This is a genomic window from Pantoea sp. Ap-967, assembly GCF_011752565.1.
In the GTDB taxonomy this organism is placed as follows: Bacteria; Pseudomonadota; Gammaproteobacteria; order Pseudomonadales; family Pseudomonadaceae; genus Aquipseudomonas.
In genome coordinates, this window is the sequence record NZ_VWXK01000012.1 from 1 (window position 1) to 56828 (window position 56828).

The 56828-nt window shown below is 62.3% G+C and carries 52 protein-coding genes (1 of these 52 running past the window's edge); 17 read left to right on the forward strand and 35 right to left on the reverse strand.

Going from position 1 to position 56828, the window contains the following annotated elements:
• Positions 1-193: 193 nt before the first annotated feature.
• Positions 194-1753, reverse strand: coding sequence for a PLP-dependent aminotransferase family protein (locus tag F3J45_RS14430; protein WP_167063547.1), 1560 nt, complete (start codon positions 1751-1753; stop codon positions 194-196).
• Between the two features lie 90 nt (positions 1754-1843).
• On the opposite strand from F3J45_RS14430, the gene F3J45_RS14435 reads away from it, so the two are divergent.
• Genes F3J45_RS14435 through F3J45_RS14445 form a run of 3 tightly spaced genes read left to right on the forward strand, consistent with a single transcriptional unit; the run spans position 1844 to position 3609 of the window.
• Positions 1844-2473, forward strand: a complete 630-nt coding sequence (locus F3J45_RS14435) for an FMN-binding negative transcriptional regulator (protein WP_167063550.1) — start codon at positions 1844-1846, stop codon at positions 2471-2473.
• A gap of 12 nt (positions 2474-2485) precedes the next feature.
• Entirely contained in the window at positions 2486-2932 is a 447-nt protein-coding gene (locus tag F3J45_RS14440; RefSeq protein WP_167063553.1) for a GNAT family N-acetyltransferase, read from the forward strand.
• Between the two features lie 5 nt (positions 2933-2937).
• Complete coding sequence (locus F3J45_RS14445; protein ID WP_167063556.1) at positions 2938-3609, forward strand: GNAT family N-acetyltransferase; 672 nt, start codon at positions 2938-2940, stop codon at positions 3607-3609.
• A 142-nt stretch (positions 3610-3751) separates the two neighbouring features.
• Here the strand turns inward: F3J45_RS14445 and oadA are convergent, their stop codons facing one another.
• Both oadA and F3J45_RS14455 read right to left on the reverse strand, forming a co-directional pair.
• The gene (oadA, locus tag F3J45_RS14450) at positions 3752-5560 is read right to left on the reverse strand and encodes a sodium-extruding oxaloacetate decarboxylase subunit alpha (RefSeq protein ID WP_167063559.1); all 1809 of its coding nucleotides are present in this window, start codon (positions 5558-5560) and stop codon (positions 3752-3754) included.
• A gap of 11 nt (positions 5561-5571) precedes the next feature.
• Positions 5572-6987 (reverse strand): acetyl-CoA carboxylase biotin carboxylase subunit, encoded by a 1416-nt coding sequence (locus F3J45_RS14455; RefSeq protein WP_167063562.1) that lies wholly within the window; start codon positions 6985-6987, stop codon positions 5572-5574.
• A 189-nt stretch (positions 6988-7176) separates the two neighbouring features.
• Between F3J45_RS14455 and F3J45_RS14460 the strand changes: the two genes are divergently transcribed.
• Positions 7177-8139, forward strand: a complete 963-nt coding sequence (locus F3J45_RS14460; RefSeq protein WP_167063565.1) for a LysR family transcriptional regulator — start codon at positions 7177-7179, stop codon at positions 8137-8139.
• On the opposite strand, the gene F3J45_RS14465 is transcribed toward F3J45_RS14460, so the two are convergent.
• Together F3J45_RS14465 and hexR are read right to left on the reverse strand one after the other, a co-directional pair.
• A complete protein-coding gene (locus F3J45_RS14465; protein ID WP_167063568.1) occupies positions 8081-8299 on the reverse strand; it encodes a PA3496 family putative envelope integrity protein in 219 nt (72 codons plus the stop codon). The genes F3J45_RS14460 and F3J45_RS14465 overlap by 59 nt on opposite strands.
• A gap of 199 nt (positions 8300-8498) precedes the next feature.
• A complete protein-coding gene (hexR, locus tag F3J45_RS14470) occupies positions 8499-9365 on the reverse strand; it encodes a transcriptional regulator HexR (RefSeq protein WP_167063571.1) in 867 nt (288 codons plus the stop codon).
• Positions 9366-9468: 103 nt separating this feature from the next.
• Between hexR and zwf the strand changes: the two genes are divergently transcribed.
• On the forward strand, positions 9469-10911 hold the full coding sequence (gene zwf / locus F3J45_RS14475; protein WP_167063574.1) for a glucose-6-phosphate dehydrogenase: 1443 nt from the start codon (positions 9469-9471) through the stop codon (positions 10909-10911).
• Positions 10912-10923: 12 nt separating this feature from the next.
• On the opposite strand, the gene F3J45_RS14480 is transcribed toward zwf, so the two are convergent.
• Complete coding sequence (locus tag F3J45_RS14480; protein ID WP_167063577.1) at positions 10924-13284, reverse strand: bifunctional diguanylate cyclase/phosphodiesterase; 2361 nt, start codon at positions 13282-13284, stop codon at positions 10924-10926.
• A 191-nt stretch (positions 13285-13475) separates the two neighbouring features.
• On the opposite strand from F3J45_RS14480, the gene uvrD reads away from it, so the two are divergent.
• The 3 genes from uvrD to F3J45_RS14495 all read left to right on the forward strand — a co-directional run bounded on the left by uvrD (position 13476) and on the right by F3J45_RS14495 (position 17290).
• On the forward strand, positions 13476-15662 hold the full coding sequence (gene uvrD, locus F3J45_RS14485; protein ID WP_167063580.1) for a DNA helicase II: 2187 nt from the start codon (positions 13476-13478) through the stop codon (positions 15660-15662).
• A gap of 243 nt (positions 15663-15905) precedes the next feature.
• Complete coding sequence (locus F3J45_RS14490; protein WP_167063583.1) at positions 15906-16769, forward strand: Tim44 domain-containing protein; 864 nt, start codon at positions 15906-15908, stop codon at positions 16767-16769.
• Between the two features lie 113 nt (positions 16770-16882).
• Positions 16883-17290, forward strand: a complete 408-nt coding sequence (locus F3J45_RS14495) for an SMI1/KNR4 family protein (protein ID WP_167063586.1) — start codon at positions 16883-16885, stop codon at positions 17288-17290.
• Positions 17291-17395: 105 nt separating this feature from the next.
• On the opposite strand, the gene F3J45_RS14500 is transcribed toward F3J45_RS14495, so the two are convergent.
• On the reverse strand, positions 17396-19156 hold the full coding sequence (locus tag F3J45_RS14500) for a cation:proton antiporter (protein WP_167063589.1): 1761 nt from the start codon (positions 19154-19156) through the stop codon (positions 17396-17398).
• A gap of 333 nt (positions 19157-19489) precedes the next feature.
• Here F3J45_RS14500 and F3J45_RS14505 point away from each other — a divergent pair, with 333 nt between their 5' ends.
• Positions 19490-19978 (forward strand): acyl-CoA thioesterase, encoded by a 489-nt coding sequence (locus tag F3J45_RS14505; RefSeq protein ID WP_167063592.1) that lies wholly within the window; start codon positions 19490-19492, stop codon positions 19976-19978.
• On the opposite strand, the gene pdxY is transcribed toward F3J45_RS14505, so the two are convergent.
• A complete protein-coding gene (gene pdxY / locus F3J45_RS14510; protein WP_167063595.1) occupies positions 19975-20847 on the reverse strand; it encodes a pyridoxal kinase PdxY in 873 nt (290 codons plus the stop codon). The genes F3J45_RS14505 and pdxY overlap by 4 nt on opposite strands.
• A gap of 120 nt (positions 20848-20967) precedes the next feature.
• On the opposite strand from pdxY, the gene F3J45_RS14515 reads away from it, so the two are divergent.
• Complete coding sequence (locus F3J45_RS14515) at positions 20968-21360, forward strand: DUF3301 domain-containing protein (RefSeq protein WP_167063598.1); 393 nt, start codon at positions 20968-20970, stop codon at positions 21358-21360.
• Between the two features lie 138 nt (positions 21361-21498).
• Here the strand turns inward: F3J45_RS14515 and F3J45_RS14520 are convergent, their stop codons facing one another.
• Genes F3J45_RS14520 through zigA form a run of 3 tightly spaced genes read right to left on the reverse strand, consistent with a single transcriptional unit; the run spans position 21499 to position 24341 of the window.
• Positions 21499-22470 carry a GTP-binding protein gene (locus tag F3J45_RS14520; protein ID WP_167063601.1) on the reverse strand — a complete coding sequence of 324 codons (972 nt, stop codon included), beginning with the start codon at positions 22468-22470 and terminating at the stop codon, positions 21499-21501.
• A gap of 39 nt (positions 22471-22509) precedes the next feature.
• Positions 22510-23136, reverse strand: a complete 627-nt coding sequence (locus F3J45_RS14525) for a DUF1826 domain-containing protein (protein WP_167063604.1) — start codon at positions 23134-23136, stop codon at positions 22510-22512.
• Positions 23133-24341: a zinc metallochaperone GTPase ZigA gene (gene zigA / locus F3J45_RS14530; RefSeq protein WP_167063608.1), complete on the reverse strand. Its 1209-nt coding sequence runs from the start codon at positions 24339-24341 to the stop codon at positions 23133-23135. The genes F3J45_RS14525 and zigA overlap by 4 nt, the downstream gene beginning before the upstream one ends.
• A gap of 111 nt (positions 24342-24452) precedes the next feature.
• Between zigA and F3J45_RS14535 the strand changes: the two genes are divergently transcribed.
• Both F3J45_RS14535 and folE2 read left to right on the forward strand, forming a co-directional pair.
• Positions 24453-24833, forward strand: a complete 381-nt coding sequence (locus F3J45_RS14535) for a glutamine synthetase (protein ID WP_167063611.1) — start codon at positions 24453-24455, stop codon at positions 24831-24833.
• 24 nt (positions 24834-24857) lie between these two features.
• On the forward strand, positions 24858-25745 hold the full coding sequence (gene folE2 / locus F3J45_RS14540) for a GTP cyclohydrolase FolE2 (protein ID WP_167063613.1): 888 nt from the start codon (positions 24858-24860) through the stop codon (positions 25743-25745).
• 3 nt (positions 25746-25748) lie between these two features.
• Here the strand turns inward: folE2 and F3J45_RS14545 are convergent, their stop codons facing one another.
• Positions 25749-26276: a DUF3617 domain-containing protein gene (locus F3J45_RS14545; RefSeq protein WP_167063616.1), complete on the reverse strand. Its 528-nt coding sequence runs from the start codon at positions 26274-26276 to the stop codon at positions 25749-25751.
• A gap of 130 nt (positions 26277-26406) precedes the next feature.
• Between F3J45_RS14545 and cls the strand changes: the two genes are divergently transcribed.
• On the forward strand, positions 26407-27846 hold the full coding sequence (cls, locus tag F3J45_RS14550; RefSeq protein ID WP_167063619.1) for a cardiolipin synthase: 1440 nt from the start codon (positions 26407-26409) through the stop codon (positions 27844-27846).
• 36 nt (positions 27847-27882) lie between these two features.
• Here cls and cfaB read toward each other — a convergent pair whose 3' ends face one another.
• Complete coding sequence (gene cfaB, locus F3J45_RS14555; RefSeq protein WP_167063622.1) at positions 27883-29067, reverse strand: C17 cyclopropane fatty acid synthase CfaB; 1185 nt, start codon at positions 29065-29067, stop codon at positions 27883-27885.
• Positions 29068-29275: 208 nt separating this feature from the next.
• On the opposite strand from cfaB, the gene lpdA reads away from it, so the two are divergent.
• A complete protein-coding gene (lpdA, locus tag F3J45_RS14560; protein ID WP_167063625.1) occupies positions 29276-30676 on the forward strand; it encodes a dihydrolipoyl dehydrogenase in 1401 nt (466 codons plus the stop codon).
• 73 nt (positions 30677-30749) lie between these two features.
• Positions 30750-31658, forward strand: coding sequence for a LysR family transcriptional regulator (locus F3J45_RS14565; RefSeq protein WP_167063628.1), 909 nt, complete (start codon positions 30750-30752; stop codon positions 31656-31658).
• Here F3J45_RS14565 and F3J45_RS14570 read toward each other — a convergent pair.
• Together F3J45_RS14570 and F3J45_RS14575 are read right to left on the reverse strand one after the other, a co-directional pair.
• Positions 31644-32417 carry a substrate-binding domain-containing protein gene (locus tag F3J45_RS14570; protein WP_167063631.1) on the reverse strand — a complete coding sequence of 258 codons (774 nt, stop codon included), beginning with the start codon at positions 32415-32417 and terminating at the stop codon, positions 31644-31646. The genes F3J45_RS14565 and F3J45_RS14570 overlap by 15 nt on opposite strands.
• The gene (locus F3J45_RS14575; protein ID WP_167063634.1) at positions 32414-33712 is read right to left on the reverse strand and encodes an MFS transporter; all 1299 of its coding nucleotides are present in this window, start codon (positions 33710-33712) and stop codon (positions 32414-32416) included. The genes F3J45_RS14570 and F3J45_RS14575 overlap by 4 nt, the downstream gene beginning before the upstream one ends.
• Before the next feature lie 237 nt (positions 33713-33949).
• Here F3J45_RS14575 and F3J45_RS14580 point away from each other — a divergent pair, with 237 nt between their 5' ends.
• Entirely contained in the window at positions 33950-35572 is a 1623-nt protein-coding gene (locus tag F3J45_RS14580) for a tyrosinase family protein (RefSeq protein WP_167063637.1), read from the forward strand.
• 33 nt (positions 35573-35605) lie between these two features.
• Here F3J45_RS14580 and F3J45_RS14585 read toward each other — a convergent pair whose 3' ends face one another.
• On the reverse strand, positions 35606-36316 hold the full coding sequence (locus tag F3J45_RS14585) for a DUF2182 domain-containing protein (protein ID WP_167063640.1): 711 nt from the start codon (positions 36314-36316) through the stop codon (positions 35606-35608).
• Positions 36317-36679: 363 nt separating this feature from the next.
• Here F3J45_RS14585 and F3J45_RS14590 point away from each other — a divergent pair, with 363 nt between their 5' ends.
• Positions 36680-37201, forward strand: a complete 522-nt coding sequence (locus tag F3J45_RS14590) for a DapH/DapD/GlmU-related protein (RefSeq protein ID WP_205300523.1) — start codon at positions 36680-36682, stop codon at positions 37199-37201.
• A 53-nt stretch (positions 37202-37254) separates the two neighbouring features.
• Here F3J45_RS14590 and glmS read toward each other — a convergent pair whose 3' ends face one another.
• From glmS to yidD, 19 genes are all read right to left on the reverse strand, one after another.
• Entirely contained in the window at positions 37255-39090 is a 1836-nt protein-coding gene (gene glmS / locus F3J45_RS14595; RefSeq protein WP_167063643.1) for a glutamine--fructose-6-phosphate transaminase (isomerizing), read from the reverse strand.
• A gap of 2 nt (positions 39091-39092) precedes the next feature.
• Positions 39093-39869 (reverse strand): DeoR/GlpR family DNA-binding transcription regulator, encoded by a 777-nt coding sequence (locus F3J45_RS14600; RefSeq protein WP_167063646.1) that lies wholly within the window; start codon positions 39867-39869, stop codon positions 39093-39095.
• Positions 39870-40135: 266 nt separating this feature from the next.
• Positions 40136-41503, reverse strand: coding sequence for a bifunctional UDP-N-acetylglucosamine diphosphorylase/glucosamine-1-phosphate N-acetyltransferase GlmU (gene glmU / locus F3J45_RS14605; protein WP_167063649.1), 1368 nt, complete (start codon positions 41501-41503; stop codon positions 40136-40138).
• Between the two features lie 121 nt (positions 41504-41624).
• Positions 41625-42044 carry a F0F1 ATP synthase subunit epsilon gene (locus F3J45_RS14610; RefSeq protein WP_167063652.1) on the reverse strand — a complete coding sequence of 140 codons (420 nt, stop codon included), beginning with the start codon at positions 42042-42044 and terminating at the stop codon, positions 41625-41627.
• A 44-nt stretch (positions 42045-42088) separates the two neighbouring features.
• Positions 42089-43465: a F0F1 ATP synthase subunit beta gene (atpD, locus tag F3J45_RS14615; RefSeq protein WP_027614801.1), complete on the reverse strand. Its 1377-nt coding sequence runs from the start codon at positions 43463-43465 to the stop codon at positions 42089-42091.
• A gap of 27 nt (positions 43466-43492) precedes the next feature.
• Positions 43493-44353, reverse strand: coding sequence for a F0F1 ATP synthase subunit gamma (gene atpG / locus F3J45_RS14620; RefSeq protein WP_013974905.1), 861 nt, complete (start codon positions 44351-44353; stop codon positions 43493-43495).
• Between the two features lie 48 nt (positions 44354-44401).
• Positions 44402-45946 carry a F0F1 ATP synthase subunit alpha gene (gene atpA, locus F3J45_RS14625; protein ID WP_085676550.1) on the reverse strand — a complete coding sequence of 515 codons (1545 nt, stop codon included), beginning with the start codon at positions 45944-45946 and terminating at the stop codon, positions 44402-44404.
• A gap of 21 nt (positions 45947-45967) precedes the next feature.
• On the reverse strand, positions 45968-46504 hold the full coding sequence (locus tag F3J45_RS14630; RefSeq protein ID WP_003253191.1) for a F0F1 ATP synthase subunit delta: 537 nt from the start codon (positions 46502-46504) through the stop codon (positions 45968-45970).
• Positions 46505-46516: 12 nt separating this feature from the next.
• The gene (locus F3J45_RS14635) at positions 46517-46987 is read right to left on the reverse strand and encodes a F0F1 ATP synthase subunit B (RefSeq protein WP_027917106.1); all 471 of its coding nucleotides are present in this window, start codon (positions 46985-46987) and stop codon (positions 46517-46519) included.
• Between the two features lie 57 nt (positions 46988-47044).
• Positions 47045-47302: a F0F1 ATP synthase subunit C gene (gene atpE, locus F3J45_RS14640; RefSeq protein ID WP_003097235.1), complete on the reverse strand. Its 258-nt coding sequence runs from the start codon at positions 47300-47302 to the stop codon at positions 47045-47047.
• Positions 47303-47446: 144 nt separating this feature from the next.
• Positions 47447-48316, reverse strand: coding sequence for a F0F1 ATP synthase subunit A (gene atpB, locus F3J45_RS14645; RefSeq protein WP_167063655.1), 870 nt, complete (start codon positions 48314-48316; stop codon positions 47447-47449).
• 16 nt (positions 48317-48332) lie between these two features.
• A complete protein-coding gene (locus F3J45_RS14650; RefSeq protein WP_043199916.1) occupies positions 48333-48740 on the reverse strand; it encodes a F0F1 ATP synthase subunit I in 408 nt (135 codons plus the stop codon).
• Between the two features lie 149 nt (positions 48741-48889).
• Positions 48890-49762, reverse strand: a complete 873-nt coding sequence (locus F3J45_RS14655) for a ParB/RepB/Spo0J family partition protein (RefSeq protein ID WP_167063658.1) — start codon at positions 49760-49762, stop codon at positions 48890-48892.
• Positions 49763-49771: 9 nt separating this feature from the next.
• Complete coding sequence (locus tag F3J45_RS14660) at positions 49772-50563, reverse strand: ParA family protein (RefSeq protein ID WP_167063662.1); 792 nt, start codon at positions 50561-50563, stop codon at positions 49772-49774.
• An 18-nt stretch (positions 50564-50581) separates the two neighbouring features.
• The gene (gene rsmG, locus F3J45_RS14665; RefSeq protein WP_167063664.1) at positions 50582-51232 is read right to left on the reverse strand and encodes a 16S rRNA (guanine(527)-N(7))-methyltransferase RsmG; all 651 of its coding nucleotides are present in this window, start codon (positions 51230-51232) and stop codon (positions 50582-50584) included.
• Entirely contained in the window at positions 51229-53121 is a 1893-nt protein-coding gene (gene mnmG / locus F3J45_RS14670; protein WP_167063668.1) for a tRNA uridine-5-carboxymethylaminomethyl(34) synthesis enzyme MnmG, read from the reverse strand. The genes rsmG and mnmG overlap by 4 nt, the downstream gene beginning before the upstream one ends.
• 520 nt (positions 53122-53641) lie before the next feature.
• On the reverse strand, positions 53642-55012 hold the full coding sequence (gene mnmE, locus F3J45_RS14675; protein ID WP_167063671.1) for a tRNA uridine-5-carboxymethylaminomethyl(34) synthesis GTPase MnmE: 1371 nt from the start codon (positions 55010-55012) through the stop codon (positions 53642-53644).
• An 85-nt stretch (positions 55013-55097) separates the two neighbouring features.
• On the reverse strand, positions 55098-56780 hold the full coding sequence (yidC, locus tag F3J45_RS14680) for a membrane protein insertase YidC (RefSeq protein WP_167063674.1): 1683 nt from the start codon (positions 56778-56780) through the stop codon (positions 55098-55100).
• 2 nt (positions 56781-56782) lie between these two features.
• Positions 56783-56828, reverse strand: partial view of a membrane protein insertion efficiency factor YidD gene (gene yidD, locus F3J45_RS14685; RefSeq protein ID WP_079230263.1) — the 3' portion only. The gene runs 200 nt beyond the window's last position; only the last 46 of its 246 coding nucleotides appear in the window; the start codon falls outside the window, past its right edge; it ends in the stop codon at positions 56783-56785.

Consider the following 56828-nt stretch of genomic DNA (forward strand, 5'->3'; position numbering starts at 1 on the left):
CCAGTGCCGGTTACGATCTCTGTCCCGCGCGCTCGAACCCTAACAAAGCAAAAGGCGTCTGGCCCTAACGGGCCAGACGCCTTTTCTTTTGCAAAATGTCAGCGCCAACGCAGATATGAAGTCGTGCGCCATCATGTTTGCTGCGCGACAGCGCAGCCCCAAGAGGGCTGGGTGATCTCCTACAGGATACGCATTACCCTTGTAGGAGCGGGCTTGCCCCGCGAAGAGGCCGCCACGCTTTGCGCAAGCGCATCAACGCCTCGGCAATCTCTCCCTCAGGCACCGCCGCAAACCCGAGCACCAGCCCCGCCCGCCCATCCACCGCCACCTCGCTGTCCTCAAGCCAATAACTGCTAAGCGGATTCACCTCTACCCCCACCGCCTCTGCCCTGGCCACCAGCTCCTGCTCCCGCGCATAGTTATCCACAGCCACCTTCACATGCAGCCCCGCCGCCACCTCTGGCATCGCCCCCAACCCAGGCACGTCCACCGGCCACCCGGCCTTGAGCACATTGCGCCGGCTTAATGCCGCCTTGCGCATGCGCCGGATATGCCGCTGGAAATGCCCCTGGGCCATGAACTGCGCCATCACGCACTGGGTGCCCACCTCCGAATGCCGCACCGCCAGCGCCCGGCCCTGGCTGAACGCCTGCACCAACCGCGGCGGCAGCACCAGGTAGCCCAGGCGCAGCGCCGGGAAAGCGATCTTGCCGAAGGTGCCGATGTACAGCACCCGGCCCTGGCGATCCAGCGCTGCCAGCGGCGCCAACGGGGCACCGCTGTAGCGGTATTCGCCGTCGTAGTCGTCCTCGATCACCCAGCCATCGTTGCGCTCGGCCCAGGCCAGCAAGGCCAGGCGCCGGGCCAGGCTCATGGTGACGCCGGTCGGGTACTGGTGCGCGGGGGTGACATAGGCCAACCGGCAGTTTGCCACCTGCTCCAGGCGCTGGCACACCATGCCTTCGTCGTCCACCGGTACACCTGTCACCTTACCGCCGGCCACGGCGAAGGTGTGCCCGGCAGCCCGGTAGCCTGGGTTTTCCACAGCCACACCGTCACCTGGCTGCAACAGCAGCTGTGCACAAAGGCTGATGGCCTGCTGCGCACCACTGGTGATCACTATTTGCTCAGCAGTGCAGCTCAGGCCACGCGAGCGGCGCAGGTAGGCCGCGATCAGTTCACGCAGTACCGGCTCACCGGCTGGGTCGCCGTAACCGAGTTGGGCCGGGCTGGGGTTGCGCCAGAAACCCGCCTGCAGCTTGGCCCAGACGTCAAAAGGGAACAGATCGAATGCCGGAATTCCGACGCGAAATGCCCGCGGGGCACCACTTTTTGGTGCTGGCAGGTGGTTGTTTTTCAGCCGCTGCAGGGGCTCGCTGGAACGTGCATTGCTGGATAAAACCTCAGTGCCTTCACCCTCAAATGTGGATAAACCTGTTGATAACCCCCGGGATAACCCTGTGGATAGTTGTGTGGATAGTTTTGCTAGGCGGCTGACATAGGTGCCATCCCCTACCCGGCTTTCGATATAGCCTTCGGCATACAGCTGGTCGTAGGCGCGCACCACGCTGTTGCGTGACAGTGCCAGCACCTTGGCCAGGTCGCGAGTGGCGGGAAGGCGCGTGCCACTGCTCAAGCGGCCGTCCAGCACCCGCGCTCGCAAGGCCTGGTACAACTGCTGGCTAAGCCCGCGCTGGCGGTCGAGCACGATGCCGGCCGGGTCGAACGGTAAAACGAGGGGGCGATCGCTCATGGCATTGGACCTATCAAAACAGCTTCTAATGGCTCTTACCCAGAACCATTAGCCTGCCTAGGATGGAGCCACTGCACAAGGGAACCGCACATGTACAACAGCAAACCCCACCAGGAACACGACCTCGGGCGCCTGCACCAGCACATGCTCGACACCCGCTTGGCCGTGCTCATCAGCCATGGCGAACAGGGCCTGCTGGCCACCCACCTGCCTGTGCTGCTGGACACCGCCGAGGGCGAGTTCGGCACCGTCTACGCCCACCTGGCACGGGCCAACCGCCAGTGGCACGACCTGGAACAGGGCGCTGAAGCCTTGCTGGTGTTTCCCGGTGCAGACGCCTATGTAAGCCCCAGCTACTACCCGAGCAAGGCCGACAACCCCAAGGTGGTGCCGACCTGGAACTACCTGGCCGTGCATGCCTACGGCGCGGCGCAGGTGATCCACGAGCCCGCGCCGCTGCTGCAGATCGTCAGCCGCCTGACCGAACGCCACGAACAGGGCCGCAGCCAGCCCTGGCAGGTCGCCGACGCCCCTGCCGACTACCTCGACGGCATGCTGCGCGCCATCGTCGGCATTCGCTTGCCCATTGCCCGCCTGCAAGGCGCACGCAAGCTCAGCCAGAACCGCAGCGCCGAAGACCTCGCCGGGGTGCGCGACGGCCTGGCCGCCAGCACCGATTACCTGGACAACCAACTTGCAGCGCAGATGCGCCACCTCTGAAGGAAAAGCCCCATGCCCAGCGTTACCCTGCGCCCTGTCAGCGCCCCAGACCACGCCGCCTGGTTCGCCCTGTGGCAGGCCTACCTGCGCTTCTACCAGACCGAACTGGCCGAGCAGGTCAGCCTCAGCACCTGGCAGCGCCTGCTCGACCCGAACGAGCCCACCCATTCGACCCTGGCCTGGGTCGATGGCAAGGCGGTGGGGATGGTCAACTTCATCTACCATCGTTCCAACTGGAGCATCGAGAACTCCTGCTACCTGCAGGACCTGTATGTCGACAGCGCCCAGCGCGGCCTGGGCATCGGCCGCCAGTTGATCGAGCACGTGTACACCACGGCCAAGGCCGCCGGCTGCATCAAGGTGCACTGGCTGACCCACGAAACCAACGCCACCGCCATCAGCCTGTACGAGCAGGTTGCCGAGCGCCCAGGCTTCATCCAATTCCGCAAAGGGTTGTAGGCCACATGACTGACGCACTGAACTGGAAACCCGCCACGGCGCCCAAGGCCGAGCCCATCGACGGCCGCTTCATCCGCCTGGAAAAGCTCGACCCGGCGCGCCACGGCGATGACCTGTGGGTAGCCCTGCAAGGCCCGGAATCCGACCCGGTACTGTGGGACTACCTGCCCTATGGCCCGTTCACCGAGCGCGCCGCGTTCGACCGCTGGCTGCAAGGCAACGCCGCCGGCCACGACCCGCTGTACTTCACCGTCATCGACCGCGCCAGCGGCCAGGCCCAAGGCGTGCTCACGCTCATGTCGATCGTGCCCGACCACGGCCGTATCGAGATCGGCCACATCGCCTTCGGCGCCCCCATGCAGCGTACGCCCAAGAGCACCGAGGCCGTCTACCTGCTGGGCAAGCTGAGCTTCGAGCTGGGCAACCGCCGCCTGGAGTGGAAGTGCAACAACGCCAATGCCCGCTCCAAACGCGCGGCAGAGCGGTTCGGTTTCACCTTCGAGGGGGTGTTCCGCAAGCACCTGGTGGTGAAGGACCATAACCGCGATACGGCCTGGTATTCGATTACCGATGATGAATGGCCGCAGGTGGCGGCGGGGTTTGAGCGGTGGTTGAGTCTTGGAAACCAACAGCTGGGGGGGCAGGTGGAAACACTTGAGGCATGCCGTAGAAGCTGATGGGTGTGCTGGGGCAGCTGGCCTCTTCGCGGGGCAAGCCCGCTCCTACAGGGAATGGGGTATTGCTGGTGAAAGGGCCGCACACAAAAAAAGGGGAGCATCCGCTCCCCAGAGGTTAACCGCTTGTAGATGAGGGCTTATCTCAGCCTTCGATCTCGATCAGGATCTCGCCCGGCGTTACGCGATCGCCCTTGGCCACGTGGATGGCCACGACCTTGCCGGCGATGGCCGCCTGGACTTCGGTTTCCATCTTCATCGCTTCGGTGATCAACACGGCCTGGCCGGCCTTGACCACGTCGCCTTCCTTGACCAGCACATCGACGATGTTGCCTGGCATGGTGGTGCTGACGTGGCCCGGGGCGCTGGCCTGCTTGCGCTTGCTGCCGCCACCGCCCACGAACTCGTTGAGGGGCTCGAACACCACTTCTTCCGGCATGCCGTCGATCGACAGGTAGAAGTGGCGCTTGCCTTCGGCCTTCACGCCCACGCCGGTGATGTCGACGCGGTAGGTTTCGCCGTGCACGTCGATGACGAACTCGGTCGGCACGCCTTCACCGCCCGGGGCGGCGACAGCGCCGGCCTCGGGAATTGGCAGCAGCACTTCAGGGGTCAGGGTGCCGGCTTCGCGTTCTTCGAGGAACTTGCGCCCGATGTCCGGGAACATGGCGAACGTCAGCACGTCTTCTTCGCAACGCGCCAGGGCGCCGATGTCGCCACGCAGCTTGGCCATCTCCGGCTTGAGCAGGTCGGCCGGGCGCACGTCGATCACTTCCTCGCTGCCGATCGCCTGGCGGCGCAGCTGCTCGTTGACCACGCCCGGGGCCTTGCCGTAGCCACCTTGCAGGTAGAGCTTCACCTCGTTGGTGATGGTCTTGTAGCGCTCGCCGGCCAGTACGTTGAAGAACGCCTGGGTGCCAACGATCTGCGAGGTCGGGGTAACCAGCGGCGGGAAGCCAAGGTCTTCACGCACCCGCGGGATTTCCGCCAGCACTTCGTTCATGCGGCTGAGCGCGCCCTGCTCCTTGAGCTGGTTGGCCAGGTTGGAAATCATCCCGCCCGGCACCTGGTTGACCTGCACGCGGGTATCCACGGCAGTGAACTCGCTCTCGAACTGGTGGTACTTCTTGCGCACGGCGTAGAAGTACAGGCCGATTTCCTGCAGCAGCTCCAGGTCCAGGCCGGTGTCGAATTCACTGCCCTTCAGGGCGGCAACCATCGACTCGGTGCCTGGGTGGCTGGTGCCCCAGGCGAAGCTGGAGATCGCGGTGTCGATGTGATCGGCGCCGTTTTCCACCGCCTTGAGCTGGCACATGGCAGCCAGGCCGGCCGTGTCGTGGGAGTGGATGAACACCGGCAGCGACTGCTCGGCCTTCAGTGCCCGCACCAGCTCGCCGGTGGCGAACGGGGTCAGCAGGCCGGCCATGTCCTTGATCGCGATCGAGTCGCAGCCCATGGCTTCCATTTGCTTGGCCTGGGCAACGAAGGCGTCGATGGTGTGCACCGGGCTTACGGTGTAGGCGATGGTGCCCTGGGCGTGCTTGCCGGCAGCCTTGACCGCCTCGATGGCCACGCGCAGGTTACGCACGTCGTTCATGGCGTCGAAGATGCGGAACACATCGATGCCGTTGACCGCCGCCTTGGCGACGAAGGCCTTGACCACGTCGTCGCTGTAGTGGCGGTAGCCGAGCAGGTTCTGGCCACGCAGCAGCATCTGCAGGCGGGTGTTGGGCAGGGCGGCACGCAGCTTGCGCAGGCGCTCCCATGGGTCTTCCTTGAGGAAGCGCACGCACGCATCGAAGGTGGCGCCGCCCCAGACTTCCAGCGACCAGTAGCCGACTTTGTCGAGCTTGTCGCAGATCGGCAGCATGTCTTCGGTGCGCATGCGGGTGGCCAGCAGGGACTGGTGGGCGTCGCGCAGGATCGTGTCGGTTACGTGAATTTTCTTGGACATTATGGGGTTCCTCACAGGCCTGCGTGGGCGGCGATGGCGGCGGCGATGGCCAGGGCCAGCTCTTCGGGTTTGCGCTTGATCGAGTAGTTGGTCAGTTCAGGGTGGCTTTCGACGAAGCTGGTATTGAACTGGCCGCTACGGAATTCGGGGTTGCGCAGGATTTCCTGGTAGTACGCGGCGGTGGTTTTCACCCCTTGCACGCGCATGTCGTCCAGGGCCCGCAGGCCGCGGTCCATGGCTTCTTCCCAGGTCAACGCCCAGACCACGAGCTTCAGGCACATGGAGTCGTAGAACGGCGGAATGGTGTAGCCGGTGTAGATCGCCGTGTCGGTGCGCACGCCCGGGCCGCCGGGGGCGTAGTAGCGGGTGATCTTGCCGAAGCTGGGCAGGAAGTTGTTTTTCGGGTCTTCTGCGTTGATGCGGAACTGCAACGCATAACCACGGTGCTGGATGTCTTCCTGTTTCACCGACAGCGGCAGGCCCGAGGCAATGCGGATCTGCTCGCGGACGATGTCGATTCCGGTAATTTCCTCGGTGATGGTGTGTTCCACCTGCACGCGGGTGTTCATTTCCATGAAGTACACCTCGCCATCGGCGAGCAGGAACTCCACGGTACCGGCGTTCTCGTAGTCCACGGCCTTGGCCGCGCGCACTGCCAGGTCGCCGATGTAGGCACGCTGCTCGGGGGTGAGCTGCGGGCTCGGGGCGATTTCGATGAGCTTCTGGTTGCGCCGCTGAATCGAGCAATCGCGCTCGAACAGGTGCACCACGTTGCCGAAGCTGTCACCGAGGATCTGCGCCTCGATGTGCTTGGGGTTGACGATGCACTTTTCCAGGAACACTTCCGCCGAACCGAAGGCCTTGGTGGCCTCGGAAATGACCCGCGGGAAGTTCTGCTCCAGCTCTTCACGGCTGTTGCAGCGGCGAATGCCGCGGCCGCCGCCGCCGGAGGTGGCCTTGAGCATCACCGGGTAACCGATACGGTCGCCTTCGCTCAGGGCTTCGTGAATATCGGCCACGTTGCCTTCGGTGCCGGGGGTTACCGGAACGCCGGCCTGGATCATGGTACGGCGCGCTTCGGTCTTGTCGCCCATGCGGCGAATGACGTCGGCAGCCGGGCCGATGAACTTGATGCCGCGCTCGGCGCAAATCTCTGCCAGTTCAGCATTTTCCGACAGGAAACCGTAACCCGGGTGCAGGGCATCACAGCCGGTTTCCACAGCAAGGTTGACCAGCTTGCGCGGGTTCAGGTACCCGGCCAGCGGCTCGGCACCGATGCTGTAGGCCTCGTCGGCGCGCTTGACGTGCAAGGCGTGACGGTCGGCGTCGGAATAGATCGCGACAGAGCGAATGCCCATCTCGGCGCAAGCACGCACGATCCGAACTGCGATTTCACCCCGGTTGGCGATCAGGATTTTTTTTATCACTGGAGTCTTCCCAAAGCCGTAGGAACAGACGATCCGGTTTTACCGGTCGGCGCGTGACCAGGTGTTGTTGGCCAGTCGCGTATTCACCCTAGCGCCGAAGGTTGATAAACAAAAATCAATATTTGTTAGGGGCTGCATTAGCAAAAGCTTATAGTTCGGTAACAAGGTATTGCCGATGAGCCTATAAAAATGCGTAAGTCCTTGATGCGTATGACATTACGTCAATTGCAGATCTTCAACGAGGTGTGCGATTTACGCTCGTACAGCCGGGCGGCAGAAGAGATGTCGCTGACGCAACCGGCGGTCAGCCTACAGATTCGCCAGCTTGAAGAGCTGATGGGGCAACCGCTGTTCGAGTACGTTGGCAAGAAGCTCTACCTGACCGAAGCGGCCGAGGCGCTGCAGCGCGCCAGCCGCGACATCTTCGGCCGCCTGGAGAGCCTGGACATGCAGCTGTCGGACATGCAGGGTTCACTGCAGGGGCAGTTGAAACTGGCGATCGAGTCCAGTGCCAAGTACTTCGTGCCACACCTGTTCGCCGCCTTCAAGCAGCGTCACCCGGAGGTGAACCTGACCCTCACGGTGGTGAACCGCGCCCAGGCGATCCGGCGCCTTTCCGACAACCGCGACGACCTGATCATCATGTCGATGGTGCCGCAGGACATGGGCCTTGAGTTCCTGCCGTTCCTGAACAACCCGATCATCGCCGTGGCGCCGCCCGAGCACCCGTTGTGCAAGCTCGAACACCTGCGCCTGCAGGACCTGGAGCCTCATACCCTGCTGGTCCGCGAACAGGGCTCGGGCACGCGCAAGGCCTGCGAGGAATACTTCAAGGACAAGCGCGTGCACTTCACCCAAACCCTGGAAGTGGCCTCGGCCGATGCCCAGCGCGAGTGCGTGATCGCAGGCCTGGGCGTCGCCCTGCTGACCCGCCACGCCGTGAACATGGAGCTGGCCGCCGGGGTGCTCAGGGAGCTGCCGGTGGAGGAACTGCCGCTGTACCGCAGCTGGTGCGTGGTGCAAGCCAAGGCCAAGCGACAGTCGCCGGTGGCCTTGGCGTTTCTGGCGTTCATCCGCAGCGAACGTGCGCTGATCAGCGCGCTTGTTGAACGTTTTTCGGGGAAGATGCCGCCGACGCCTGCCACACGGTGAGTTCTTGCAGTTCGGGGTAGTCGGCCAGGTCGCGCAGCAATTGGCGCTGGTCGCAGTAGCTTTCGATCGCACGGCGATATTCCATGCGGCGTTGGTCCTTTTCCTGCTGCTTGCGAGCTTTGGCGCTGGGTTGGTACGTACCGTCGAAATCACGAGCCATGGCCTGTCTCCCAGATAGGATGCGGGAGTTTCAGACTGGCGCCTGGGGTTTACGGTTTGGCTGTGGATTGGTGACAAAACCATGAAATCTGACCGCCTGTGCCGGCCTCTTCGCGGGCAAGCCCGCCCCTACAAACGGTGAGGCCATCCATGTAGGAGCGGGCTTGCCCCGCGAAGAGGCCGGCACAGACAAACACAAATCAGTCGTCGGTAGCCTTGATCGACTTGGGCGACAAACGCAGGCTGCGCAAGCTGCGCTTCACACTCTTGAGGTGATTGACCAGGCTCGGCCCACGGGCCATGGCCACGCCCATGGCCAGCACGTCGATCACCACCAGGTGGGCGATACGCGAGGTCAGCGGCGTATAGATTTCGGTGTCTTCATGCACATCGATGGCCAGGTTGACCGTCGACAGCTCCGCCAGCGGCGTTGCGCTTGGGCATAGGGTAATCAGGTTGGCCCCACTCTCGCGCACCAGGTTGGCAGTGATCAGCAAATCCTTGGAGCGCCCCGACTGGGAAATGCACACTGCCACATCACCCGGCTTGAGGGTAACGGCCGACATCGCCTGCATGTGCGGGTCGGAATAGGCCGCAGCGCTGAGCAACAGGCGGAAGAACTTGTGCTGGGCATCTGCCGCTACCGCGCCGGAAGCGCCAAAGCCATAGAACTCCACGCGCTGCGCCTGGGCCATGGCACTCACGGCCTGTTGCAGGGCGTGCGGGTCGAGGTGTTCGCGCACTTCCATCAGGGTATGCAGGGTGGTGTCGAAGATCTTCAGGCTGTAGTCGGCAACCGAGTCGTCTTCATGGATGGCGAACTGGCCGAAACTGGCGCCGGCGGCCAGGCTTTGCGCCAGCTTGAGCTTGAGGTCCTGGAAGCCCGAACAGCCGATCGCCCGGCAGAATCGCACGATGGTCGGCTCACTGATGCCCACGCTGTGCGCCAGGTCGGCCATCGAGCTGTGCATGACGGCAGCCGGGTCGAGCAGCACGTGGTCGGCCACTTTCAGTTCCGATTTGCGCAGCAGGTGGCGCGATTGGGCGATATGTTGCAACAGATTCACGGGCTGGACTCGGTTATGATCGGCTGGCCGGGATGTAGCTTTCTTGTAGTTATACTACATGGACGCCAACCCGCCCAGTTAAACGAACGTGGAGAGTGGTGGTTTGACTATCCCTTGCGACATTCTGGTGTTCGGTGGCACCGGTGACCTGGCCCTGCACAAACTGCTGCCAGCGCTGTATCACCTGTTCCGCGAGGCACGCCTGAACAACGCCGTGCGCATCATCGCCCTCGCCCGCCGCCCCATCAGCCGTGACCAGTACCTCGCGCTTGCCGAGCGCCACTGCCGGGCCCAGGTCGCCCGCCAGGACTTCGAAGAGGAAGTGTGGCAGCGGTTTTCCGCACGGCTGGACTACTTCCCCATGGACGCCGCGCAAAGCGCCGATTTCGGCCGCCTGGCGCGTTACCTGGGCGAGCCTGGAGGGCTGACGCGCATCTACTACCTGGCCACCGCCCCCAACCTGTTCGTGCCGATTGCCAACCACCTGCGGGTCGCCGGGCTTGCCGACAGCGAAGCACGCATCGTGCTGGAAAAACCCATCGGCCACTCCCTGGCCTCGGCCACTGCCATCAACGAAGCGATTGGCGCGGTGTTCGACGAACCCCAGGTGTTTCGCATCGACCACTACCTGGGCAAGGAGACAGTGCAGAACCTCATGGCCCTGCGCTTTGCCAATGCCCTGCTGGAACCGGTATGGCGCAATGGCCAGGTCGACCATGTGCAGATCAGCGTGTGCGAAACCCTTGGCGTGGAAAACCGCGGCGGCTACTACGACCGCGCCGGGGCCACCCGCGACATGCTGCAGAACCACCTGCTGCAGCTGCTGTGCCTGGTGGCCATGGAGCCGCCGGCGCAGTTCGAGGCCGAGGCGGTACGCGACGAGAAAGTGAAGGTGCTGCGGGCGCTCAAGCCGATCACCGGCCAGGACGTGCAGGACAAGACCGTGCGCGGCCAGTACGGCGCCGGCTACATCGGGGGCCAGGAGGTGCCGGCCTATTACTTCGAAAAGGACGTGGACAACGACAGCGACAGCGAAACCTTCGTCGCCGTGCATGCCCACATCGAAAACTGGCGCTGGGCCGGCGTGCCGTTCTACTTGCGCACCGGCAAGCGCATGGCGCGGCGCTCGTCGCAGATCGTCATCCAGTTCAAGCCAGTGCCGCATGAGCTGTTCAACGGCGGCCAGGTCAACCAGTTGCTGATCCAGCTACAGCCGGATGAGCGCATCAGCCTGCGCATGATGACCAAGAGCCCGGGCAAGGGCATGCGCCTGGAACCCGTCGACCTGGACCTCAACCTGGCCCAGGTATTCGGCCAGACCCGCCGCTGGGAGGCCTATGAGCGCCTGCTGCTGGACATCCTCGAAGGCGATTCGACGCTGTTCATGCGCCGCGACGAAGTAGAGGCCGCCTGGGCTTGGGTCGACCCGATCATCAAGGGCTGGGAGGAGCACTTCCAGGCGCCCCGCCACTATGCGGCCGGCAGCAATGGCCCGGAGCAGGCCAACAGCCTGTTGGCGCGCCATGGCCGGCATTGGCATGCCTGAACCGCCCGTGGCTCAGGCTTGCCGCGGGCTGGCCAGCAAGCGCCGGAACTCCGGCTCGGGGATGGGCCGGCTGATCAGGTAGCCCTGGGCCTCATCACAGGCCTGCTCGCGCAGGAACGCCAGTTGCTGTGGCGTTTCCACCCCTTCCGCCACCACCTTCAGGCCCAGGCTGCCGGCCATGGTGATGATCGCCCGGGTGATGGCCGCGTCCTGGCTGCCTTCGTGCAGGCCGCGGATGAAGGCCTGGTCGATTTTCACGTAATCCACCGGCAGGCGCTTGAGGTAGCTCAGGGATGAATAGCCTGTGCCAAAGTCGTCGATGGCCAGTTGTACGCCCAGGGTGTGCAGCTGTTCGAAGGTGGTGATGATGTGTTCCACGTTGTCCAGCAGCTGGCTTTCCGTCAGCTCCAGTTCCAGCTGCTGCGGCGCCAGCCCGGTTTCCTCCAGCACCTGGCGCACCAGGCTCACCAGCTTGCCCTGGCGCAGTTGGTACACCGACAGGTTCACCGAAACCCGAACCTCCAGGCCATCGCGCAGCCACTGGCAAGCGTGTTCGCAAGCGCGGCGCAGCACGAACTCGCCCATGGGTGCGATCAGCCCGGTTTCTTCGGCCAGGCCAATGAACTCGCCGGGCGGCACCATACCGCGTTGCGGGTGCTGCCAGCGCACCAGCGCCTCGGCCGCGTGCAGGCGGCCGGTGCGCAGGCACAGCTTGGGTTGGTAATAGACCAGCAGCTGGCCTTCCTCGAGGGCCCGGCGCAACTGGGTTTCCAGCTGCAGGCGCTCCAGGGTGCTGGCCCGCAGGCTCTCGGTGTAGAACTGGAAATTATCGCCGCCCAGGTGCTTGGCATGTTGCTTGGCCATATCGGCCTGGCTGATCAAGGTGTCGACGTCCAGCGAGGCGTCGGTGAGCATGCTGATGCCCACCGAGGCGCTGACCACCACTTCATGGTCGTTCAGGCGCTGGGGCACACGCAGCTTGTTCAGCAACCGGGTGGTCACCCGCACCAGGCTGGACAGGTTGCTGTAGCCGTCGAACAGCACGGCGAACTCATCACCCGACAGCCGCGCCACGGTGTCGGCCTCAGGCACGGTGCTGGCAATGCGCCGGGCGATCTTGCGGATCAGTTGGTCGGCCAGCTCATGGCCCAGGCTTTCATTGAGCAGCTTGAAGCGGTCCAGGTCGATGTGCAGCAGCGCCAGGCTGCGGCCGCTGTGGCGTACTCGCTGGCTGGCTTCGAGCAGGCGCAGGCGGAACAGCGCACGGTTGGCCAGGCCACTCAACTCGTCGTAGTGCGCCAGGTAGCGCAAGCGCTCCTCGGAGGCACGTCGCGCCGACAGGTCGGTGAAGAAGCCAACCACCTGGCTCAATCGGCCTTCGGTATCGCGCACCGCGGTAAGGCGCAACCATTGCGGGTGCAACTCGCCTTGCCGGCGTGCTTCCACCAGCTCGCCTTGCCAGCCGCCTTGTACCTGCAGCGCCTGCTCGATCGTCTGGCTGTGGCGACGGGCGTCGCTGCTGCACGGCAGCTCGAAGAACTCGTGCCCCAGCAACTGCGCGCGCTCGTACCCGGTCATCTGGCAATAGGGCTGGTTCACGGCCAGTACCACGAAGTCGGCGCTGAACACCGCAATGCCATCGTTGCTGGCTTCGAACACTGTCGCGGCCAGGCGCTGCTGTTCTTCCAACACCTTCTGCGCTGAAATGCGCTGCAGGTCCTGGTTCAAGGCCTGGTTCTGGAAGCGCCGCAACAGGCTGCGGTCGAGCAGGCGATTGACCTGCCAGGCCACCACCATCAAGGCCGCCAGCAGGATCAGCCCCAGCCAGCCCCAACCCTGTTGCTGGCCGGTATCGAAGTAGAACAGAAAGGCGATTGGCGGCAGCAGGCAGGGCAAGGCGAAACTGAGAAACGCCGGCAGGCTGACTGCGTAGGCGATGCTGGCGCTCAGGGTAGCCATGCCCAGCAGGCCGAAAACCCAGGCCTGCTGCAGGAAGTTTTCCTCCGGCACCAGGGCGATGGCGGCGCAGGCCAGGGTCAGGCCGCTGAACGCAGAACCTGCCAGGAACATGCGCCGCCAGGCACGGCTGGCCTGGCGCTGGGGCGCCGCTGCCTCGAACGCCGCCACCTGGATGACCCGCAAGGCCACCAACGCCAGCAGCCAGACCAGCCACACGATCACCAACAGGTAGCGCGCCGGGCTCCACAACAGCCAGGCACACAGCAGGCCGTTGAACAACATGAACAGAGTGGGCAACAACGAGCCCTGGTAAAGCAGGCGGGTTCGCTCCACGGACAGTTGGGTGGCGAATTGCCTGCGCACGTTCCGTGTCACTTCCGGTGATACTCCGATCACCGTGCATTGCTGGGTCATGGCGCTGATTCTTGTAGAGTTCTTGTTATGGTTGGCACTGAACGAGCAGCGATCTTACACAAGCGATGCGGTCGACCAAACTGCTCCAGGTCATCTTTCACCTGGCCTTGGCGATGAATGGCTCGCTGCAGGGTGAATATTTATACAGTGCAGTGTTTGCCCCGTAACCTGCCTCCCCCTAGAATGGCCGCATGCACACAGACGACCTCTCCCTCCTGCTGAACTCCCTCAACGATGCCCAACGCCAGGCCGTCGCGGCCACGCTTGGGCGTCAGCTGGTGCTTGCTGGCGCCGGTTCCGGTAAAACCCGCGTGCTGGTGCACCGCATCGCCTGGCTGATCCAGGTCGAGCAAGCCTCGCCGCATTCGATCCTGTCGGTGACCTTCACCAACAAGGCCGCCGCCGAGATGCGCCAGCGGATCGAACAGCTGCTGGGCATCAACCCGGCGGGCATGTGGGTGGGCACCTTCCACGGCCTGGCGCACCGCCTGCTGCGGGCGCACTGGCAGGAAGCGCGGCTGGTGCAGAACTTCCAGATCCTCGACAGCGACGACCAGCAGCGCCTGATCAAGCGGGTGATGCGCGAACTGGGCCTGGACGAACAGAAATGGCCAGCCCGCCAGGCCCAGTGGTTCATCAATGGGCAGAAGGACGAAGGCCTGCGGCCACAGCATATCCAGGCCGGTGGCGACCTGTTCCTGCAGACCATGCGTGACGTCTACAGCGCCTACGAGCAGGCCTGCGAACGCGCCGGGGTCATCGATTTCTCCGAGCTGCTGCTGCGTGCCCTCGACCTGTGGCGCGACCACCCCGGCCTGCTGGAACATTACCAGCGCCGTTTCCGCCACCTGCTGGTGGACGAATTCCAGGACACCAACGCCGTGCAGTACGCCTGGCTGCGCCTGCTGGCCGGCAAGAACGGCGGCAGCCTGATGGCCGTGGGCGACGACGACCAGTCGATCTACGGCTGGCGCGGCGCGAAGATCGAAAACATCCACCAGTACACCGCCGACTTTCCCGATGCCGAGATGATCCGCCTGGAGCAGAACTACCGCTCCACCGGCGGTATCCTCAAGGCGGCCAACGCGCTGATTGCCAACAACAGCGGGCGCCTGGGCAAGGAACTGTGGACCGACATGGGCGAAGGCGAGCCGCTGACGCTGTACGCGGCCTACAACGAGCACGACGAAGCGCGCTACGTGGTCGAAACCATCGAAAGCCTTATAAAGCAAGGCAACGCGCGCAGCGACATCGCCATCCTGTACCGCTCCAACGCCCAGTCGCGGGTGCTGGAGGAAGCGCTGCTGCGCGAACGCATTCCCTACCGCATCTATGGCGGCCAGCGCTTCTTCGAACGCGCTGAAATCAAGAATGCCATGGCCTACCTGCGCCTGATCGAGGGCCGTGGCAACGATGCCGCCCTGGAGCGAGTCATCAACGTGCCGCCGCGTGGCATTGGCGAGAAAACCGTCGAGGCCATCCGCGAGCATGCCCGCCACAGCCAGCTGTCGATGTGGGAAGCGATGTGCCAGCTGCTCGCCGCCAAGGCCCTCAAGGGCCGTGCGGCCAGTGCCCTGGGCGCCTTCATCGAACTGATCGAGGGCTTGGCCGGCAAGGTCGCGGACATGCCCCTGCACACCATGACCCAAACGGCCATCGAGCAGTCCGGGCTGATTATCTATCACCAGGAAGAAAAGGGTGAAAAGGGCCAGGCACGGGTAGAAAACCTTGAGGAACTGGTGAGCGCTGCGCGCAACTTCGAGCCCAGCGAAGATGACGACGACCTGTCGCCACTGTCGGCGTTTCTCGGCCATGCCTCGCTGGAAGCCGGCGACGCCCAGGCCGACGAACACGAAGACAGCATCCAGCTGATGACCCTGCACAGCGCCAAGGGCCTGGAGTTCCCGTTCGTGTTCCTGGTGGGCATGGAAGAAGGCCTGTTCCCGCACAAGATGAGCCTGGAAGAGCCCGGCCGCCTGGAAGAGGAACGCCGCCTGGCCTACGTGGGCATCACCCGCGCCATGCGCCAGCTGATCATGACCTATGCCGAAACGCGGCGGCTGTACGGGAGCGAAACCTACAATAAGGTGTCTCGTTTCGTACGCGAGATTCCGAGCGGCCTGGTTCAGGAAGTTCGGCTTTCCAACAGCGTCAGCCGGCCATTCGGTGGCTCGACCAGCACGGCCAGCAGCCTGTTCGCCAATGCCGCCATTCCCCAGACCGCCTTCAACCTGGGCCAGCGGGTGCAGCACGCGGTGTTCGGCGAAGGGGTGATCCTCAACTTCGAGGGCTCCGGCGCCCAGGCACGGGTGCAGGTGAACTTTGCCGAAGGCAGCAAATGGCTGATGCTCGGCTACGCCAAGCTCGAAGCCCTCTGAACCCCAAACACTTCCCGGTAGGAGCGACAGCATGTCGCGATGGGCTGCAAAGCAGCCCTCCATGCTGCAAGCACAACGCGCGATCAGGGGCTGCTAGCGCACCCCATCGCGACATACTGTCGCTCCTACCAGGGGCCAGCGCAGGGTTCAGGCAAAAGCTGGAAACATCTTGTCGCTGGTCATGTGCACAGGAACCTGTGCACCATGACGCGCGTGCAATCCACAACAGGGGAAATCCCATCTATGCAACGTTTTCTTAGCATCGCACTGGCGCTCTGCGTCGGCCTGACGCTGAGCCTGGACGCCAACGCCAAGCGTTTCGGCGGCGGCAAGAGCTCGGGCGCCGCGCCAATCCACCAAACCCGCCAGGCCACGCCAACCACGCCTGCCGCCGCGCCGACCGCACCTGGCCGCGCACCAGCGGCCGCCAGCGGTGCTTCGCGCTGGCTGGGCCCACTGGCCGGCCTCGCTGCCGGTGGCTTGCTGGCCTCCATGTTCATGGGTGATGGCTTCCAGGGCATGCAGATCATGGACTTCCTGATCATGGGCCTGATCGCCTTCCTGGTGTTCCGCTTCATCGCCGCGCGCCGTCGCCAGCAGCAGCCGCAAATGGCCGCTCCAGGCCACGCGCCGTTCCAGCGTGAAGCCCATGGCCAGGCCGCTCAACCGGCCCAGCAGACCATCTTCGGGGGTTCGGCCGCACCTGCCGCCGCAGCCGCACCGGTGATCAATGCCCCGGCCTGGTTCAACGAGCAGAGCTTCCTGGCCGCTGCGCGCAACCACTTCCAGGCGCTGCAGCAGCACTGGGATGCCAACGAAATGGACAAGATTGCCGAATTCGTCACCCCGCAAATGCTTGAATTCCTCAAGCGCGAGCGTGCCGAACTGGGTGATGGCTTCCAGTCCACCTACATCGACAACCTCGATGTGCAGTTGGACGGCGTTGATGATCGCGCCGACCGCACCGACGCCACCCTGACCTTCCGTGGCGTGTCGAAGAACTCGCGCTTCGACCAGGGTGAGGCCTTCAGCGAAAGCTGGCACATGGTTCGCGCCCAGGGCGACAACCAGCCTTGGTTGGTTGCCGGTATCCGTCAGAACGGTTAACCGACGCGCGTTGTCCAAAAAACCCCGGGCCTGTCCCGGGGTTTTGCTTTTGCCAAAGCAGGCTACTAGGGTATAACGCGCAGCGTTGTCATCAAGGTCAGAGGATGTGAACCGTGGAAGAAGTGATCGAACAACTCCGTGAAGCCAATGAGCCAGTGCCCGTGCCGCTGGAGCTTCCCGATGAGGACCAGCTGGTTGAAATTGAAGAACAGCTGTTCATCAACATTCCCTTCGTGTTCAAGGAGTTCCTGCTGACTGTCAGTGATGTGGTGTACGGCTCGCTGGAGCCTGTGACCTGCACCGACCCGCAGTCGCACACCTACCTGCCCGATGTGGCCGCCAACGCCTGGGACGCTGGCGTACCGCGCGACCTGATCCCGCTGTGCCAGGATGGCGGCAATTACTATTGCGTCGAGGAAGATGGCACCGTGGTGCTGTGGGACGGCGAAGAAGAAGTAATGAGCGAGGACAGCTGGGAATCGGTGTGGCACTGGGCGCGGGACGTTTGGCTGGAAAGCTGAGTACCGTGCTTGCCCCATCGCGAGCTTTGCTCGCTCCTACCAGGCCGTAGCCTGATCCGGTAGGAGCGAGCAGAGCTCGCGATGCGCCGCACGCGGCGCCCTTCGTCAGTGCGAATGATCGCGGTTGTTTTCCAGCGTCTCCAGCAAGGCAATCTGCATCCGCGAATGCACGCGGATAAACCAGCGCCACAGCAGCGCCACCACGCCCGCCGCCACCACCGCGATAATCAGCAACAGTTCGCTGGTGGGCAGAATGCTCGCCGACAACGCCGACAGCAGCAGGAAGATCACCAGCAGCGACAGCAGGGGAATCACCTCGGCCACCACGCGGCGCACACGTTGGGTATGCCGCCCAGCCATTTCCGGCTTCACCCCCATCTCCGCCAGCAGCATCGACAGCGCCTTGAGCTTGCGGTACGCCGCAATCAAAAATGGCAGCGACAGCAGCAACGCCGCGCCCCAGATCACCGCTTTTTGCTGGCTGACATCGGTGATCCACTGATTGAGCCAGGCACCGATACGCCCGGCAAAGTAACCGCCGCTGAAGAAGATGGCGATCACCAGTGCCAGGTTCACCCCCACCTGTAGCAGGATGCGCCGGATCATGGCCGCCAGCATCGCGCTTTCGCCTTGCGGCTGGATGTTGCGCAGCCACTCGCCATACAACGACAACACCCGCCCCAGGCGCCGTGGCATCACGTTGCCGAGTTTCTGCGACAACGGGTCGGCAGCGCGGATCAGGTACGGGGTCAACAACGTGGTGATGGCCGAAACAGCCACGGCGACGGGATAGAGGAAGTCGCTGGTGACCTGCAGGGTCATCCCCAGCGCCGCGATGATGAAGGAAAATTCGCCAATCTGCGAAAGGCCCATGCCCACCCGCAGCGATGTGCGGCCATCGTTGCCGGCAATGAAAGCACCCATGCCGCACGACAGCATCTTGCCCAGCACCACCGCCAGGGTGATCACCACGATCGGCCAGGCGTAGTCGACCAACACCTGGGGGTCGATCATCAGGCCAATGGCAACGAAGAAGATGGCGCTGAACAGGTCGCGTACCGGCTCGATCAACCGCTCGATCTTCAGCAACTGGCGCGATTCCGCCATGATCGCGCCAATCAGGAAGGCCCCCAGCACCATGCTGTACTCAAGCTTCACCACCAACAGGCAGAAGCCGAAGCACAGGCCGAGCACGGTGATCAGCAGCATCTCGTTGCTTTCGAACTTGGCCACGTAGGCCAATAGCCGCGGCACCAGCAGGATACCCACCACCAGGGCGACGATCATGAACAGCGAGAGCTTGCCGACCGTCGAGAACACCTCGCCCGAGCTGACCGTGCCGCTGACCGCGATGCCCGAGAGCAGCGCGATGATGCCGATACCGAGGATGTCCTCGACGATCAGCACGCCGAAGATCAGCTGGGCAAAGCGCTCGTTCTTCATTTTCAGGTCGTTCAGCGCCTTGACGATGATGGTGGTCGAGGAAATCGCCAGAATCGCGCCGAGGAACAGCGAGTCCATGGTATTCCAGCCGAACCAGCGGCCGATCTCGAAACCGATCCAGATCATCAGGACGATTTCCAGGAACGCCGCAATGAATGCCGTGGCGCCCACCTTGAACAGCTTGCGCAGGCTGAATTCCAGGCCCAGGCAGAACATCAGGAAGATCACCCCGAGTTCGGCCAGGGTCTTAATCGTGTCTTCGTCGTGAATCAGGCCGAAGGGCGGGGTGTGCGGGCCGATGATGAAGCCTGCGACGATGTAGCCCAGCACCACGGGCTGCTTGAGGCGATGGAAAAGAATCGTCACCACGCCGGCGACCAGCATGATCACTGCCAGGTCCTGGATGAAACTGATGGCATGCATGGCGCGATACTCCTTTTCGACGTTGCGGGATGCCCAGGCAGACCGCTCCTCTGCCAAGGCAAGCCGAGCGAGCAGCGAGTACATACTGTATTAAGTGCAGGAAAGCCCATGTTGCATGGGCGTACTCAGGTTAACATCGCACCCCGCCGCAAAAAGCCGGTGCAATATGCAGAAACAGATCGGCTGATCAGCCGCCTGTGATGACGCAATCGGCGTGACCATGGAACGGCGGCCAACGTCCCGTAAACCAGGAAGGCAAACCTTCAAAGAGGGGAAACAGAAGTGTCTGCAGATACCCGCCCCGATTCAGCGCAACCAAACCGTGAGCACACTATGGAACCTGGAAACGCCCAGCTGAGCATGACCGTCCTGATGACCCCGGACATGGCCAACTTCTCTGGCAACGTACATGGCGGCACCTTGCTCAAGTACCTGGACGAAGTGGCCTATGCCTGCGCCAGCCGCTATGCCGGCAGTTACGTGGTAACCCTGTCGGTCGACCAGGTGATCTTCCGCGAGCCGGTGCATGTTGGCGAACTGGTGACCTTCCTGGCGTCGGTCAACTACACCGGCAACACCTCCATGGAGGTAGGTATCAAGGTGGTGACCGAAAACATCCGCGAGCGCTCGGTGCGCCATTCCAACAGCTGCTTCTTCACCATGGTCGCCGTCGATGACAACCGCCGCCCGGTGCCGGTGCCGCCGCGCCAGCCGCAATCGAGCGAAGAGAAGCGCCGCTTCCTGCAAGGCCAGCAGCGCCGCCAGATTCGCCAGGAACTGGAAAAGCGCTACCAGGACCTGAAAGCCGACGAAGCGGTTTAACCCGCCAGGCGCTGCGCCTCGAAGCGCACGCGCGGGTGGGCGATGCGATCCTGGGCCCGCACCAGCTGCAACTCGTAGCTGGTGCAGGCCTGGGTTTCCAGCAGCACTTCATGCACAGCTGCAGCCGTGAACTCGAATGCCTGCACCCAGCTGTCGCCCAGCAGCACGCGGGCCAGGAACAGCCCCGAGGTGAGGTCGCCCACGCCCACGGGCTGGCGCGGGAAGGCCAGCAACGGGCGGCGCAGGTGCCAGCTCTGGTCCGCGGTGACCAGCAGCATTTCGAAGGTGTTCGCGTCGCGCCCTGGGTAGGCCAGGTGCTTGACCAGCACCACCTGCGGGCCACGCGCCAGCAAGCTGCGGGCCATGCCGACGCAATCCTCCAGCGACTGCGCGCGGCGGCCGCAGAAACTGTCAAGCTCCAGCTGGTTGGGGCACAGGATGTCAGCCTTGGCCACGGCCTGCTCAAGCAGGAACTCGCTGACCTCCTGGGGCACGATGCAGCCTTTCTCGGCGTGCCCCATCACCGGGTCGCACAGGTACAGCGCCTTGGGGTTCACCGCCTTGATTCGCTCGACCCCCGCAAGGATCGCCCGGCCCTGCTCGGCGCTGCCCAGGTAGCCGGAGAGCACGGCATCGCAGTGGCCCAGCTCACCGATATTGGAAATACCTTCCACCAACGCAGGAATTTGCGCAGGCGCGAGCACATCGCCCGCCCACTGGCCATACTGAGTGTGATTGGAGAACTGCACGGTGTTGAGTGGCCAGACATTGACCCCGATACGCTGCATGGGAAACACCGCGGCGCTGTTGCCGGCGTGGCCGAAGACCACGTGGGACTGAATGGCGAGCAGGTGCGGGGTACGTTTCATACAGGCGTTTTCCAAAACGGTTTCAAGGATTGTGCGTCGCGCAGTATGAACTCGATTGCCACCTGTACGACAGACCAGGGACGCAGTTAAGCTGATTCCATCTGTTTGGAGCATACGCAAATGTTGACCCTGGAGAATCTCTTCGTCCTGATGGTATTGGGCACGGCAGGCGCCTGGTTATGGCATAACCACGGGCTGCGCGAGAAGGCCCTTGAGCGGGTCAAACAGCACTGCGCCAAACTGGACCTGGAACTGCTCGACGACGCGGTGGCGCTCAAGCGCATCGGTTTCATCCGCGATGCCAATGGCCGCAAGCGCCTGGCCCGTGTGTATGGGTTCGAGTTCACGGTCACCGGGGAGCAACGCCACCCCGGCACCGTGACCCAGTTCGGCGCCCATAGCATGCAGATCGAGCTGGCGCCCTACCCGTTCGAGATCAAGACCCCGCCCCGCGCCGACAATGTGATCGAGATGCAACAGTGGCGGCAGGAACACAACCGCTGGCGGAACTGAAACCGTGCGGGCTGCGGTGCGGCCCATCGCGACCTCTGCTCGCTCCTACCAGCCCTGCGCAACACCCCGTAGGAGCGAGCGCAGCTCGCGATCACCGGCAAGGCCGGTGCCATACAACCCCGAGCAGTTTTCAGGCGCTCAGGGGGTCAGGCAATCAGCCAACCCTTCCATCAAAGCTTGCTGCGGCTGCGCTTGCCCGAAAATTAGCTCGACCCGCGAGTCCTTGCGCCAGTCACTTGGCTGCCACAGCCCCAACTCCCCTCTCAAGCCATTGAATGACTGCCAACCCTCGCTGCTGTGGATAACTCCCTTGGCACGCGCCCATGGCCACGCCTTGAGAAATGCCAGCAAGCGCTGTGGATCAAATTGCCGACTGGGGTGCCAGCGCCAGCCGATGCTCCAGCCCCCCTCACCCTCTCCCACTGAACACATCGGCTGGGATGGATCTATCCACAGGGCCTCAGGCGCTGTGGATAGCCTTTCCTCCAACCATTTATTCACAGAAACGTCATCAAACTGACTTGTGGATGAAACTGGCAGCGATTCGAGATCGACCAAGCCCTGCCGGGCCCAAACCCTGTGGATAGATGAAAACTTGTTATTTATCAACAACTTAATATCTTCGTCCACAACGTCGGCTTTATTCAGCACAAGCAACGCTGCAGCGTCCAGGGCTTGCTGTTGAGAGGCCGGCAATGGCTCCCCTCTGGCCAGCGCCTGGGCGTCGAGTACCATCACCAAAGGCTGGACCGCCAGCACCCCGATCCACGGCACAGCCCGCAGTTGGTTCAATAGCTGCAAAGGGTGGCCCAACCCTGAAGGCTCGATGAACAACCGGTCGGGGCGCGCCTTGCGCAGTAGCCGCCCCAACCCGACCTGGAAGGGCGTGCCGTTGACGCAGCACAGGCAGCCCCCCGCCACTTCAGCGATGGCGATACCGTCCTCATCGCGGCTGAGCAGTGCCGCGTCCAGGCCAACCTGGCCGAATTCATTGACCAATACGGCCCAACGTTCACCAGCCGGGCGCTGGGCCATCAACTGCTGGATCAAACTGGTCTTGCCCGCGCCCAGGGGGCCGGCGATGACATGGGTGGGGATGTTCTGCAGCATGCAAGCACTACCAGGCGAATTTCCCCTCACTATGCCCCGTCAGGCCAACCAGTCAAGGCTGAGCAGCAGGCGCCTCCGGTCACCGGGTGGCGAGCGGTGGATAAGTCCCGCGCCCTCGTTGCCCAGCCATTTTTCGCCCTTGAGCACCGCCACGTCGCCGGCCTGCAAGGTACGAATGTTATCCACAGGCGCTGGCGCAAGGTGCAAGCCCACCCGCTCTATCGCGCCTTCCTCAAGCCACTCGCTACCAGGGCCGGCGTACGTGGTCAGCAAGCGCAGCGGCACGTTATCCACATGGAAACGCGGGCACATGGCGCCTTGCAGTACCCGCAGGCGCAGGCCGACCCGGCGTGCGCCAAGCAGGCAGGTGTAGGCCGAGATCAACCATTTCACATCTGCGACGAAGCTCTCGTAGCCGTGCAGATCCGCAGCCTCGGCCAGCAAACCCGGCAGCAAAGGCGGCTCGTGCTCATTCACATCCAGCACGCGCTGGTCGGCCAATGTCTGGCCGAGGCTGATCGCCAGGGTGGCGAAGTCCTCCAGCTGGGCCGGCAGGCGGCGCTCCCACACGGCCAAGTTGACGCCATCCTGGAAAATTTCGGTCAGCGTTCTAGGTGAGTCGCCATGCACCTGGCGGATATCCACAGGCTGTAACGCGAAGTTCATGCTGCCTCCTCTGCATGCCAAGGGCCGAACGGATCGTCCAACCGCAGCCAGGCCATGGGGCCCATTTCCATTTCCTCATCGGTGAGCAAGCAACGGTCGAGCGCTGTGGATAACTTCACGAAGTCGATGTTCTGCCCAATGAATACCAGCTCCTGGCGGCAATCGCCGGTTTCCGCGCTCCAGTGCTTGAGGATGTCGGCCTTGCTTTGCTCGTCCTCAGGCCAGTGGTCATGTGGCACGAACCGCCACCAACGCCCGGCCAGGCCATGGCGCATCATGCCGCCGGCCTGGGACCAGCTCCCGGCTTCCTGGAACTTGCTGGCCAGCCAGAAGAAGCCCTTGGAGCGCAGCAGCCTGCCATTGCTCCAGGTGTTGTGGACAAAGTCGAAGAAGCGCTGGGGGTGCAGGGGCCGGCGTGCTGTCCAGGTGGTGGCCGCGATGCCGTACTCCTCGGTTTCGGGAATGTGCTCGCCACGCAGTTCCTTGAGCCAACCCGGCGCCTGGGATGCCTGGTCGAAGTCGAACAGGCCGGTATCCAGAATCCGCGCCAGCGGCACCTGGCCCATGACCATCGGCACGATCTGCGCACGGGCATTGAGGCTGCGCAGAATGGCTGTCAGCTCCTCGCGCTCGTGCTGGCTGATCAGGTCGATCTTGCTCAGCAGCAGCACGTCAGCGAACTCGACCTGTTCGATCAGCAGGTCGCTGATCGACCGCTCGTCTTCCTCGCCCAAGGTTTCACCTCGGCTGGCGAGGCTGTCGGCAGCCTGATAATCGCGCAGGAAGTTCAGCCCATCGACTACCGTAACCATGGTGTCCAGGCGCGCCATGTCGGACAGGCTACGCCCCTGCTCGTCGCGGAAGGTGAACGTCTCGGCCACCGGCAGCGGTTCTGAGATACCGGTGGACTCGATCAACAGGTAATCGAAACGGCCTTCCTCAGCCAGGCGGGCAACTTCTTCCAGCAGGTCTTCACGAAGGGTGCAGCAGATGCAGCCGTTGCTCATCTCCACCAGTTTTTCCTCGGCGCGGTTCAGGCTGACATTGCGCTGCACCTCGCTGGCGTCGATGTTGATTTCACTCATGTCATTGACGATCACCGCTACCCGAAGGTTGTCGCGGTTACGCAGTACATGGTTGAGCAAGGTGCTCTTGCCGGCGCCGAGGAAGCCGGACAGCACGGTGACGGGTAGACGGTTGGACATGGCGAAATCTCTTCAGGCGAGCGCATTCGAAACGATGCATTGCATAATGTTATAAAGTAACAATACAATTTCGCCAAGTCGTACTCGTCGGATGAGTACCCGGAGATTGAAATGAACCTGTTCCGCGCTGCCTTGTGTTTGACGCTCGTCGCGCCCGCATCCGTACTCGCCATGCCCCAGGCCAGCACGCTGGCGCTGTGCACGCGCAGTGCAACACTGCTGGCCTGCCAGGATCGCCATGGCAGCTACTACAGCGTGCGCACCGAAGGCAGCCATTTCTACTTGCGTGGTTTCGACAGTGCGACCCGCCGCCTGTGGGCGCAAACCAATAGCCGCTATGGCTCGCTGACCTTCTTCACCGGCCTGGCCAGCGATGGTGAAGCCTGGGTGGGATATAGCCGCCGCGTTGGCTGGACCACGCTGAACCGCGTATCCAGTTCCAGTGGCCAACGTTTCAACCTGCACTGCAGCCTGCTTGGCGGCTGCCGCTGACGCTTCCCTGACCTGGTATTTCTGATGACTAGCCTGCTGCTCCCCGACATCGCCGCCCAGCCCCAACAACACACCACGCCCCTGAACTGGGTTGGTATGTGCGGCATCGCCTTGCCTGTACAAATGGATGGGCGCAATGTAGCGGCCATGGCCGATGCCGGCGTCAGCCTGGTGGATGGCAGCGCGCGCGGCATTCACATGTCTCGCCTGTACCTGGCACTAGAGTCGCTGGAACATCAGCCACTGAGCCCAACGGCCATTCGCAACTTGCTGGCGACCTTTCTCGCCAGCCACGAAGGGCTTTCTTCGGCTGCGTACCTGCGCCTTTCCTTCCAGCACTTGCTGAAGCGACCTGCCCTGATTAGCCCACTGGCCGGCTGGAAAAGCTATGCGGTAACGGTAGATGCCAAGCTAGAAAATGAAATGTTCCACGTGGAACTATCGGTAAGCGTGCCCTATTCGTCGACTTGCCCATGCTCTGCTGCGCTGGCCCGGCAGTTGATTCAGCAGCAGTTCCTGGCAGATTTCACAACGCCTACGCTAGACCGTAGCCAAGTACTCGATTGGTTGGGCAGTAGCCAAGGCATCGTGGCAACGCCCCATAGCCAACGCAGCCAGGCAGCGGTGCAGGTGCGCTTGCGCTCGGATGAACAGGGGCTGCCAGTCACTGGCTTGATCGACACCATTGAGGCCAGCCTGGGCACTGCCGTGCAAACCGCTGTGAAACGTGCAGACGAACAAGCCTTCGCCTTGGCCAACGGGCAGAACCTGATGTTCTGTGAAGACGCCGCGCGACGCCTGCATCAGTCGCTGCGACAGCTTGAATGGGCCACGGCCTTCAACCTGCGCGTGGAACATGCAGAGAGCCTGCATGCCCACGATGCGGTCGCCAGCAGCCAGTGGCAGTGGTGAGGCTTAGGTTCGAGGTTTGACGGTGCCACAGTCGCTGCCCAGCCATACCGCGCGAGTGTTCATGCTGCCTTGCTGCTGAACACCGGAGGCATTGACCGTGCCGTTGACCTGGGTAGTGAACTCCTTGTCGCTGAGAAAGGTCGCTTGGCCGGTGCCTTGGGCTTTCGGGCAGCTGAACTGGAACTTCCAGACATTGCCCGTGCGGTCGGTAATTTTCTGCGTGCAACCCGACTTCGGGTCCTGCAGCGGGATGTCATTGGTTTTCACCTGCTCCGGCGTCAGGCATGAACGAACGCCATTGCCACCGATGGATACGCCCTGGTTGGCCAACGCGCCCTCCATCATCGCCCGCTGCTCGGGCGGCAGATTCTTCAATTGCCCTAGGATGAACTGCATGTCCGGCAGCGGCTTGCCGTCGACCTGCATGTTGCTGGTGGTCAGTTCCCACAACCCAGGTTGCAACATCTGCGCATGCACCAGCGGGCTGCCCAGGCCAAGGGCCAAAGCCAACAGTGGCAGACGAATCTTCATGAACGAACGCTCCTCGAAAAAACCGGCCACAGGCCGGGTTGTGCCTTAGACGCCAAATCCGCTTTCAGGTTGCAAGGCGGGCCTGGAACGTGTTCTGTTATCCGCTGTGTACTCGGCAAGCAGGATGCGTATGGATTACCACAGCCCCTACTTCTTCGGCTACGTGCTCGGCTTCATTCACTTGCTTGGCATCATCGCTGCGCTGCATGCGGTGTTCACCGTGCGCACCGCCCAGGGCGCAATCGCCTGGGCCATGTCGCTGTTTTTCATTCCGTACTTCACCCTGATTCCCTACCTGATCTTCGGCGCTCGCTCGTTCTACGCCTATATCCAGGCGCGTCGCCAGGCCAACCAGGAAATGCACGTGGCCATGGCCAACCTCAACTGGCGGCCCTGGGTGGAGGAAGCGCTGGCTGCGCGCCAATCACAAAGCTATGTGGCCCTGCGCGCCATGCCCAAGCTCAGCCGCATGCCCTGCCTGGCCAACAACCAAGTGAAGCTGCTGGTTAACGGCAAGGCCACCTTCGATGCGATTTTCGCCGCAATCGAGCAGGCGCGCGAAGCGGTGCTGGTGCAGTTTTTCATCATTCATGACGACACCCTAGGCAAGGCATTGCAGCAGTTGCTGCTGCGCAAAGCAGCCGAGGGTGTGAAGGTGTTCGTGCTGTATGACCGGGTTGGCAGCCATGCCTTGCCCGCCAGCTACAGCCAGGCGTTGCGCGACGGTGGCGTGCAGGTTCATGCCTTCGCCACTCGCCGCGGCTGGTTCAACCGCTTCCAGGTCAACTTCCGCAACCACCGCAAGATCGTCGTGGTCGACGGCCTGGTGGGCTTCATTGGTGGGCACAATGTGGGCGACGAATACCTTGGCCAGCGCCCGCCCCTGGCCCCCTGGCGCGATACCCATGTGCAGATTGGCGGCCCGGTACTGGCTTGCCTGCAGGAGTCGTTCGCCGAAGACTGGTACTGGGCCACACGCCAACTGCCGCCGCTGATTCTGCCGGACACCTATGCCGACGACGGGGTGCTCTGCCAAGCCTTGGCAAGCGGCCCGGCCGACCCACAGGAAACCTGCTCGCTGTTCTTCCTGGAAGCCATCCACTCAGCCAACCATCGCGTCTGGATCACCAGCCCGTACTTCATTCCCGATGAGGCCATCTTCGCGGCCCTGCGCCTGGCCGTATTGCGCGGGGTGGATGTGCGGGTGCTGATCCCGTCCCGCCCGGACCACAGGATCGTCTATGCGGCCTCCAGCCTGTTCGCCTTCGAGGCAGTGCGTGCGGGGGTGAGGATGTTCCGCTACCAGCCTGGGTTCCTGCACCAGAAAGTGGTGCTGGTGGATGACGAGGTCAGCGCCATCGGCAGTGCCAACCTGGACAACCGCTCGTTCCGCCTGAACTTCGAAATCACCCTGCTGACCGTCGACAAGCTGTTTGCCGACCAGGTCGAGGCCATGTTGCTGGAAGACTTCGAACAGGCCCGGGAGATCACGGCAGAAGACAGCCGCGACACCCATCGCATTCAACAACTGGGGATGCGCATTGCGCGCCTGATCTCCCCCATCCTGTAAATGAAGAAGGGGCCGCAAGTGCGGCCCCTTCTTTATTCAACGGTAGATATCTTCCCGTGTCCACGGCAAGTCATGGTGCCCATCGGCATAGGGTTTCACCGCCAGGATCTGGTGCAGGTTGATCCAGCCCTTCTGGAACGCATAGGCACAACCTGCCAGGTACAGGCGCCAGATGCGCAAGGTTTTTTCCGGCACCAGCGCCGCCGCCTTATGCAATTGGTTCTCCAGGTTCTCGCTCCAGTGGTGCAGGGTTTTGGCGTAGTGCAGGCGCAGGCTCTCCACGTCCACCACCTCCAGCCCGGCTTCACAGATGCTCGCGCTGATCATCGACAGGTGCGGCAGCTCCCCGTTGGGGAACACATAACGGTCGATGAAGTCCCCTGCCCCCCGCCCGACCGGGCGGCCGTCGGTGTGCTTGGCAGTGATGCCATGGTTCATCACCAAGCCCCCCTCACGCACGGCGCCAAACAACTTCTGGCAATACAACGGCAGGTTGGCATGGCCGACATGCTCGAACATGCCCACGCTGACCACCTTGTCGAAGCGGCCATCCTGGGGCAGGTCACGGTAATCGAGAATCTGCAGGTCGACCCGGTCGGCCAGCCCCTCTGCCTTGACCCGCTGGCGCCCAAGCTTCAACTGCTCCTTGCTCAGGGTGATACCGAACACCTTGGCGCCGTATTCGCGAGCGGCGAAACGGGACAAGCCGCCCCAGCCACAGCCCACGTCCAGCAGGTAGTCGTCGGCATCCAGGCGCAGCTTGCGGCACAGGTGGTCGAACTTGTCCTGCTGGGCCTGATCCAGGGTGTTGTCCGGCTCGCGGAAGTAGGCGCAGGAATAGGCCATGTCCTGGTCCAGCCACAGTTGGTAGAACGCATTGGAAACATCGTAGTGGTAGGAAATGGATTCGGCGTCGGTGCTTTTGTCGTGTGCCACGCGCAACGGCACGGCATCAACGTAGCCGGCCAGCAGCGCCTCGCTCAGCTCGTCGCACACGCGGATCGCTTCGCCAATGTCGCCTTCAAGCTCCAGCTTGCCCTCCACGAATGCGCTACCCAGCTGGTCCATGCTCGGGTGGGTCAGCTGGGTAATCAGCTGCGGGTCCTTGACCAGGATGGTGACCTGCGGGCTTGGGCCTAGATCGAACTGGTTGCCGTCCCACAGTTTGAACCGCAGCGGCAGGTGCAAGCTCTGCAGTGCCGGTGGAAGTTGTGCAAGCATGAACACCCCTCCTTTCCTTATATGACGACGACGCCTGATATTTCGAACGTCGCCGGAACAGAGTAGTTCATTCGTGGGATGTTTCCTCTAAACGCGACCAAGGTCTAGAACCAACTGATCTGAGCAGAACAACGGATTGTATACAATCAGGCCGTCTCAGCTTAACCTTGTGCCCCTCTCGCGCTTCTTCATCTGGAGTACAACACCCATGAAATCCTATGACGTGGTGATCATCGGCGGTGGCCCTGGCGGCTACAATGCGGCGATCCGCGCCGGTCAGCTGGGCCTGAGCGTCGCTTGTGTGGAAGGCCGTTCGACCCTGGGCGGCACATGCCTGAACGTCGGCTGCATGCCGTCCAAGGCCCTGCTGCACGCCTCCGAACTCTACGAAGCTGCCAGCGGCAGCGAGTTCGCCCACCTGGGCATCGAAGTCAAGCCAACCCTCAACCTCGCCCAGATGATGAAGCAGAAGGACGAGAGCGTAACCGGCCTGACCAAAGGCATCGAATACCTGTTCCGCAAGAACAAGGTCGACTGGATCAAAGGCTGGGGCCGCCTGGATGGCGTCGGCAAGGTCATCGTCAAAGCCGAGGACGGCAGTGAAACGCCGCTGCAGGCCAAGGACATCGTCATTGCCACCGGCTCCGAGCCCACCCCCCTGCCCGGTGTCACCATTGACAACCAGCGCATCATCGATTCCACCGGTGCCCTCGCCCTGCCCCAGGTGCCCAAGCACCTGGTGGTGATCGGTGCTGGCGTCATCGGCCTGGAGCTGGGGTCGGTGTGGCGCCGCCTGGGTGCCCAGGTCACGGTCATCGAGTACCTCGACCGGATCTGCCCCGGCACCGACGAGGAAACCGCCAAGACCCTGCAGAAGGCCCTGGCCAAGCAAGGCATGGCCTTCAAGCTCGGCAGCAAGGTGACCCAGGCCAGCCCATCGGCCGATGGCGTCAGCCTGACCCTCGAACCTGCAGCAGGCGGCGCCGCCGAAACCCTGCAGGCCGACTACGTGCTGGTTGCCATTGGCCGACGCCCTTATACCCAGGGCCTGAACCTGGAAAGCGTGGGCCTTGAAACCGACAAGCGCGGCATGCTCAGCAACCAGCAGCATCGCACGTCGGTGCCGGGCATCTGGGTCATCGGTGATGTCACCTCCGGCCCGATGCTGGCGCACAAGGCCGAAGACGAGGCAGTGGCATGCATCGAACGCATCGCCGGCAAGCCCCACGAGGTCAACTACAACCTGATCCCAGGGGTGATCTACACCCGCCCCGAACTGGCCACCGTCGGCAAGACCGAGGAACAGCTCAAGGCCGAAGGCCGAGCCTACAAGGTCGGCAAGTTCCCCTTCACCGCCAACAGCCGGGCCAAGATCAACCACGAAACCGAAGGCTTCGCCAAAGTCATCGCCGACGCCGATACCGACGAAGTGCTGGGCGTGCACCTGGTTGGCCCAAGCGTCAGCGAGATGATCGGTGAGTTCTGCGTGGCCATGGAGTTCGCCGCCTCGGCCGAAGACATCGCGCTGATCTGCCACCCGCACCCGACCCGCTCCGAGGCCCTGCGCCAGGCAGCCATGAACGTGCACGGGATGGCCATGCAGATCTGACCCTGCTGGCTCCGCCGGTTTTTTCGAAATACCATTGATGCATGCTTTCGATCAAACCAGCGGAGCCCACCGGGTGAGCATCAACTTCGACCTGAACGACCTGCAGGCTTTTCGCGCCGTTGTCGAGCAAGGCAACTTCCGCCGCGCTGCCGACACCATCCGCATCACCCAGTCGGCCCTGAGCCGGCGCATCGAAAAGCTCGAGTCGGCGCTGGGCGTGAAGCTGCTCGAACGCACCACGCGCAAGGTGTCGCTGACCAACGTGGGGCGCGCCTTCCTGCCCCAGGTGGAGCGCCTGCTCGATGACCTCGACCTGGCCTTGCTCAGCGTCGGCGACGGTGGCTCGCTGCGCACCGGCAACCTGACCATCGCCTGCGTACCCTCTGCCGCCTACTACTTCATGCCCCACGCGATTCGCGCCTTCCATGCGCAGTACCCAAAGGTGCGCATCAACCTGTACGACGCTTCCGCCAACGAAGTGAGCGCCGCCGTGGCATCCGGCGAGGCCGATTTTGGCCTGAGCTTCACCGGCAACCTTGCCCCGGAAATCGACTTCAGCGTGCTGCTGGAAGAGCGCTACGTGATCGCCTGCCGGCGGGACCATCCGCTGGCCGAGTATGAACAGGTGACCTGGGCGCAAGCCTACACGCACGACTACATCACCCTGGGCAAGTCCTCGGGCAACCGCCTGGTGCTGGACAGGGCCTTGAGTGGCATGAAGATAGAGAAGGAAAGCGTGTGCCAGGCCCGCCACGTCACCACGCTGCTGGGCCTGATCGAAGCGGGCTTGGGCATTGCCGCGGTGCCCTCGATCGCCTTGCCGATGACGCCGCACCCGATACTCGCCAGCATTGCCCTGGTCGAGCCGGAGGTCACGCGCAAGATGGGCCTGCTCAAGCGCCGCGGCCGCACGCTGACCCCAGCGGCACTTGAGATGGAACGGCTGATTCGCGAACTGCCCGGGGTGCTACCGGGCGACTGAATCCAGGCCAGTGGCGCGTACCGCAGGTTGTACGCCGGGCGAGGAAAGGTACTGCAGCAACTGCTTCGCTTCAGCCGGATGCTCGGCGTTTTTCGGCACACCGGCGGCGAAGCGGGTCACCGACTGCAAGCTTTCCGGAATCTTGCCAACGTAGGTCACGCCTGGCACTGGCAGCAGTTCGGCCACCTGCTGGAAGCCAAGCTGGTAGGTGCCCTGGGCAACCTGCGAGGCCACCGGGATACGCTCAATCATGGTGCTCTTGCCAACCAACTGGTCTTCGATACCCAGCTTTTTATACAGCTGCTTCTCGATGTACACGCCGCTGGCGCTGTCCGAGTAGGCTACCGACCGCGCCGCCAGCAGAGCTTGCTTGAGCTCGGCGGCGGTGCCGATCGCAGGCTTGGCCTGCCCTGCCTTCACCACCATGCCAATGCGCGAGTCCGCCAGCTCTACCCGCGAAGCCGGGTCGACCTTGCCTTGGCGGATCAGCTCATCCAGCGCGTAGCCGACCATGATCACCACATCAGCATGCTCACCGCGCGCCAGGCGATTGGGGATGGCCTCCGGAGCCTTGCCCATGGAAGGGCCGAGTACCGTCACCAGGGTGTCACCGCTTTGCGTGGCGTACTGGGGGCCGAGCTGCTTGTAGGCGGCAGTGAAGCCGCCGGAGGTCATTACCGTCAACTCCGCCGCCTGGGCAGCGAGGCTGCAGCTGGCAACCAGGGCGGCTGCCAGTACCGTTTTGAACGCGGCCTTCATACGGTCACCGGTACGCGATTAGCCAGGCGGCGGTAGAGCAACCAGGTCGCGACGAATGCGCACAGCGCGGCAACCATCAGCCAGTAGGCCGGTGCAGCCTTGTCGCCGGTTTCATGGATCATCCAGGTCGAGATGGCTGGGGTGAACCCGCCAAACAGCGCGGTGGCCAGGCTGTAGGCCAGCGAGAAGCCCGCCACCCGCACTTCCACCGGCATGATTTCAGTCAACGCCGGAATCATCGCACCGTTGTACATGCCATACAGGAACGAGAACCACAGCAGCACTTCAAGCATGTGGCCAAAGCTCGGCGACTGGGCCAGGTAGGTCAGTGCCGGGTAGGCGGTGATCAAGGTCATCAGCGACATGGCGAGCAACAGCGGCTTGCGCCCGAAACGGTCACTGAGGGTGCCGCCGATGGGCAGCCAGATGAAGTTCGACACCGCCACCAGCAAGGTCACCAGCAGCGCATCGCCTGTGCTCAGTTGCAGCACGGTCTTGCCGAAGGTCGGGGCGTATACGGTAATCATGTAGAACGCCGTGGTGGTCATGGCGACCATCAGCATGCCAAACAGCACAACCCCGGCGTTGGCCAACAACGTAGCCATTACCTGTTTCATGGTTGGGCGGTGCTCGCGAGCCGCGAACTCTTCGGTTTCTTGCAGGTTACGGCGCAGCAGGAAGATCACCGGGATAATCATGCAGCCCACAGCGAACGGCACGCGCCAGCCCCACTGGGAGATGTCGGCAGGCGACAGCCACTCGTTCAGGGCAAAGCCCAGCGCGGCGGCAACCACGATCGCCACCTGCTGGCTCGCAGACTGCCAGCTGGCGTAGAAACCCTTGTGCCCGGGTGTGGCCATCTCGGCCAGGTACACCGACACCCCGCCCAACTCGGCACCGGCCGAGAAGCCCTGCAGCAGGCGCCCGATCAGTACCAGTGCCGGCGCCAGCAAGCCGATGCTCGCGTAGCCGGGCACCAGCACGATCAGCAAGGTGCCGCTGGCCATGATCCCCAGGGTGACGATAAGCCCTTTGCGCCGGCCCACATCGTCAATGTACGCACCCAGGATCACCGCACCCAGCGGGCGCATGAGGAAGCCTGCGCCGAACACGGCGAAGGTCATCATCAACGAGGCGAATTCATTGGAGGCGGGGAAGAACGCCGCCGCAATGTGCGTGGCATAGAAGCCGAACAGGAAGAAGTCGAACTGTTCGAGGAAATTCCCGGACGTGACCCGGAAGACCATACTGGCCTTGGACTTGCCCTCGGAGGCCGAGCGTGACGGCAGACTCATGGTGGATCTCCAGCGTTTCTTAATAATTGTAAGTGCTTATTTCCGGAATGATGGGTGAAACGGGCGCTGGAGATAATCGTTCATTTTTCATTAATTGATGCGCAGGCGCGATCAATCAACAAGCGAAGCGACCGTTTGGCGTCTGGCCAGGCGCTTTGGCAAAGGCCGGATATGCTGTCGCATGGAGCAGTAAATACCCCCGAATAATGGGGGCCATCGGCAACAAGGAGGTTCACCATGTCATCCACCCCGCGTGTCCGCCGTTCACTCAGCGATATCCAGCACGACTACGATCAGGGCAACAAAACCGAGCTGGAAAACCTGGTTCGTGCCTGGAAAGGCATCAAGGAATTGCCCGCAAACGACCCCAACTCCTTCTTCACCCTCGGCGGCCTGCACGGTGAGCCATTCCGTGACCAGGGCAAGACCGACCCCAACTGGTGGGGCGGCTACTGCCAGCACGGCACGGTGCTGTTCCCCAGCTGGCACCGCGCCTACCTGTGGCGCCTGGAAGAGGCCCTGCGCAGCATCCCCGGGTGCCAGGACGTCACCCTGCCGTTCTGGGATGAATGCAGCGACGAGTCACGGGAAAAAGGCCTGCCCTCGGCACTGACCCAGGAGTTCTTCGTGCTCGATGGCAAGCGGATCGAGAACCCCCTGCGCTCGTTCGTGTTCCCCAAGGCCATCGTCGACGAGGTGAAGGGCACGCCGATCATCTACAGCAAGCCCGAAGGCTACGAAACGGTGCGCTACCCGTTGTCCGGCCTGGTGGGCACCGAAGCCGACCGCATCGCCACCAAGCTGCACAACAGCCGGTTCCCCAACCACGTGCAGAACGTGAAGTACCTGAACGACAACATCAGCACCTGGCTCAGCGGCAAGATCAAGATCGGCGGCAAATGGCGCGGTGAAGTGTTCAGCCGCTTCGAAAGCTGCCTGGATGCGCCCACCTACACCCTGTTCTCCAACACCACCTCCACCGCCGCCAGCAATGCCAGCGCCCCCGCTGGCACCCACTACGTGTCACTGGAGGAGCCGCACAACTTCATGCACCTGGCCGTGGGCGGTTTCGACTACCCAGGCCAAGGCGACAGCTCGGCGATCCCTGGGGCCAATGGCGACATGGGCGAGAACGAAACCGCTGGCCTGGACCCGATCTTCTTCTTCCACCACTGCTTCATCGACTACGTGTTCTGGACCTGGCAACGCCGGCAAGGCGCTACCGATGAGTTCAGCATCGACGCCAAGGACCCCGGCGCCAGCTACTACAAGCCTGATGGCGTGCAACCGCCCGCGGGCGCAGCAGGCCTGGACCCGAACGCCATCCTCGGCCTGCAAACCACCCTCGACCCCTTCGTCAAGGCTGATGGCAAACCGTTCACCACGGCCGATTGCATCAACATCGAGAAGCAGCTCGGCTACGTCTACGGCAAGGGCTCGCTGGACGCCTACGCCCAACGCACCAAGCAGGCACTGTTCATGGCCGGTGCGGTGCAGCCTGAAGGCAAGACGCTGCGGGTCAGCCGCATCAACCGGGGCAAGATCCGTGGCTCGTTCCTGATCAGCGCCTATGCCACGGTCGACGGCAAGCGCGAGTACCTGGGCACCCGGCCGATCCTCAGCCGTTGGCACGTCGAAGGTTGCATGAACTGCCAGACTCACCTGGAAGCCACCGCCACCTTCAAGCTGCCGCTGAACGCCAACAACACGGCAATCGATGAAAGCGGCATCGAGGTGGAGGTGCAGACCCGCGACACGGTGCTCAAGCGCCCCAGCGGCGCGGGCCTGCTGGCCAGCGGTAATGCCGCGGCCGCCACTGCCGCGCCAACCGAGGTGCCGTTCAAGCTGGAAACCTTCTGACCCAGCGCCAGCGCGGCGGCTTTGCCGCCGCGCTCAGGCGTGCAGGTGCTGGCTGCGCTCGTGGGCAATGATGACGGCACCGGCCAGCATCAAGGGCACGTGCACCGCTGGCAGGCAAAACGCGATCAACATCAACGGCCAGCAGGTGGCGCAGCACCACAGCCCGTGCATCACGCCCAGCCCGCCTGCCTGAGCCGGCCCCAGCAGGCTCGAGCGTTTCGCGCCAGGTTGCAGATGGCAGTGGTCAAGGCTTCGGGCACGCAAGGCGCTGAACTGCCACACCCCTCCCGCCAGCAGCGCCAACAACCCGGCCGCCAGTTCCGACCCGCTGAATGACACCAGCAACAGGGCCACCATCAGCAGCAGCGCACAGCCCAGCAGCCACACCCAGAAGTAGCCGAGCAAGAACGCCACGGTTGCCGGCCCGCGGCCCTGCGCCCACAGGCCGAGCAAAGGCCGGTACAGCGCCGGTGACATCATCGCGATCAACATCAGGCCCACCGCGGCAATGAAGCCGCCAAGGTCCATGCTCGCGTAGTACAGCCGCAGCAACGCCCAGCCTTCGGCCAGCAGCGATGCCGAGGCGGTGATGCAGAACGATTGAAGATCACCGTGCAGGTTGTCCTGCAGTGCCATGAAGGCAATGGCAAGGGCGCTGGCCCCCCACAGTGCGCACTTGAGCGGGTCGTTGCCGATGTCGCGCAGCCACGCATGAAAGAGCCTGGAGCGATGAGTGCTGGCCATGAACCGACCTCCCTGTCATCGACTGTCACGGCACTGCCTGCGCCGCGCACCTGACTATAGGGCAGGTTCATCCAATGCGCCGCTGCGCTCCGTCGGCTGGGTTCAGCGGTACTGATAACGCCCGCCGCCAGGGCAGCGGTGGGGCACCGGTAGGAGCGAGCGTAGCTCGCGATGGGGCGCGCAGCGGCCCCAGGGCCTCAGCTTCGCGGCTAAATAACGCCGGGGCTGCTTTGCAGCCCATCGCGAGCTGCGCTCGCTCCTACACCACAGTGCAAGGTTGTGTCGGAATTGCCCTCTTCAGCCAAGCGAAGTGCTACCGATAACCTTTGTTCACACTCACAGTTTCAGGCCCGGAACCTTCGCGTGCTGCTATTCATCGCCAAGCTCAAACGTACCCTCACCCCTCGCCAGTACATTCGCCTGCTCGACACACACGACCTGGGCAAGAAGGTGTCCAACCGCCTGATGGCCAAGGTGGGCATCAGTACCGAAGGCAAGGTGGTCATTCGTCCGCCGTTCTACTTCGAACAGGGCAATCTGGAGCTGGGCGAAGGCGCCTTCATCAACAGCGGCTGCGTGTTCCTGGACGAGGCACCCATTCGCATCGGCCGCTACGCCATGCTTGGCCCGCAGGTGCGCTTGTGCACCACCAGCCACGATGTTCACCCAGAGCGGCGCAAGAGCAACGATTTCACTGCACCGATCACGGTAAGCGACAACGCCTGGATCGGCGCCGGGTGTGTGGTGCTGCCGGGTGTGAGTATCGGGCGCAATAGCGTGGTTGCCGCCAACAGCGTGGTGACCGAGGATGTTCCGCCCAATGCGCTGTACGCGGGCTCGCCGGCACGTTTCAAGAAGTGGCTGGTGGTGCCGGAGCAGGTGTGAGGGAAGACCGTGGCCCCCGTAGGAGGCCACGGTCACGCAGGCAAGGCCTGTGCTTACTCCACCGTCACCGACTTCGCCAGGTTGCGCGGCTGGTCGACGTCGGTGCCCTTGAGCACCGCCACGTAGTACGACAGCAATTGCAGCGGGATGGTGTAGAGAATCGGCGCTAGCTCATCGGCAATGTGCGGCACCTTGATCACGTGAGTGCCTTCGCCGTTGCTCATGCCGGCCTGCTCGTCGGCAAACACCACCAGCTCACCGCCACGGGCACGCACTTCCTGCAGGTTGGACTTGAGCTTTTCCAGCAGTTCGTTGTTCGGCGCCACGGTCACCACCGGCATGTCGCTGTCCACCAGGGCCAGCGGGCCGTGCTTGAGCTCACCGGCCGGGTAGGCCTCGGCGTGGATGTAGGAGATTTCCTTGAGCTTGAGCGCACCTTCCATGGCCACCGGGTACTGCGCGCCACGGCCGAGGAACAGGGTGTGGTGCTTGTCGGCGAACAGCTCGGCGATCTTCTCCACGGTGCTGTCCATCGCCAGCGCTTCGCCCAGGCGGGTTGGCAGGCGGCGCAGCTCTTCCACCAACGAGGCTTCCACGCCCGCTTCCAGGCTGCCGCGCACCTGGCCCAGGGCCAGGGTCAGCAACATCAGCGAAACCAACTGGGTGGTGAAGGCCTTGGTCGAGGCCACGCCGATTTCCGGGCCGGCCAGGGTCAGCAGGGTCAGGTCGGACTCGCGTACCAGCGAGCTGATGCCCACGTTGCAGATAGCCAGGCTGCCGAGGAAGCCCAGCTCCTTGGCGTTGCGCAGGGCCGCCAGGGTGTCGGCGGTTTCGCCAGACTGGGAAATCGAGACGAACAGGGTGTCAGGCTGCACCACAACCTTGCGGTAGCGGAATTCGCTGGCCACTTCCACCTGGCACGGGATGCCGGCCAGGCTTTCCAGCCAGTAACGGGCAACCATGCCGGCGTGGTAGCTGGTGCCGCAGGCGACGATCTGCACGTTGCGGACCTTGGCGAACAGCTCGGCAGCTTGCGGGCCGAAGGCCTGGACCAGCACGTGGTCCTTGCCCAGGCGGCCTTCCAGGGTGCGCTGAACCACGGTTGGCTGCTCGTGGATTTCCTTGAGCATGAAGTGGCGATAGGCGCCCTTGTCGGCGGCTTCCGCGCCCTCGTGGTACTGCACGGCTTCACGCTGCACCGGCTGGCCGGCCTGGTTCCAGATCTGTACCTGGTCACGGCGGATTTCAGCGATGTCGCCCTCCTCCAGGTACATGAAGCGGTCGGTTACCTGGCGCAGGGCCAGCTGGTCGGAGGCCAGGAAGTTCTCGCCATGGCCCAGGCCGATCACCAGTGGGCTGCCGCTGCGGGCCGCGACCAGGCGGTCCGGTTGCTTGGCGCTGATCAGTGCCAGGCCATAGGCACCGTGCAGGCGCTTGACCGCGACCTTCAGCGCATCGGCCAGGTCGGCAACGGTCTTGAGGGTGTGGTGGATCAGGTGAACGATGACTTCGGTGTCGGTCTGCGACGCGAACACGTAACCCAGGCCCTTCAACTCCTCACGCAGTTCTTCGTGGTTCTCGATGATGCCGTTGTGCACCACGGCCACTTCGTTGGCGGAGAAATGCGGGTGGGCGTTACCTTCGGTGGGGGCACCGTGGGTGGCCCAGCGGGTGTGGGCGATGCCCAGCTGGCCGTTCAGCGGCTCGGCGGCAACGGCGGCTTCCAGCTCGGCGACCTTGCCGATGCGGCGGCGGCGTTGCAGCTCGCCCTGCTGGGTGTAGACGGCCAGGCCGGCACTGTCGTACCCGCGGTATTCAAGACGCTTGAGTCCTTCGATGAGAATGGCTGTGATGTTGCGCTCGGCTACGGCACCAACGATTCCACACATGGTTATTGCTCCTGGCTGATCGCGGCGCAGATCAGGTTGATGCCGCGGGCTTGAATCTGTTCGCGTGCCGCTTCGGGCAGGCGCTCGTCTGTAATAAGGGTGTGCACGCTGCCCCAGGGCAGCTCAAGGTTGGGGATCTTGCGCCCCACCTTGTCGGACTCGACCATCACGATCACTTCCCTGGCCACCTCGGCCATGACTCGGCTCAGGCCCAGCAGTTCATTGAAGGTGGTGGTGCCACGGCCCAGGTCGATGCCATCGGCGCCGATGAACAGTTGGTCGAAATCGTAAGAGCGTAGTACCTGCTCGGCGACCTGGCCCTGGAACGACTCGGAGTGCGGGTCCCAGGTGCCGCCGGTCATCAGCAGCACAGGTTCGTGTTCCAGTTCACTGATGGCGCGGGCCACATTCAACGAGTTGGTCATCACCACCAGGCCTGGCTGGCGCCCCAGCTCGGGGATCATGGCCGCCGTGGTGCTGCCGCTGTCGATGATGATCCGCGCATGCTCGCGGATGCGGGCCACGGCGGCGCGGGCGATGGCCTTCTTGTAGGCGGACACAGGCTGCACGGTTTCACCCAGCATTTCCTGCGGCACCGGCACCGCGCCACCATAGCGGCGCAGCAGCAGCCCATTGGCCTCAAGTGCTGCGAGGTCCTTGCGGATGGTCACTTCCGAGGTTTCGAAACGCTTGGCCAAGGCGTCGACACTGACTTCACCTTGCTCGCTGAGCAGGGCGAGGATGTTGTGGCGGCGTTGGGGGGTATTTCGTTTCGACATGAGCGTTTAAGTTTCGATTCGAAAGATAATGATTGCAATCAAAACCTAAGATGGGCGTTTCGTCAAGCTGTGGATAAAATTTCCAAGCAGAAAGTCCCGCCTCTGTAGGAGCGGGCTTGCCCCGCGAAGCAGGCACTGCGGTGCATGGCACCGGCTCTGCCGGTGTTCGCGGGGCAAGCCCGCTCCTACAAGGGGATTTGTACAGACCATAAAAAAGCCGGCTTATTCACATAAGCCGGCTTTTGATTGAATCAGCTGTGTATAACTCAGCTTTTCTTGATCTTCTCCGGGCGCTTCCAGCCCGAGATGTTGCGCTGGCGCGCACGGGCCACCGCCAGATCACCGGCTTCAACCGCCTGGGTGATGGTCGAACCGGCAGCGGTGGTGGCGCCGGCCTTGATTTCCACAGGCGCGACCAACGAGTTGTTCGAGCCGATGAACACGTCCTCGCCCATCACGGTCTTGAATTTGTTGGCGCCGTCATAGTTGCAGGTGATGGTGCCAGCGCCAATATTGGTGCGCGCACCGATTTCGGCATCGCCCAGGTAGGTCAGGTGGCCGGCCTTGGCACCTTCGCCCAGGTGCGCGTTCTTCAGCTCCACGAAGTTACCCACATGGGCCTTGGCCTCCAGCACGCTGCCCGGGCGCAGGCGGGCGAACGGGCCGGCATCGCTGCCCTCGCCCATCACCGCACCTTCCAGGTGGCTGTTGGCCTTGATCACCACACCCTTGCGCAAGGTGCTGTTCTTGATCACGCAGTTCGGGCCGATCTGCACGTCGTCCTCGATCACCACCTTACCTTCGAGGATCACGTTGATGTCGATCAGCACATCACGACCCACGGTCACCTCGCCACGCACATCGAAGCGCGCTGGATCACGCAGGGTCACGCCCTGGGCCATCAGCCGGCGCCCTTCGCGCAGCTGGTAGTGGCGCTCCAGCTCGGACAACTGGCGACGGTCGTTGGCGCCCTGCACTTCCATCGGGTCGTGGGGCTGCTCGGTGGCGACCACCAGGCCATCGGCCACGGCCATGGCGATCACGTCGGTCAAGTAGTACTCGCCCTGGGCGTTGTTGTTGGACAAACGGCCCATCCAGTCAGCAAGGCGCGCGGCGGGCAAGGCGAGGATGCCGGTATTGCCTTCCTTGATTGCCTTCTGCGCGTCACTGGCGTCCTTGTGTTCGACGATGGCGGTTACCTGGCCAGCACCATCGCGCACGATACGGCCATAGCCGGTCGGGTCCTGCAGGGTCACGGTGAGCAAGCCCAGCTGCTGGTCGCTGACCTTGGCCAGCAGGCGCTGCAGCGTTTCCACTTCGATCAGCGGCACATCCCCGTACAGCACCAGCACCGTGTCGGCGGTAATGGCCGGCAGTGCCTGGGCCACCGCGTGGCCGGTGCCCAGCTGCTGCTGCTGCATGACGAAGTTCAGGTCGTCTGCCGCCAGGCGCTCACGCACCAGTTCCGCACCGTGGCCGATGACCACGTGGATGCCTTGCGGCTGCAACTGGCGGGCACTGTGGATAACATGGCCGAGCATGGAGTTGCCGGCCACCGGGTGCAGCACCTTGGGCAGCGCGGAGCGCATGCGGGTGCCTTGGCCTGCGGCGAGAATGACGATATCGAGGGACATTGACTGGCTACCGATCCTGGGCGGTCAGGGATGACCGAAGCGGGGAATTCTGAAAAAGAAAAAGGGTAGCCGAGGCTACCCTTTAACTCAATCGCAATGCAGGTTACCGGCCCAGGGCTGGTTACTTGCCTTTGCGCAATTGCTGGACAGTACGCAGCTGAGCAGCAGCCTCGGCCAGACGTGCGGCAGCAGCGCCGTAGTCGAAGTCCGAGCCTTTAGTGTTCAACGCGTTCTCGGCAGCCTTGAGGGCGGCCTGAGCTTGAGCTTCGTCCAGGTCGGCAGCACGCTGCACGGTGTCGGCAAGAACCTTGACCATGTTTGGCTGCACTTCGAGGAAGCCACCAGAGATGTAGTACACCTCTTGAGTGCCACCCTGCTTGGTCAGCGTGATCGGACCAGGCTTGAGATTGGTGATCAGCGGCGCGTGGCCTGGAGCGATACCCAGATCGCCCAGGTTGCCGTGCGCTACTACCATCTCGACCAGGCCGGAGAAGATTTCTCCTTCCGCGCTGACGATATCGCAATGGACTGTCATAGCCATCTGCTTGCCTCAACCTGATTAGCGCCCCTTTCGGGGCGCCGGGATTACAGTTTCTTGGCTTTCTCGATCGCTTCGTCGATGCTGCCGACCATGTAGAACGCTTGTTCTGGCAGGTGGTCGTAGTCACCTTTGAGGATGCCGCTGAAGCCAGCGATGGTGTCTTTCAGGGAAACGTACTTGCCTGGCGAACCGGTGAAGACTTCGGCCACGAAGAACGGCTGCGACAGGAAGCGCTGGATCTTACGAGCGCGGGCTACCAGTTGCTTGTCGGTTTCCGACAGTTCGTCCATACCCAGGATCGCGATGATGTCCTTCAGCTCTTTGTAGCGCTGCAGAACATACTGAACGCCACGAGCAGTCTCGTAGTGTTCGTTGCCGATCACGTTCGGGTCCAGCTGGCGCGAAGTCGAGTCCAGTGGGTCGACCGCTGGGTAGATACCCAGGGAGGCGATGTCACGGGACAGAACGACGGTGGCGTCCAAGTGGGCGAAGGTGGTCGCAGGCGACGGGTCGGTCAGGTCGTCCGCAGGTACGTATACGGCCTGAACGGAGGTGATCGAACCTTCTTTGGTCGAAGTGATACGCTCTTGCAGAACGCCCATCTCTTCAGCCAGGGTCGGCTGGTAACCTACTGCCGAAGGCATACGGCCCAGCAGTGCGGATACTTCGGTACCGGCCAGGGTGTAACGATAGATGTTGTCGACGAACAGCAGAACGTCGTTACCTTCGTCACGGAACTTCTCAGCCATGGTCAGGCCGGTCAGCGCTACGCGCAGACGGTTTCCTGGTGGCTCGTTCATCTGACCGTAGACCAGCGCTACTTTGTCGAGAACGTTGGAGTCCTTCATCTCGTGGTAGAAGTCGTTACCCTCACGAGTACGCTCACCCACACCAGCGAACACGGAGTAACCGCTGTGTTCCATGGCGATGTTACGGATCAGTTCCATCATGTTTACGGTCTTGCCGACGCCGGCACCACCGAACAGACCAACTTTACCACCCTTGGCGAACGGGCAAACCAGGTCGATAACCTTGATGCCGGTTTCCAGCAGGTCGTTGCCGCCTGCCTGGTCAGCGAACGAAGGCGCTGGCTGGTGGATACCGCGACGCTCTTCTTCGCCGATCGGGCCGGCTTCGTCGATTGGGTTGCCCAGTACGTCCATGATACGGCCGAGGGTGGCCTTACCAACTGGAACGGAAATGGCAGCGCCGGAGTCAACGACTTCCAGACCGCGCTTCAGGCCTTCGGTCGAGCCCATCGCAATGGTACGAACCACGCCGTCGCCCAGCTGCTGCTGAACTTCCAGGGTGGTTTCCGCGCCTTGTACTTTCAGCGCGTTGTAAACACTCGGCACGACGTCACGTGGGAATTCCACGTCGATGACGGCGCCGATGATTTGAACGATACGTCCGCTACTCATAGCTGGATCCTCTGAATTTTTGAACCGTTAAACCGCGGCAGCGCCGCCGACGATTTCCGAGATCTCCTGGGTGATCGCAGCCTGACGCGCCTTGTTGTAGATCAACTGAAGCTCTTTGATCAAATCACCGGCGTTGTCTGTGGCGTTCTTCATGGCGATCATCCGGGCCGCTTGTTCAGCAGCGTTGTTCTCGACCACCGCCTGGTACACCTGCGACTCCACGTAACGCACCATCAAGCCGTCCAGCAGCTCTTTTGCGTCGGGTTCGTACAGGTAATCCCAGTGGTGCTTGAGATCCTGATCCGGGGTTGCCACCAACGGTACCAATTGCTCGACCGTTGGCTTTTGGGTCATGGTGTTGATGAACTTGTTCGAAACCACCGAGAGGCGATCGATACGGCCGTCCAGGTAGGCGTCCAGCATCACTTTGACGGAGCCGATCAGATCGTTGATCGATGGCTCTTCGCCCAGGTGGCTGATCGCGGCTACGACGTTGCCGCCAAAGATGCGGAAGAAAGTCGCACCCTTGCTGCCGATCACGCACAGGTCGATTTCAACGCCCTGTTCGCGGTTTTCGTTCATGTCCTTGACCAGGGCCTTGAACAGGTTGGTGTTCAAGCCACCGCACAGACCACGGTCACTGCTCACCACGATATAACCGGCGCGCTTTACAGGGCGCTCGATCATGAACGGGTGGCGGTATTCCGGGTTGGCGTTGGCCAGATGACCGATCACCTGGCGGATACGCTCCGCGTAAGGACGGCTAGCAGCCATGCGCATTTGTGCCTTGCGCATCTTGCTGACCGCCACTTTCTCCATGGCGCTGGTAATTTTTTGCGTGCTTTTGATGCTCGCAATCTTACTGCGAATCTCTTTTGCGCCTGCCATGTATCACCTATCAGGTTAGCAAGCGGGGGCCGAAACCCCCGCTGCGGCTTACCAGGTCTGGGTGGCCTTGAACTTCTCGATACCGGCTTTCATGCCAGCGTCGATTTCGTCGTTGAAGTCACCCTTCACGTTGATCTTCGCCATCAGTTCGGCGTGATCACGGTTGAAGTAGGCGATCAGTGCTTGCTCGAAGCTACCGACCTTGGAGACTTCCACGTCAGTCAGGAAACCACGCTCAGCGGCGTACAGCGACAGGGCCATGTCCGCGATGGACATTGGCGCGTACTGCTTCTGCTTCATCAGCTCGGTTACGCGCTGACCATGCTCCAGCTGTTTGCGGGTCGCTTCGTCCAGATCGGAAGCGAACTGGGCGAATGCTGCCAGTTCACGGTACTGAGCCAGAGCGGTACGAATACCACCGGACAGCTTCTTGATGATCTTGGTTTGAGCGGCACCACCTACGCGGGATACCGAAACACCGGCGTTCACTGCAGGGCGGATGCCCGAGTTGAACATGGCCGATTCCAGGAAGATCTGACCGTCGGTGATGGAAATCACGTTGGTCGGAACGAACGCGGAAACGTCGCCAGCCTGGGTTTCGATGATCGGCAGGGCGGTCAGGGAACCGGTCTTGCCAGTGACTGCGCCGTTGGTGAACTTCTCGACGTACTCTTCCGAAACGCGCGATGCACGCTCCAGCAGACGGGAGTGGAGATAGAACACGTCGCCTGGGTACGCTTCACGTCCTGGTGGACGGCGCAGCAGCAGGGAGATCTGACGGTAGGCAACGGCCTGCTTGGACAGGTCATCGTAAACGATCAGGGCGTCTTCACCGCGGTCACGGAAGAACTCGCCCATGGTGCAGCCGGCGTATGGCGCCAGGAACTGCAGTGCGGCGGATTCCGAAGCACTGGCAACGACCACGATGGTGTTGGCCAGGGCGCCGGCTTCTTCCAGCTTGCGAACGATGTTGGCAACGGTAGAACGCTTCTGGCCGACAGCAACATAAACGCAGAAAATACCGGAGTCTTTCTGGTTGATGATGGCGTCGATGGCCATGGCGGTCTTGCCGATCTGACGGTCACCGATGATCAGCTCGCGCTGGCCACGGCCGACAGGGATCATGGCGTCGACGGACTTGTAGCCAGTCTGTACAGGCTGGTCTACCGACTTACGCCAGATCACGCCTGGGGCTACTTTCTCGACCGCGTCGGTCTGGGTGTTGCCCAGAGGACCTTTGCCGTCGATCGGGTTGCCCAGTGCGTCAACGACGCGGCCCAGCAGTTCCTTACCAACTGGAACTTCCAGGATGCGGCCGGTGCACTTGGCGCTCATGCCTTCGGCGAGGGTGTCATAGGCACCCAGGATCACTGCACCTACGGAGTCTTGCTCCAGGTTCAGGGCCATGCCGAATACGCTGCCAGGGAACTCGATCATTTCGCCGTACATGACGTCGGCCAGACCGTGGATCCGCACGATACCGTCGGATACCGAAACAACGGTACCTTCGTTACGGGCTTGGGAGCTCACATCGAGGTTGTCGATGCGGCCCTTGATGATTTCACTAATTTCGGAAGGATTGAGTTGCTGCATTGCTCTGCTGCCCCTTCAAACTCAAGATTTCAATGCTTCGGCCAGTTTCGCGATTTTGCCGCGAACAGAGCCATCGATTACCAGGTCACCAGCGCGGATGACGACGCCGCCAATCAGGCTGGCATCCTCCGACGCGTGCAGGCGCACTTCCTGGCCTAGCCGTGCACTGAGAACCTTGGCGAGTTTGTCTTGCTGTTCTTGGTTCAACGCGAAGGCACTGGTGACTTCCACGTCCACGGATTTCTCTTGCTCGGCCTTGTACAGGTCGAACAGGGCGGCAATCTCCGGCAACAGCAGGAGACGGTCGTTTTCCGCGGCAACATGAATGAAATTCTGTGCCTGTGCATTGAACTTGTCACCGCACACGTCAATGAACGTGGCGGCCTTTTCTGCGCTCGTCAGTCGCGGGGCCTTGAGCAGGCGCTGCATGGTGTCGTCTTGCGACACCGCAGCAGCCAGGCCGAGCATGGCTGACCAATTGGCCAGTTGCTGATGGGCCTGGGCATGCTCAAAGGCAGCCTTAGCGTAAGGTCGGGCCAACGTGGTCAGTTCTGCCATGATCGCCCTCGCTTAAATTTCAGCGGCCAGTTTGTTAACCAGCTCCGCATGCGCGTTTTGATCGATTGTGGCGCCAAGGATCTTTTCAGCACCACCAACGGCCAGGGCACCCACTTGGGCACGCAGGGCGTCTTTAGCGCTGTTCAGTTCCTGTTCGATCTCGGCCAGAGCCTGAGCCTTCACACGGTCAGCTTCGACGCGGGCCTGATCACGGGCTTCCTCGACAAGCTGAGCAGCGCGTTTCTTGCTTTGCTCAATGATTTCGGCTGCCTGTGCTTTAGCTTCACGCAGTTGCTGACCCACTTTCTCTTGGGCCAGCTCCAGGTCGCGAGCTGCGCGGTTGGCAGCGTCCAAGCCGTCGGCAATCTTCTTTTGACGCTCTTGCAGAGCAGTGATGACCGGAGGCCATACGTACTTCATGCAGAAGAGTACAAAAATCAGGAAGGCAACGGATTGGCCAATCAGGGTTGCATTAATGTTCACGCCAACACCTCGCTCGGTCTTAATTCATCACAGCCATCAACTCGTGGAGACGAGTGATTAGCCGGCGATCTGACCAACGAACGGATTCGCGAAGGTGAAGAACAGAGCGATACCAACACCGATCATGGTTACGGCGTCGAGCAGACCGGCAACGATGAACATTTTGACCTGCAGCATTGGAACCATTTCTGGTTGACGCGCAGCGCCTTCCAGGAATTTGCCGCCCAGCAGGCCGAAACCAATGGCGGTACCCAGAGCACCCAGGCCGATCAGCAGAGCAACAGCGATAGCGGTCAGACCAACTACAGTTTCCATCTTTCCTCCCGACTTTTACGTCGTATTGGTTAGGTTTTTAGTTTGAAGCGGTAAAACAAATCGTTTGGTACAGCTTGCCCTTGCGGACTTTTAAAGCCCTCCCCCCAAACGAGCGGGGAAGGCTACAAGACACGCCAGGCGGTCTTAATGGTTATCTTCATGGGCCATCGACAGGTAGACGATGGTCAGCATCATGAAGATGAAAGCTTGCAGGGTGATGATCAGGATGTGGAACACAGCCCACGCCCATTGCAGCACCACGCCCAGGCCGCTCAGCCAGAGCAGGCCGGAGCCGAACATCACGGCGATCAGGATGAACACCAGCTCGCCGGCGTACATGTTGCCGAACAGACGCAGTGCCAGCGAGATCGGCTTGGCGATCAGGGTGACGAATTCCAGCAGGAAGTTGACCGGAATCAGCAGGATCTGCACGAAGATGTTCTTGCTGCCGAACGGGTGCAGGGTCAGCTCACCGATGAAGCCGCCCAGGCCCTTGACCTTGATGCTGTAGAAGATGATCAGGGCGAACACGCAGAAGGCCATGGCCAGGGTCGCGTTCGGGTCGGTGGTCGACACGGCGCGGAACGGAATGTGCGGATCACCGGAGATCAGGATGGCCAGCTGAGGAATCCAGTCGACCGGTACCAGGTCGACGGCGTTCATCAGGAATACCCAGACGAAAATGGTCAGCGCCAGCGGAGCGATCACTGGGCTACGGCCGTGGAAGGAGTCCTTCACGCTGCCGTGGACGAAGTCGACCATCACTTCCACGAAGTTCTGCAAGCCGCCAGGCTGGCCGGAAGTCGCCTTCTTGGCCGCCATGCGGAAGATGAACAGGAAGATCAGACCCAGCGCAACGGACCAACCCAGGGTGTCCACGTGGAACGCCCAGAAGCCCATTGCCTTGGCTTCTGCAGCAGAATGGGCAAAGCCCCAGCTGCCGTCTGGTAATTGACCATAGGTCAGGTTCTGCAAGTGGTGCTGGATATAACCCGAAGCGGTTTCTTCTGCCATGGTTGCCTCAAACGCCCTAAGGTCTCGAAAGTCTTTTATTCATCAGCAGGGGCGCGAACCAGCTGACCCAAAGGGTCAACACGAAGACGCCGAATACTGCCAACGGCGCCAGTGGCTTCACTCCTGCGAAGGTCAGTGCAAAAAGCACTGCCGTCAAAATCATCTTGCCTGCCTCGCCAGCGTAAAACGACTTGACGATGGCTTGTGCCGCCCGAGCCCCGCTGAAGCGAAAAGCCTTCCAGGCGAAATACACATTGGGCAGCCAGGCAATCAAACCTCCGCAAAGGCCTGAATATCCACTGACCGCCCCTTTCCACTGCCACAACACCAAGGTTGCCAGCAGCAGTACGACGAATTGAGCCAGCAGTACCGGAAAAACCGCCCAGCGATGGAAAGGCAGGCGGTTTGGCGTGCGGATTTCCATCACAACTGCTCCTCGGAAGTCGACCAACAAGTCAGTAATGACTTGGCATAATTTGTGCCGACAAAATGCGCGCAGAGTATAGGGGTGGATTAACCCCTATTCAACTCTTCGGTAGTGATTTCCGACTGCGCGCTACAACGGGAATTGTTTCAGCGGATGTGAGCAAGCACGCCTTGCAACTCGTCAAGGGAGTTGTAACGAATAACCAACTGGCCCTTGCCCTTGTTGCCATGGCGGATCTGCACGGCAGAGCCCAGGCGCTCTGCAAGCCGTTGTTCAAGGCGTGCGATGTCCGGATCAGGTTTGCTCGGTTCGACCGGCTCAGGTTTGCCGCTGAGCCATTGCCGCACCAGTGCCTCGGTTTGGCGCACGGTCAGGCCACGTGCGACAACATGACGCGCCCCTTCTTCCTGGCGATCTTCCTCAAGGCCGAGCAAGGCACGGGCGTGGCCCATCTCCAGGTCGCCGTGGGCGAGCATGGTCTTGATCGCCTCGGGCAGGGAAATCAGGCGCAGCAGGTTGGCCACGGTCACCCGCGACTTGCCCACGGCATCGGCCACCTGCTGCTGGGTCAGCTCGAATTCCTGTTGCAGGCGCTGCAGGGCCAGGGCTTCTTCCAGCGGGTTGAGGTCTTCGCGCTGGATGTTCTCGATCAGCGCCATGGCAATGGCGGCTTCGTCCGGCACTTCACGCACCATCGCCGGGATGGTGTCGAGGCCGGCCTGCTGCGTGGCGCGCCAGCGACGTTCACCGGCAATGATCTCGAAGCGGTTGCCTTCGATCGGGCGCACCACGATCGGCTGCATCACCCCATGGGTGCGAATCGAGTGCGCCAGTTCTTCCAGTGCCTCGGGGTCCATGTCGCGGCGCGGCTGGTACTTGCCGCGCTGGATCAGTTCGACGGGCAGGTGTTGCAGTTCTTTCTGGTCGATCGTCACAGCCTGCTCTTCGAGCGCGCTGACGGAAGGACCACTGAGCAGTGCATCCAACCCACGTCCGAGACCCCGTTTCTTAACGGCCATGCGGATTCCTTAAGTTGTTTGTGCAGTGCGTGATTGACGGCGTTGGCGGCGTACCAGTTCCCCGGCCAGGGCCAGGTAGGCCAGTGCGCCACGCGATTGCTTGTCGTAGGCCAGCGCCGGCATGCCGAAACTCGGTGCCTCGGCCAGGCGGATGTTGCGCGGAATGACCGTGTCGTACAGCTGCTCGCCGAAGTGCTCCTTGAGCTGCGCCGAAACATCGTTGTTCAGGCTCAGGCGCGGGTCGTACATGGTCCGCAGCAGGCCTTCGATCTTCAGTTCCGGGTTCAGCCGGGCAGCGATGCGCTTGATGTTATCCACAAGGTCGCTCAGGCCTTCCAGTGCGTAGTACTCGCACTGCATCGGGATGATCACGCCATCGGAGGCAACCAGCGCGTTGAGCGTCAGCATCGACAGCGACGGTGGGCAGTCGATGAGGATGTAGTCGTAGTTCTCGCGGATTGGCGCCAGCGCGTTGCGCAGGCGGCTCTCCTTGACCTGCATTTCCAGCAGCACCACTTCCGCGGCGGTCAGGTCGCGGTTGGCCGGCAACAGCTGGAAGCCACCGTGCTCGGAGTAGTGCATGGCCTGGGCAAGGTCGCATTCCCCGATCAGCAGGTCGTAGACCGAATGCTCGAGTTCGTGTTTGTCCACACCGCTGCCCATGGTGGCGTTGCCCTGCGGATCGAGGTCGATCAGCAGCACACGACGCTTGGTCGCGGCCAGCGATGCTGCGAGGTTGATACAGGTGGTGGTCTTGCCGACACCACCTTTCTGGTTCGCGATTGCGAATACCTTAGCCATTGTTGCGTGTGTTCCCAATCAAGCCTTGCGGCGCAGTATCAGCAGATGGCGCTGGCCCTGGCAACCTGGAACGGTCAGGGCCTGCTCGCTTTCCACTGTGAAGTCTGCGGGCAATGCTACCAGTTCATCGGCAGGATGCAGCCCCTTCATTGCAAGCCATTGCGTCCCGGTGTCGCCAAGGTGGCGGGTCCAGTTGGTGAAGTTCTCCATGCTGCTGAAGGCGCGAGAGATGATTCCGCTGAACGGTTGCGCGGGCTGGAAGGCTTCGACCCGGCTGTGGATAACCGTGAGGTTGTCCAGCTTGAGCTCCATTTTCACCTGGGTCAGGAAACGGGTTTTCTTGCCATTGGCGTCCAGCACCGTCACCTGCTTGTGCGGATGCAGGATAGCCAATGGAATGCCAGGCATGCCACCGCCGCTGCCAACATCCAGCCAATGGTCGCGGTCGCTGTGGATAAACGCCATGACGCTGAGGCTGTCGAGCAGGTGACGGGAAACCATCTCGTCAGGGTTGCGCACGGCAGTCAGGTTGTAGGCTTTGTTCCATTTGATCAACAGGGCCAGGTAACCCAGCAGCTTCTCGTGCTGCTCGGCGCTCAGCTCGACACCGAGCTGGCGCGCACCTGTGGACAACTCTTCGGCGTGTTGCGGGGTGACCAGGGAACTCAAGCGCTTTGCTCCAATTCGCGGCCTGCGCCGCGTTTTTTCAGATGAATCAGCAACAGGGAAATCGCCGCCGGGGTGACGCCGGGAATGCGCGAAGCCTGGCCCAGGGTTTGCGGACGGGTCTGGCCGAGCTTGCCCTGGATCTCCTTCGACAGCCCGGAAATCGTCGTGTAGTCGATATCCACAGGCAGGCGGGTGTCTTCGCTGGCGCGCAGCCGCGCGATTTCGTCCTGCTGGCGGTCGATGTAGCCGGCGTATTTGGTCTTGATCTCGACCTGCTCGGCAACCTGTGGGTCGACCACTTCACCGCCGGTGGCCTCGATCAGGCCGGCGTAGTCGATTTCCGGGCGGGCCAGCAGGTTGAGCAGGCTGTACTCGTGGCTCAGCGGCGTGCCGAACTTATCCACAATGGCCTGGCCTTGTTCGGTGTTCGGGCGAACCCAGGTCGACTTCAGGCGCTGTTCTTCGCGCTCGATGCCGTCGCGCTTGGCGCAGAAGGCGGCCCAGCGTTCATCGTCGATCAGGCCAAGCTCGCGGCCCTTCTCGGTCAGGCGCAGGTCGGCGTTGTCTTCGCGCAGGATCAGCCGGTATTCGGCGCGCGAGGTGAACATGCGGTACGGCTCCTGGGTTCCCAGGGTGATGAGGTCGTCGACCAGCACGCCGATGTACGCCTCGTCGCGGCGCGGGCACCAGCTTTCGCGGCCCTGGGCGCGCAGCGCGGCGTTGGTCCCGGCCAGCAGGCCCTGGGCGCCGGCTTCTTCGTAGCCGGTGGTGCCGTTGATCTGGCCGGCGAAGAACAGGCCGCCGATCACTTTGGTTTCCAGGCTGTACTTGAGGTCGCGCGGGTCGAAGTAGTCGTACTCGATGGCGTAGCCCGGGCGCACGATGTGGGCGTTTTCCATGCCACGGATCGAACGCACCAGTTCCAGCTGCACGTCGAATGGCAGCGAGGTGGAAATGCCGTTGGGGTACAGCTCATGGGTGGTCAGGCCTTCCGGCTCGATGAACACCTGGTGGCTTTCCTTGTCGGCGAAGCGGTGGATCTTGTCTTCGATCGACGGGCAGTAGCGCGGGCCCACGCCTTCGATCACACCGGAGTACATCGGTGAACGGTCGAGGTTCGAGGCAATGATGTCGTGGGTGCGCGCGTTGGTGTGGGTAATCCAGCAGCTCACCTGGCGTGGGTGCATCTGTGCGTTGCCCATGAACGACATCACCGGGATTGGCGTATCGCCCGGTTGCTCGGTCATCACCGAGAAGTCCACCGAACGCCCGTCTATACGCGGCGGCGTACCGGTTTTCAGGCGGCCGACGCGCAGCGGCAGTTCCCGCATGCGGTGCGCCAGGGCGATCGAGGGCGGATCACCGGCGCGGCCACCGGAATGGTTCTGCAAGCCAATGTGAATCAGGCCACCGAGGAAAGTGCCGGTGGTCAGCACCACGGATTCGGCGAAGAAGCGCAGGCCCATTTGGGTAACCACGCCCTTGACCTGGTCCTGTTCGACGATCAGGTCGTCGCAGGACTGCTGGAATATCCACAGGTTCGGCTGGTTTTCCAGGATCTCGCGTACCACTGCCTTGTAGATGGCACGGTCGGCCTGTGCACGGGTGGCGCGTACTGCCGGGCCCTTGCGGTTGTTCAGGACGCGGAACTGGATGCCGCTCTTGTCGGTGGCCAGCGCCATGGCGCCGCCGAGCGCATCGATCTCTTTGACCAGGTGGCTCTTGCCGATGCCACCGATGGCCGGGTTGCAGCTCATGTGACCGAGGGTTTCCACGTTATGGGTCAACAGCAGGGTTTTCACACCCATGCGTGCTGACGCAAGCGCAGCCTCGGTACCGGCATGGCCGCCGCCGATGACGATCACTTCAAAACGGGAAGGGAAATCCACCACGCACCTCGTGCCTGTTTTTGCGAATAGAGAAGGTAAGCGGACAAGTATAGGGACTTCACCCCCCTTAAAGAAACCGTCTGCGCAAATTTTGACCAGTCTGTGGATGAATGGCAGACAACAGAAATCAAAGAGGAAAAATTTAAAAAAGCTTTGTTTTTATGTTTATTCTTATGCACAGGCTTATCTGTGGATAACGTTCTACAGGCCTTTTATCACCTGATGTATAGCGAAATTGAACCCTGTGGCTTACCCACCATGAGGGGTATGGATAACGTCTTTGAGCCTGTGGATTAAATGGCCATTTACCCACAGGCGGAATTGTCCTCAGAAAAAAAACCTGCTTATCAACGGGGCTGAAGTTGGGTTTTCCACAGGGCTCCTGGGTAGGGATTTCGGGTTGCCTCTGTGGAAATCCCGTAGGAGCGAGCAGAGCTCGCGATGCGCCACCCTCAGCGCTGCTTTTCCCCAGGCCAAAAAAAACCGCCCCCGAAGGAGCGGCTTTTGAGCTTGCTGTGGATTACTTGCCGATGCAGAAGCTCGAGAAGATCCGCCCAAGCAAATCATCGGAACTGAACGCGCCGGTAATCTCCCCCAACGCCTGCTGCGCCTGGCGCAGATCCTCTGCCAACAGCTCACCCGCGCCCGCCAGGGTCAATTGCGCACGGCCATGCTCCAGGTGCGAACTGGCCTGGCGTAGCGCATCCAGGTGGCGCCTGCGCGCGCTGAAGCCACTCTCGGCGGTTTGTTCATAACCCATGCAGGCCTTCAGGTGATCGCGCAGCAGCTGAAGCCCCTGGTCATCGCCCTTGGCACTCAGGGTAATGGTCACATGGCCGTCCTCGCACAGCTCCAGCCCTACCCGCTCACCACTGAGGTCGGCCTTGTTGCGAATCAGCGTGACCTTGGCCGGGTCTGGCCGTTGCGCGAGGAATTCCGGCCACAGGGCGAACGGGTCGCTCGCTTCAGGCGCGGTGGAGTCCACCACCAGCAACACCCGGTCAGCCTCGCCAATGGCCTTCAGCGCGCGTTCCACGCCGATCTTCTCCACATGGTCATCGGTGTCGCGCAGGCCTGCGGTATCGACCACGTGCAGTGGCATGCCGTCGATGTGGATATGTTCACGCAGGATGTCCCGAGTGGTGCCGGCAATATCGGTCACGATGGCCGCTTCGCGCCCGGCCAGCTGGTTCAGCAGGCTCGACTTGCCCGCGTTCGGCCGCCCGGCGATGACCACGGTCATGCCATCGCGCAGCAAGGCCCCCTGCCCGGCTTCACGCTGCACGGTGGATAACTCGGCGCGCACGGCATCGAGCATCGACAACACATGGCCATCGGCGAGGAAATCGATTTCCTCTTCCGGGAAGTCGATGGCCGCCTCGACGTAGATGCGCAGGGCGATCAGCGCCTCGGTAAGGCTGTGCACACGTTTCGAGAACTCCCCCTGCAGCGAGCGCAGGGCGTTGCGCGCAGCCTGGCTGGAGCTGGCCTCGATCAGGTCGGCGATGGCTTCGGCCTGGGCCAGGTCGAGCTTGTCGTTGAGAAACGCACGCTCGCTGAACTCCCCCGGGCGCGCCAGGCGGCAACCTACTTGTACACAGCGCTGCAGCAGCATGTCGAGCACCACCGGGCCGCCATGGCCCTGCAGTTCAAGCACATCCTCGCCGGTGAACGAGTTGGGGCCGGGGAAGAACAGCGCGATGCCCTCATCCAGCACCAGCCCCTGCTCGTCGCGAAACGGCCCGTAATGGGCGTGGCGCGGCGTCAGGCTGCGGCCAGTGATCAACTTCCCGGCCTGGCTGGCCAGCGGCCCGGAGAGCCTGACAATGCCCACGCCTCCACGGCCCTGGGCGGTGGCGATGGCGGCGATGGTTTCACGCACAGTGTTCATGCTCGAAAGCCTCTACACAAAAACGACAGATAGCAAAAACGCCCCCGAGGGGGCGTTTTTATTCACAGGCTAGCGCAGTAGCCCGTCAAGCAGCAGCTTTTTTGGTCGCTGCTTCGATACGGCGGGTGATGTACCACTGCTGGGTGATCGACAGGCAGTTGTTCACAACCCAGTACAGCACCAGGCCAGCTGGGAACCACAGGAAGAAGAAGGTGAAGATGATTGGCATCATTTTCATCACCTTGGCCTGCATCGGATCCGGCGGCGTCGGGTTCAGGCGCTGCTGGATGAACATGGTGGCGCCCATGATGATCGGCAGGATGAAGAACGGATCCTTGATCGACAGGTCGGTGATCCACAGCATCCACGGAGCCTGGCGCATCTCGACGCTTTCCAGCAGTACCCAGTACAGCGACAGGAACACTGGCATCTGCACCAGGATCGGCAGGCAGCCGCCCAGCGGGTTGATCTTCTCTTTCTTGTACAGCTCCATCATCGCCTGGGACATCTTCTGGCGATCGTCACCGAAGCGTTCCTTCAGTGCAGCGAGCTTTGGCGCCACGGCACGCATGCGCGCCATCGAGCGGTAGCTGGCAGCCGACAGCGGGAAGAACAGGCCCTTGATGAGCATGGTCAGCACGATGATCGACCAGCCCCAGTTACCCAGCAGGCTGTGGATATGTTGCAGCAGCCAGAAGATTGGCTGGGCGATGAACCACAGGAAGCCGTAGTCGACGGTCAGTTCCAGGCCTGGGGACAACTCCTTGAGCTTGGACTGGATTTTCGGGCCGGCATACAGCATGGCACTGGTTTCGGCCTTGCCGCCCGCTGGCACGCTGAGGGCCGGGCCGGTGTAGCCGATGATGTAGTTGCCCTGGCCGTCCTTGCGGGTTTGGACAACGTTGTTGTCCGATTTGGCCGGAATCCAGGCGGTCACGAAGTAGTGCTGCAGCCAGGCGACCCAGCCGCCGGACACATTTTCTTTCAAACTACCCTTGTCGATGTCCTTCATCGAGACCTTTTTGTAAGGCTCGGAAGCAGTCCACATGGCGGCGCCCAGGTAGGTCGCGGTGCCGGTGGCGGTGCTCGAAGACGGATCGGAGCTGGCGTCACGCTTGAGCTGGGCAAACAGGTTGCCGTTCCAGGCCTGGCCACTCTGGTTGTCGATCAGGTAGCTGACACCCAGGTCGTACTCACCGCGCTTGAAGCTGAAGCGCTTGATGTAGTTGACGCCGTTGTCGCTGAACTTGAGGTCGACCACCAGTTGTTCCTGGCCGTCGGCCAGCTGGTAGCTCTTCTGCTCGGCTGCATACAGCGGGCGACCCGACGAACGGGCATCCGGGCCGTTGGCACCGGTCAGGCCACTTTGTGCCAGGTAGACACGCTCGCCGCCGTTATCGAACAGCTGGAACGGAATCTCCGGGTGGTCCTGGCGGCGTGGGTACTTCGGCAGGGTCAGCTGGACGATGTCACCACCGACCGGATCGATAGCCAGTTCCAGGACATCGGTCTTGACCCGGATCAGGTCCTTGCTGACCGCCACCGGCGCAAGTTCCGCTGGGCTGGATTCGGCGTTGGCGCTCGGTACATCGGCGCTGGCGCCGGCGGTACCGGCCGGCACGCCATCCGGCAAGGCCGGGGCAACAGTGCTGGCAGCAGTATTCTGAGTCGGCAGGGCAGCCTGGCCGTAGTCCTGGTTCCACTTGAGGACCATGACGTAGGACACGATTGCCAGGGCGACGATCAGGATCGTGCGTTTAATATCCATGATTACTCGGCTATCGAAGAAGTTCGGGAGGAAGGCGCGGGGGGAACG

What these genes read in the sequence shown, in the direction of transcription:
- F3J45_RS14430 (WP_167063547.1), bottom strand. Translation starts at nt 1,753, where the DNA reads ATGAGCGATCGCCCCCTCGTTTTACCGTTCGACCCGGCCGGCATCGTG.
- F3J45_RS14435 (WP_167063550.1), top strand. Translation starts at nt 1,844, where the DNA reads ATGTACAACAGCAAACCCCACCAGGAACACGACCTCGGGCGCCTGCAC.
- F3J45_RS14440 (WP_167063553.1), top strand. Translation starts at nt 2,486, where the DNA reads ATGCCCAGCGTTACCCTGCGCCCTGTCAGCGCCCCAGACCACGCCGCC.
- F3J45_RS14445 (WP_167063556.1), top strand. Translation starts at nt 2,938, where the DNA reads ATGACTGACGCACTGAACTGGAAACCCGCCACGGCGCCCAAGGCCGAG.
- oadA (WP_167063559.1), bottom strand. Translation starts at nt 5,560, where the DNA reads ATGTCCAAGAAAATTCACGTAACCGACACGATCCTGCGCGACGCCCAC.
- F3J45_RS14460 (WP_167063565.1), top strand. Translation starts at nt 7,177, where the DNA reads ATGCGTAAGTCCTTGATGCGTATGACATTACGTCAATTGCAGATCTTC.
- F3J45_RS14465 (WP_167063568.1), bottom strand. Translation starts at nt 8,299, where the DNA reads ATGGCTCGTGATTTCGACGGTACGTACCAACCCAGCGCCAAAGCTCGC.
- F3J45_RS14480 (WP_167063577.1), bottom strand. Translation starts at nt 13,284, where the DNA reads ATGACCCAGCAATGCACGGTGATCGGAGTATCACCGGAAGTGACACGG.
- uvrD (WP_167063580.1), top strand. Translation starts at nt 13,476, where the DNA reads ATGCACACAGACGACCTCTCCCTCCTGCTGAACTCCCTCAACGATGCC.
- F3J45_RS14490 (WP_167063583.1), top strand. Translation starts at nt 15,906, where the DNA reads ATGCAACGTTTTCTTAGCATCGCACTGGCGCTCTGCGTCGGCCTGACG.
- F3J45_RS14500 (WP_167063589.1), bottom strand. Translation starts at nt 19,156, where the DNA reads ATGCATGCCATCAGTTTCATCCAGGACCTGGCAGTGATCATGCTGGTC.
- F3J45_RS14505 (WP_167063592.1), top strand. Translation starts at nt 19,490, where the DNA reads ATGGAACCTGGAAACGCCCAGCTGAGCATGACCGTCCTGATGACCCCG.
- pdxY (WP_167063595.1), bottom strand. Translation starts at nt 20,847, where the DNA reads ATGAAACGTACCCCGCACCTGCTCGCCATTCAGTCCCACGTGGTCTTC.
- F3J45_RS14515 (WP_167063598.1), top strand. Translation starts at nt 20,968, where the DNA reads ATGTTGACCCTGGAGAATCTCTTCGTCCTGATGGTATTGGGCACGGCA.
- F3J45_RS14520 (WP_167063601.1), bottom strand. Translation starts at nt 22,470, where the DNA reads ATGCTGCAGAACATCCCCACCCATGTCATCGCCGGCCCCCTGGGCGCG.
- F3J45_RS14525 (WP_167063604.1), bottom strand. Translation starts at nt 23,136, where the DNA reads ATGAACTTCGCGTTACAGCCTGTGGATATCCGCCAGGTGCATGGCGAC.
- zigA (WP_167063608.1), bottom strand. Translation starts at nt 24,341, where the DNA reads ATGTCCAACCGTCTACCCGTCACCGTGCTGTCCGGCTTCCTCGGCGCC.
- F3J45_RS14535 (WP_167063611.1), top strand. Translation starts at nt 24,453, where the DNA reads ATGAACCTGTTCCGCGCTGCCTTGTGTTTGACGCTCGTCGCGCCCGCA.
- folE2 (WP_167063613.1), top strand. Translation starts at nt 24,858, where the DNA reads ATGACTAGCCTGCTGCTCCCCGACATCGCCGCCCAGCCCCAACAACAC.
- F3J45_RS14545 (WP_167063616.1), bottom strand. Translation starts at nt 26,276, where the DNA reads ATGAAGATTCGTCTGCCACTGTTGGCTTTGGCCCTTGGCCTGGGCAGC.
- cls (WP_167063619.1), top strand. Translation starts at nt 26,407, where the DNA reads ATGGATTACCACAGCCCCTACTTCTTCGGCTACGTGCTCGGCTTCATT.
- cfaB (WP_167063622.1), bottom strand. Translation starts at nt 29,067, where the DNA reads ATGCTTGCACAACTTCCACCGGCACTGCAGAGCTTGCACCTGCCGCTG.
- lpdA (WP_167063625.1), top strand. Translation starts at nt 29,276, where the DNA reads ATGAAATCCTATGACGTGGTGATCATCGGCGGTGGCCCTGGCGGCTAC.
- F3J45_RS14570 (WP_167063631.1), bottom strand. Translation starts at nt 32,417, where the DNA reads ATGAAGGCCGCGTTCAAAACGGTACTGGCAGCCGCCCTGGTTGCCAGC.
- F3J45_RS14575 (WP_167063634.1), bottom strand. Translation starts at nt 33,712, where the DNA reads ATGAGTCTGCCGTCACGCTCGGCCTCCGAGGGCAAGTCCAAGGCCAGT.
- F3J45_RS14580 (WP_167063637.1), top strand. Translation starts at nt 33,950, where the DNA reads ATGTCATCCACCCCGCGTGTCCGCCGTTCACTCAGCGATATCCAGCAC.
- F3J45_RS14585 (WP_167063640.1), bottom strand. Translation starts at nt 36,316, where the DNA reads ATGGCCAGCACTCATCGCTCCAGGCTCTTTCATGCGTGGCTGCGCGAC.
- glmS (WP_167063643.1), bottom strand. Translation starts at nt 39,090, where the DNA reads ATGTGTGGAATCGTTGGTGCCGTAGCCGAGCGCAACATCACAGCCATT.
- F3J45_RS14600 (WP_167063646.1), bottom strand. Translation starts at nt 39,869, where the DNA reads ATGTCGAAACGAAATACCCCCCAACGCCGCCACAACATCCTCGCCCTG.
- glmU (WP_167063649.1), bottom strand. Translation starts at nt 41,503, where the DNA reads ATGTCCCTCGATATCGTCATTCTCGCCGCAGGCCAAGGCACCCGCATG.
- F3J45_RS14610 (WP_167063652.1), bottom strand. Translation starts at nt 42,044, where the DNA reads ATGGCTATGACAGTCCATTGCGATATCGTCAGCGCGGAAGGAGAAATC.
- atpD (WP_027614801.1), bottom strand. Translation starts at nt 43,465, where the DNA reads ATGAGTAGCGGACGTATCGTTCAAATCATCGGCGCCGTCATCGACGTG.
- atpG (WP_013974905.1), bottom strand. Translation starts at nt 44,353, where the DNA reads ATGGCAGGCGCAAAAGAGATTCGCAGTAAGATTGCGAGCATCAAAAGC.
- atpA (WP_085676550.1), bottom strand. Translation starts at nt 45,946, where the DNA reads ATGCAGCAACTCAATCCTTCCGAAATTAGTGAAATCATCAAGGGCCGC.
- F3J45_RS14630 (WP_003253191.1), bottom strand. Translation starts at nt 46,504, where the DNA reads ATGGCAGAACTGACCACGTTGGCCCGACCTTACGCTAAGGCTGCCTTT.
- atpE (WP_003097235.1), bottom strand. Translation starts at nt 47,302, where the DNA reads ATGGAAACTGTAGTTGGTCTGACCGCTATCGCTGTTGCTCTGCTGATC.
- atpB (WP_167063655.1), bottom strand. Translation starts at nt 48,316, where the DNA reads ATGGCAGAAGAAACCGCTTCGGGTTATATCCAGCACCACTTGCAGAAC.
- F3J45_RS14650 (WP_043199916.1), bottom strand. Translation starts at nt 48,740, where the DNA reads ATGGAAATCCGCACGCCAAACCGCCTGCCTTTCCATCGCTGGGCGGTT.
- F3J45_RS14655 (WP_167063658.1), bottom strand. Translation starts at nt 49,762, where the DNA reads ATGGCCGTTAAGAAACGGGGTCTCGGACGTGGGTTGGATGCACTGCTC.
- F3J45_RS14660 (WP_167063662.1), bottom strand. Translation starts at nt 50,563, where the DNA reads ATGGCTAAGGTATTCGCAATCGCGAACCAGAAAGGTGGTGTCGGCAAG.
- mnmE (WP_167063671.1), bottom strand. Translation starts at nt 55,012, where the DNA reads ATGAACACTGTGCGTGAAACCATCGCCGCCATCGCCACCGCCCAGGGC.
- yidC (WP_167063674.1), bottom strand. Translation starts at nt 56,780, where the DNA reads ATGGATATTAAACGCACGATCCTGATCGTCGCCCTGGCAATCGTGTCC.